The sequence below is a fragment of the Prosthecobacter sp. genome (assembly GCF_044222565.1).
Taxonomy (GTDB): domain Bacteria; phylum Verrucomicrobiota; class Verrucomicrobiia; order Verrucomicrobiales; family Verrucomicrobiaceae; genus Prosthecobacter.
In genome coordinates this window covers 230,687-286,762 of record NZ_JBGANA010000006.1, presented here as the reverse complement: position 1 = coordinate 286,762, position 56,076 = coordinate 230,687, and the positions used below count along the sequence as shown (strand labels likewise).

Below are 56,076 nucleotides of genomic sequence, written 5' to 3'. Positions count from 1 at the left end.
AGGCGAAGTGGGAAATGAAAACAAGTGGCGGACGGTTTCACTTTTTTTCCCGCAGCATCCATCGGTTTTGAATCTGGTCGGTCTCTTCACTGTTGATCAGCCAGTTCAGCAAGCGCGTACGCAGATCGTATTCGACCTCACGCATGTCCGTCTGACCAGCCAGATTCTTCGTTTCCAGCGGATCGTTCTTCAAATCATAGAGCTCGGCATAGCCGGCGGGGTAATAACAGTACTTCCAGCGCTCGGTGCGGACCATCTTCGCATCGGGGTGACGGATGCCGCCCACGCCAACGCCTTTTTCAAAGGGCATGTCCATTTTCCCACCGGTGATGACTTCAGGGATGATGTTCTCGCTGAAAACTTCCGCATGCGGTTCGTAGTCCCGGCCCATGTCTGCGATCAACGGAGCAAAGCTGCGCCCTTCGACTTCGCGTGGCTCCGGGATGCCGGTAAATTCCAGCAATGTCGGAAGCAGATCCACAGTTTCGATGAGGTGGTCATACGTTGCGCTTTTGATGCACCCCGGCAGGCTGACCATGAACGGCACGCGCACGGAAGGATCAAAGAAGCAGTTCTTGTCCGTGATGGCGTGCTCAAACAACTGGTCACCATGATCAGAACTGAAAACGACAAGCGTATTAGCGGCCTTGCCAGAGACTTCGAGTGCGTCCAGCAGCAGGCCGATTTCGTGGTCCACATGGGAGATGGTTGCGTAGTAGCTGCGGTAGGCCCACTTGAGGCGTTCGGGATCCAGCTTGGGGCCGCCGTGGCGCATGGCGAGCTTTTGCACCGGCATTGGCAGATCCTTCACTGCCTCCAGGCTGACCGTGGCAGGAATGGGAATTTCCACCCCGTCATACATCGAGTCATAAGGAGCGGCGACCTCGTAGGGCGAGTGCGGCTTCCAAAATGAAACGTAGAAGAAGAATGGCTGTTCTTGCTTCACCAACTCGGTGAGCACGGCACGGGAACGCTCGCCGGTCCAGGCGGTGTCGGTGTATTTAAGGTCAAGCACTGAGCGAAAGGGATTTTTCCCCGGGGCGACGTCCTTGGCCGTGGCACGATAGTAGGGCTTCAGTTCAGGATTGTTTTGCCGCATCCATTTCACGTAATCCGACCACAGATCAGTGATGGACGAGCCGTCATGCAATTCGGCAGTTTCGAAGCCGGTTCGAAACGCCTCCTCCTTGTTCGGCGGGTAGTAATGCAGTTTTCCGACCGCGGCAGTACGATAGCCGGCTTCTTTGAAACGAGCCTGCATCAACACCTCGTTCCGGTCCAGGGGCGTATAGTTTACACGATTCTTATGCGAATGAGCATAGCGGCCGGTGAAAAAGCTGATGCGTGATGGCACGCATACAGGCGAGGAAACAAAGGCGTGGGTAAAATTGGCGCCGCGTGCCGACAGGCGATCCAGGTTTGGAGTTTTGATGGTTTTGTTGCCGTTCGCCGCGATGCAGTCCCAGCGGTGCTGATCGGTCATGATGAATAAAATGTTGGGGCGTGTCTTCACCCTCGGGACAGGTTCTGCATGCAACAATGAAGCCGTGAAAAAGATCAGTGCTAATGTGGGTCGGTATGAAAACAGGTTCATGGGAAGAATGGGTTGTTCAGGATCGTGCACGCTGAGTTCTCTCCATTGAGCGGGGGCAGAATCGGGCAGTGTTGAAGAAGAAGCTATGGAACGTGAGAGAGGGCCGCCTCCACTTCGGCCAAAGCGGGTGCGGAGGATCTGCCGCCGTGCCTTCGGACAGACAGTGACGCAGCCATGGATGCAAAGCGAAGCGCCTCCCTCAGCGGCATGCTACGCGCCAGGCCAAATGCGAACGCACCGTGGAAAATGTCCCCCGCAGCAGTGGTGTCCACGGCGGTGGCTGGAAATGCAGGATGTTTGTCGAATCCGTCTCCCGCATCGTAGATCAGGCCTCGCTCTCCCAGAGTGACTATCGTGCGGGTGCCGAACTGGCCGCGCAGCCGGCTCAGGCATTCCTTCCGCTCCTCGGCATCCTTTAAACTTTGCAAGCCCGTGGCCTGGAGAGCGAAGCGTTCCGAGGCGGCGAGGAATTGCACCTTCCCGGCGAGCGCTGCCGTCCCCTCGCGCCAAGAACCCGCATCGAGAATGGATACAGCACCTGGAAATTCCCGCATGGCTGTCAATGAGGCTTCCAGTTCATGTCCATCGAACAGCAGCACCCGAGGAGACAGTGCACGCAAAATTTCGGCATCCAGACGCAACGCCGCAGCTCTCTCTTTGCGATTAATGATGGTGCGGCTGCCATTCTGCCGGTTGACGAGAATCACCGACAGTGGCGTGACATGTCCGGAGCGCAGTTCCAGCAGTGATACATCCGCTCCTGCTGCGGTCAGTTCATCTCTCGCACGTCTGCCGTAAACATCATCGCCCACGAGTCCGGCGAAGCCCGCGCGAAGACCCCAGATCGAAAGCAGCCAAGCCGCATTCGCCGCCGGGCCGCCACAGCCTTCGAGGGACTCATGCGTTTCGCATTTGGAATTCTCCAGCGGGTAAGAATCCACGAAGAGACTCAAATCACAGGCTGCATGACCAATGCATAAGACATCAAGGTTCATCGTTGAGGGATGGGGTGAATGGAAGACGCCATAAACGCCCACGTCTGAGAGGTCATGAGGGGCGGCTTCAAGGTTTCTTGGCGGGATGCTCGAACGTCTTTAGCAAGACCTCGTCAGGGCCGAGTCCAAATTCAGCGCGCAGCTTGCGGTCGGTGTTTTCATTGCGCTTCAAATCCTCCGCCACGGTTTTAGGATCCTCGGGCACCGTTCCCTGATCATGTGTTTCGGAAATCCAGGCATCAAGCTGCTGCCGCAGGCGGAGCTGGGTTTGCTCATATGCAGGTTCTCTGGCGATGTTATGAAACTCAAACGGATCGCTCTGCAGATCGTACAGCTCCTCCGTGGGGCGCTGCGAGGCCATAAATTTGCCCTGGTCCTCATTGAGCTTTCCTTCAGCAAAAAGCTGGCGCATGCGGTTGTAGGTGGGGTTTGTCACCTCTGCATAGGCCATGCGTTGCAGGTAGGGACGCTGTGGCTCGAAGTTGTGAACCAGCTTAAAGCGGGCGTCTCTCACAGTGCGCACACGGTCCGGAGTGTCATCAATGCGGTCGCGGGCCCCGAAGACAAATTCGCGTTTCTTTGCGGCAGGGCCGAAAAACGGAGCTCCATCGAGACCCGCAAAGTTCACCCCGGCCAGCGACAGCGATGTCGCGTGCACATCCAGCAGGGAAACCAGATCATCGCTGGTGCTTCCAGGCTTTAGAAGCGCTGGCCAGCGCACCAGGAGCGGAACCTCGAAGCCCTGCTCAGAAGGAAAATATTTTCCGCGGAAGTCCTCTCGACCATGATCTGAGAAGAAGAATACGACGGTGTTTTCCCGCAGTCTTTCGCGGTCCAGAAGAGACAGCAATGCGCCGACTTTCTCGTCCAGCACGGCAACCTCATCGAGATAAGCTGCCCAGTCCGCTCGGATGATGGGATCATCTGCGAGGTAAGGTGGGAGCTTCACTCGGGCGGGGTCGGTGGGGTTTTTCGTCGCGCGGTAGTACGGACGGTGCGTCTCGTGAAGATTGACCTGCGCATAAAAGGGCTGATGGGCTTTCAAGTCGTTCCACTTCGAGCTCTCAAAGGCCTTGCCGTCATCAAAGAAATTCCAGTCCGTCTTCCCTGCGCCATTAAAGCCCAGTTCCGGCGGCAGCGCGCGGACATTGACGGTGAAATAGCCCGCCTCACGCAGCCGCTCTGTGATGAGGCGGACTCCAGCGGGCCGGACGAACTCCCGTGTGCGGTGGCTGCGGTGGTTGTGAGCGCCGATCCGTGTTTGGTAGAGACCCGTCATGAAGGCCGAGCGCGAAGCGGAGCACACCGGTCCGGTGGCAAAGGCATGATGATAAAGGCAGGACTCTGAAGCCAGGTGGTCGATGTTTGGAGTCCGGGCAGCCTGCATCCCGTAACAGCCAAAATCTTTGCAGGCGTCCTCCGCGATGATCCACAGAATGTTTGGCTTCGAAGTGCTTTCAGCGGCGATGAGGGGACCCACTTGTGCAACAAGAGCACCGATGAGGAAAAGCAGGCATTTCATGGCTTGTTCTTGGCTTTGCCGGGTTTGAAATCAGGATTGGGCGCGGGCAGCGCGGCATCCACCGATGAACGCCACGTGTGGAGCTGTTCGCGCAGGGCCTTGGCTTTCTCAGGCATTGCCCTGGCGAGATCCCTTTTTTCACCCGCATCATCAGCGAGATTGTAAAGTTCGAGGCGGTCGTCTTCAAAGAACTCCAGCAGCTTCCATTCACGCGAGCGCACGGCGCTGACAGGCGTGGTGGTGTGATAGTAATGAGGGTAATGAAAAAAGAGGGCGTCGCGCTTCAGCTTCGAGTCCGGTTGCTTCAGCAACGGGCCGAGATCGAGGCCATCGGTTTCATGTGCAGAAAGCCCTGCGGCACTGAGAAGAGTGTTGAATAGATCCATGGTGATCACGGGTTCGTCGCAAATCCCTGCCTTTGTCACGCCGGGCCAGCGAATGATCAGGGGAATGCGAATGCCGCCTTCGTAAAGAGATCCCTTTCCAGAGCGCAGCGGTGCATTGTTTGTGACGGGATTGTCGCGGCCGCTGGCCTTGTCAACGCCAATGTAGCCGCCGTTGTCGCTGGCGAAAATGACAAGGGTGTTTTCATCAAGTCTGCGCTCCTTCAGATGGTCCAGCACGCGGCCCACATTGTCGTCGAGGTTTTTATTCATGGCCGCATAGACGCTGTGCCTGTGGTTCATGCCCTCCCGCAGCTTCGCATCAAAGTGCTCCACATCGGCTTCCTTTGCCTCGATCGGGGTATGAACGGAATGATGTGCCAAATAGATGAAGAAAGGCTGCTTTTCCGAACGGTCCATCACCTTGATGGCTTCATCAGTGAGCCGGTCCGTCAGATATTCGCCGGGCTTCCCAAATTCCAGGTGTGGCACATAGCGGAATTCATCTCCGAAGCGTCCGCTGCCGCTGTAAGGCCACCAGAAAGTCTGCGGCGCGCCCCAGTTGGTGCCGCCGATGTTGATCTCGAAGCCATGGGATTCTGGATAGTGCTGCCAGTCTCCCAGGTGCCATTTGCCCACGAGTGCGGTGAGATAGCCTGCATCACGCAGATGTTTGGCAAGGGTGGTTTCGGTGTGCGGAAGATTCCAGATGGACGGTGCTTCGCGTAGCTTTCGGTATTTGGTCCCTCCTCCCTCAGCGCCTTCGGCCCAGATCGTGAAGTGCAGGCGCGCTGCATGCTTGCCGGTCATCAATGTTGCGCGCGTGGGTGAGCAAACTGACATCGCATAGGCGTTGGTGAAACGCACGGATTCGGCCGCAAACCGATCAATTCGGGGCGTCTCATGCAGGTCAGCTCCATAGCAGCCGAGATCGCTCCACCCCATGTCATCCACGAGGATGAAGAGAATGTTCGGAGGACTTCTCTCCGCCTGCGAGAATTGCGAAAGGAACAAAACACAGAGAGCTAGGAGAAGCAGTCGTTTCATGATGAGTTTATTGGCGAGGTTGCTTCCCAGCCTTTCCGAAGGCGGTCACCGCAGCCTTCATAAAGCCGCCATACATCACCTTTTGCTCCTCGCCCGTCATGTCAAACCGCTCCACGAGGATGACCATGACCAGCTCGTTTATCGGATCGATCCACATGGCCGTTCGGCGTGCGCCGCGGTGGCCGAAGCTGCCGGCACTGGGCCCCTCCTCGTCCGTGAGCTTGATGGAAAACCCCACGCCGTAAGCCGAATCAGGGCTCACCGGAGTTTCACCGGTCTGGATGGATGACAGCTGTTTGACCGCCTTTTCAGAAAGGTAGCGCTTTCCATCCAGCGTGCCGCCATTGAGCAGCATGCGGCAAAAGGTTCCCACATCGGCTGCGGTCGAGTAGAAGCCTCCGGCGGGCTCGCCGAAATGCTTGGCGTAGTTGAAGGCCACTCCGGCCCCCATGTCCGCTGTGACGGCACGCGGCACCTGCACGCCTTCGCTCCATTTGTCGATGATGCGCTGCTCGACGTCCTTGTCCTGCTTGATCTCCTCAAGATCCTTCTTGTCCGCGGTAAAGCGTGCCGTGTGTGCGAGGCGGGATGCCTGCTCTTCATTGGGCCAGAAGGTGGTGTCCTTCATGGCCATCGGGTCAAACAGGCGCTTCTGCATGAATTCCGAATAGGTCAGTCCGCTCAGCACTTCGATGATGCGGCCGCCGGTATCGATGCCGCAATTGTTGTATTCGTATTTGGTGCCTGGCTCCTGCCGCAGTGGGTAGGACGCAAACAGGGCCACGTTCTCCTTCAGGGACTGTGTTTTCTTCAGCCCCTTCTCATTCGCCAGCACGAGACCGCTGGTGTGGCACATGACCTCACGCACCGTGATCGGGTGCTTTGGCGGATGGAGAGCCCCATCCGCGGTCTTCACCTGCTGTCCTTTGAATGCAGGAAGATACTTTTCCACTGCATCGTCCAGGCTCACCTTTCCCTCGTCCACCAGCATCATCAGCGCCGCGCCCGTGAGAGACTTGCTCATGGAGGCGATCCAAAAAACCGCGTCTTTGCGCATGGGCGTCTTGCTGGCGAGGCTGGCGTAGCCGGCGGAGTCGAGGTCGAGCACCTTGTCTTTGCTGGCGACCAGTGTGACAACTCCTGGCACCAGGTGTTTGTCCACGAACGATTGCAGGACGGGCTGCAGAGGGCCTTCAGCATGGGAAAATGAGGCAAAGGCGAGGACGCTGAATATGGCGAATTTTTTCATGGTGAGTTTTAAGGGGAGGTGACGGCGCTGTCTGCCATGCCGCTCTTGTATGCGACCGCCTGCACCCGGATGCCGGGCTGCACGCTGATGGCGCCGCAATACACATAACCTCGGGTGCGCGATGGCGTGGTGCCGTCGAGCGTGTACCGAAACCAGGCTCCCGGGGTCGAAGATTTCAGTGTGATGACTTTGCCGTCGTTGCTGAATTTTGGTTTGCCGCAGGCCTCTTTGCCCTCTTCATACAGGCCGCAGTCCGGGTAGTTCTTCACCACATCCCACGCGAGGCGCTCGATGAGTCGCGCTTGCTCCGGGGTAAACGTGGTCTCAATGGGCCTCACCTTTCCCTCCGGCGCCTCACGATAAAAAGCGGAATACCAGGTGAGATCCACAAGATACGCACCATTCGCTGAATTGTGGATTGGCCCGCTTGCAGGATGCACCTGGTCATTGAAAAGCAGCGGATAAAAGGAACCGGGCTTCACACCGGGCACCTGATTGTGATCGATCATGTTTTTGATCCAGCCCATCCCCAGCGCACTGGGGATGATGTGGGCCGGTTTGCCATCAGTGATCTGCGGGTTCAGGCGATGCTGCAGTTCTTCCACATAGAGCAGCATTGCGCTCATGGATTCCTCCCACGTGAGTGCGGGAAAAGTTTTCTTCATCTGATAGCTCGGCACAGTGCCCTGGTCGCTGGGGCGCGCTCGCTTCATCTCCACCCATTCGCAGTATAGCCATGGCTGAAGATCAGGAGACTTCTCGCGGAATTTGCGGATGAAGCTGATCTCGGCGGCAATTTCCTTGTCCAGGTCAAAATCACGTGGCTGAAGAGTGACGAGATCCACTTTTCCGATCTTGCTCCAGTAGTCGTCCCAGCTCGGTGTGCCACGTTTCAAAGCCTGCGTCTCCTTCGCATTGGCCAGCTTGTCATTTTTGTAGTCGCCAGTGGCGACTGCCCAGTTCTCACGTGTCAGTGCGCCGGGGCGCAAAAACGACTCCTGATGGTGGGCGTATCCAGCCGTGCGCGCATAGCGCCAGAAGCTGCCGCATGTGCCGGTGAGACTGTTGCCCACATGGGCGGTGAAGAGGCCCGGCTTGGTTTGTCCCTTTACCAGATAGGCCACCGGAACCGCGAGGCTCGGTGCCTCGCGGTCAGGATCGATCGTGACGGCTGTGATCGTGGTGTTTTTTTCCACATGAATTGGCTTGGTGTAGGTCTCTCCGTGCTCGGCCGTGGGCGTGCTGCCATCCAGGGTGTAGCGGATGATGGCCTCACGCGGTCCGCTCAGCTTAACATCGATGGGCTGGTCCAGGTCGCCCTCCGCGGGGGTAAACACAGGACGGCCTGGCGTGGCGGTGGCAAACAGGTCGAACCCGATCGCGCCGTCGTTCACGCCGTCCTTGCCTTCGGCGAAGGGGGTGAATAGGGCACCCTTGTTCTCATTTCCCGCGAGCAGCCGCTCACCGGAATAGACCTCCACTTTTCCCATTTTCGCCTTCGCACCTGCAGGCATGGAGAAACGCACCCAGCGGTAGAGCTTGGCATTGTCAAACTTCACCTCAGTCCAGGTTTTGGCTGCGGGCGCATCTTGAATGGTCGCCAAAGTGACATAACCCTCCGTGCGCGAGGTATTGGACCCTTCCAGTTTGGCTCCTGCCAGTTGATGCTCGGTTCCGGCCAGCGGTTCAAATCGCAGACGGTTGCAGGCGGGCAGAGCCTTGTCCGCTCCGAGGCCGGCGGTGCACAGCCACAGTGAGACGAGCAGGAAGATGCCTCCCATAGGGCGGGTTGGGTTTGGTTTCATAAATAAAAAGACTCCGGCGGAATCGCTTACTGCGGCCAGTAGCTGGCGATCTTCTTTTTCAGGAACTCCACGCTGCGTGCAAGCTGCTCCATGCCATCCACGCCGTCTTCAATGCTGATCCAGCCGTTGAAGCCTTTGCTCTTTAGCTCGGTAAAGATGGCGTCATAATCATTGAGACCTTTGCCGATCTCGCCATGTCGCAGACGCTTGGCGTATCCCTGGGCCCCGCCTTCCTCCTTGCGCAGATCCTCGATGGTCCCCTCCGCAAGGTAGCGGTCGCTCGCATGCATGGTCACCACGCGATGCGACACACGCTTCAGCAGCTCGATCGGATCTTCACCAGCCAGGTAGGTGTTTGAAGGATCATAGTTCACGCCGAAGTTCGGGTGGTTCACGGCATCCACCAGTTTGCAGAAGACATCCATCTTCTGCGCGAATTCGGGATACTCCCAGAAGTCATCCTTGTAATGGTTCTCAATAATCAGCGTGATGCCGCGCTCCTGCGCATAGGGCAGGCAGGCATAAATGGATTCGGCGGCGAGCTTCACGCCTTCATCGAGCGTCAGTTCCGGGCGGCGTTGCCCGCTAAGCACTCGGCAGTAGGAACCGCCCAGAGTGTGCGTCATGTCGATCCAGCGCTTTTGTTTGGCGATCTCCTTTTCACGGAATGCCGCATCGGGATGGGTGAAATCCGGCGAGCAGCACATCATCGGGATCACCTTGCCGGTATCTTCGACTTCCTTGCGAAAGCGCGGCCAGTTGCTCTCATCGGCCATTTCAAGGAAGCCAGCATACCATTCCAGGCCCTGCACATCGAGCTTGGAGGCGAGTTGGATCCATTCGGAGACGGTCATGGTTCCTTCTTTGCAGAGGGCCTGCATGAAGGCTTTCGGGAAGGCGGCGAGTTTTGGCATGGGGAGAGCATAACGAGGGCTGCCCGCTTTTTTCCACGACAAAGAATGTGTGAAATGCGGCGTCCTAGAGCCTTTTCTTCCCTCAGCATTTAGCGTCGCGCCGACCTCACTCGGCTCTCACGGCTCAGCAGGAGTCGCCGTGAAATAGCGACTCTATGCAGTTGCCTCAAAGGCGCGGGATTCAACAGGCAGCCTTCCTGGCACCACTCCTCACTAGGGACGTTTCGAACTGCCCTTGCCCTGATGGAGGTTGGCGATGGCCGCGTTGATTTTCTGCTCCATCTTGCTTTTGTTGCCAGCCTTCAGTTGCTCGATGGCCTCGTCGATCTTCGCGATCACGTCCTTCTTGTCGCCCTGCCTGTCTCCCTTGTTGGCCTTGGTGATGCGGGTTTTGGCGGACTCCAGCAGGGGCATCGGATCCTCGGCTTTCTTCGCGGCCTGGAGTTCGTCGAGTGCTTTGCGTTGCTGCGGCAGATCAGCTAAGACAGGCGTGGTGGCGGCGCTGAGAAGGAGCACCGTGCAGGCGATGCGGAGGAAGCTTTGGGTGAAGTGTTTCATGGAGGTGGGTGGATGGGTGGTGGGGCGTGATGCCTCATCCTCCTTCTCATGCCCCGCCTATGAGCGATTCCGGCAAAAAAGCCGATTTTTTTCGTGCCCCACTTGAGGATGCTGGGCGCGCTGGTGACGTGTGAGTCAGGGTCTCGTGATCTCCACGCGATAGAATTTTCTTGTCCCGGTTGCGTTTGTGTCGGTGATGGTGCGCGTGTTGCCGTTGTCGTCGATCGTGAATGTGGTGAGCGGTGTCCATACCGCACCTGCTCCGAGCGCGGGACTGGTGAAGACAGTGTAAACGCGGTCAGGGAAGCGTGGGTTGACGACGAGGCGCATCTGGCCCGGCGCCCCAGGCACCGGCTGCGGATTGAAGAAAAAACTGGAGGCGCTGTTCTTTGGAATCAGACCGGCGGTGAATTTGAAAAGGTTGGTCAGTCCGGTGCCGTCGGTGATCACATTGGGCGCGGCGAGCGGGTTGTTCAGTCCGAAGTATTGAGCCTGCCAGGCATCGTCCAGGCCATCCCCGGAGTAGCCGGGGAGGTCATCGGTGTTCACGTTGCGCACGGTGAGGGCACCAGTGGCGGTGAAAGAGGAATAAATCCCACGTACGGAGACGGCGGTGTTTTGATAGACGGCGGCTGCTGTGGCCAGGCCATCGGCGTCCACTCCAGTCAGTGGGCCGCTTTGGACCGCCCAGGAGACATCACCGGCTGGCAACGAAGTCGTGGTGAGATCATCATTGAGCACACTGGCGCTGACCTGGCGGGTGCTGCCTTCGTTCACGGTTGTGGGTGAGGCGGTGATTTGCAGTGCGGTGACCTCCGTGAACTGGCCGATGTAACCGTGCTTCATTGTTTCGCCGGGCGTGGCTACGGTTGAGATGCCGGTAATGCCTCCGGCGCTGCCGTCATGGGTGTAGTCTGTGCTGGTGGCGCGGTTGCCACCGCCATTGGCACCGTCGGTGAGCACTCTGTAACTCGCGCTCGTGCGCGGGCCGCCATGGGCCGTTATTGCGAGCAGCGCGAGGGAGAGCAGGAAAAGAGGCTTCATGATGGGTTTCCCGGTGTGGGTTGGATCGCGTTTGCTCTCACTTTCTGGTCCTCACCGGAGTGGCGGCTTTGGCGGCAGCAGGCATCTGGGGAGCTTTCAGAGTCTGCTCCGAACCGTTTGCCCAGTCGGTGTAATACTTCACATCAAGTGCCTGGGCCACGCGGGGGTTCTTGGACAGATCAGTTCCCTTCGCGGCCAGTTGTTTCTTCGCTGCATCCAGTATTTTGGCGAACAGCTCCGGGTGGTCCTTGATGGATTGCTTCAACTTCGCCCAATCAGGCTGAGCAGCGGCAGCGGGGCGCGCCCGGACCGCGGGGGCTGGTGTTTCTTGCGCTGGCTTCACATCGCTGGCGGCCACCTTTCCCATTCCAGGGAAAGCGGGATCTTTGGCCTTGAGATAACTGACGATGCTGTCGATCTGCTTCTGCTGCTGAATGAGTTTGCCAGTCAGGTCATTCGTGTTGATGCCGACGGCCACATTGACCAGGCCTTCCACACTGCCGTCGGTAGTCGCAGACCAGGCCACGCCGGCGATCTTGGGATAATCCTGGAGGTCCATGCGCTCCGGACGAATGCCAATGCCATAGCCATCGTTCAAACCGGACGCGACCACATAGTCTCCCACATGGACGGTGCCCCGGACTTTCACCGGAACCTGCCCCATGAACGCGACCTTCCTGAATCGCGATTCGCTCTCCTCGGGCTGCTTGTTGCCTGCGACGATCGGAGCGGTGGAGGCGACCATGCATCGTTCCGCGCGCGTCGTCTCCTTGGAAATTTTGCCGCCCGAGACGCCAACGATTTCGGCGGCTTTGATGTCCTCCGCGGGATTCTTCATCTCCAGCCACTCCGCGTAGTCGGCAGAACCGGACTGGAAGACCACGCCTGCAGTGTTATCCATCGCGGTGGTTTGCTGCGCCCACTGCGCCAGGATTTGCGCGAACTCAACTCCGTGAACACCCGCCTCTCCTAAGTCCGCCTGGACTATCTCAGCCGCTATGATCGCCGCACTAAATCCGATCTGCAAAGAACTCATGCTCTGATACCAGATATAGTCGAACGAGTTATGAAGGTCGCCCGAGTCTTGTCCCTGGATGCTCCCCCAATAGTAGCCCCCACTTGTAAAAAAGAGGTAGTTGTTGGAATGATTTGGCCGCGCATTCTCACCACCTCCCACCACATCAATCGCGATGCCATGAGAACCTCCTTGGACGAAAATCGGATAGGCACCGAAATCGTGTTGGTCGATCCCGTTCGCCTCACCCACCACCTCCAGCTTGTTTCCAGGCTGGCCAGTGCCGATGCCGACCCTGCCGTCACCTTGGATGATAAATGGTGTGCTTCCCGAGCCCATATCATGCGCCCGGAGGAAATAACTCGACTGTGCATTCGCGTCGGTGTTGAACGAGGCAACCTCAATGCTCAGCGCCCTGATTTGCGAATTCGATGCGGGGACTTGGAGATAGGCATTTCCCGTCACATGGAGTTTCTCGGAAGGAGTCATGGTGCCGATGCCGACGTCCCCGTCCGTGGTGATCGTCATTCTAGGGGTTCCGCCGAACACGGATGTCGAAGCAATCTTGAATTTGTTCGCGTCGGCATTGTCCAGGCCGATGTTCCATCCGTTCCATCCGCTCTCGCCCACAACGTTGAAGGAAACGACGGGATTGCCGGCGGAGCTGCCCGCAACCCGGGCAGAGATGATGGCGTTACTGCCGGCGGTGTTGCTGGGATTGAAGACGTCTAGGCCGTTGGTGTCAGGTGCGCTCCCGACTCCCGCAATGATTTGCAGCGGGGCAGAGGGACTCGTTGTGCCGATGCCGACGTTGCCGCTGTTCCGGTCAAGGAACATCGTTGGGATGCCGCCCGGGTCGGAAAAGTGCCTGCGGAATTCCAAGCCGGCTCGACCCACCCCGTCGAGGGACGAGATGGTGAAGCCATAGCCGTTCGAGAAATTTTTCAGGGCGATGCCAGATCTACGGTCGGCAGCTGGACTCGTGTCTCCAACTCCGCTCGTGGAAATCGTCAGGAAGCTGTCAATGCCCACGCTGGAATAGTTGCCCACATGAAGAAGGGATGCCGGCGCGGTGGTGCCGATGCCGACGTAGCCGCTGTTCCGGTTGAGGAACATGACCGAGCTGCCGACCGGGTCGGAGAAATGCCTCCGAATGTCCAGGCCGGCGTTGTTCACTCCGTCGAGTGATGAGATCGTGAATCCGTAATCATTCGAGAAGTTTCTCAATTTGATGCCCGCCATACGGTCAGCAGCCGGGTTCGTCGCATTGGGGCTGCTGCTGGAAATCGTCACGAAATTATCAACGCCGACAGCGGCGTAGTTGCCCACATGCAGCAGGGACTCCGGGGTTGAGGTGCTGATGCCAACGTTCCCTCCGTTGCGGAAGACGTTCACACCGCTGGTCCCCCAAAGCCCGACATCCGAGCCAAGCTTTGCCAGGGTCACCGCACCGTCGGCGATTTTTTGACTGCCAACTGCGCCATTGCTGATTTTGATGGTCGTCACGGAACCATCGTTGAGCTTGACCGTGTTGATCGCACCGTCAGCGATTTTAGGACCGGTCACGGCGCTGGTGGCAATCTGTGCGCTCGTCACAGCATCAGCGGCGATCTGCGCGGTGGTGACGGCGTTGTTGGCGATCTTCACGCTCGTCACGGAACCGTCGTTGAGCTTGATGGTGCTAATCGCACCATCGGCAATTTTAGGACCGGTCACGGCATCAGGAGCAATCTGTCCGCTCGTGATGGCATCGCCGGCGATTTGCGCAGCAGTGACGGCGTTGTTGGCGATCTTCGTGGTGGTGATCGCGCCGGTGGCGAGAGCGGGACTGTCCACACTGCCGTCGGCGAAGTAACCGGCAGGCGCAATGCGCTGGTCGGGGGTGAGAAGCTGGTTGCCGTTGACGCCGTCGTTGAACCAAACACGAAGACGGACCTCTGCATGGTTCCAGGCGGTCGTTGGGATTGCGGCCATGTTGTTGATGGAGGTGTCGCCCAGCAGCACCGAGTAAAGCCCCTTCGTCACGGTGAGATTGACGGCGGCGTCCGGGATGCCGTTGGCAGGCGACACATCGGGTGAGTTGCTCCAGTAGACGTTGCTACCGTTGGCGCTCACGAGGGCGAAACGGAAATTGCCCGTGCCCTCGAAGTTCACCGTGCCCACGGCAACGCGGCCCTGGTAGCTGACGAGACTCGGCGTCTGGCCAAAGGCCGGAATGACAGCAGAGCAAAGCGAGACAGCCAGCACCGCGAAGAATGCGCTGCTCCGCAGGAGCGAGCCCAGCGGAGCAAATACCGAAATCAGACTGACGAATGGAAGAAGGAAGCGTTTCATTGGGTTCGCTTTCCACATGCCCCGTTCGGATTTCGTTCCGGCAAAAAACCGAAAAGTTCTTTCAGCTCCTCACTTCACACTGGCGCCAAGATCTGCGGGCGCGTCCTTCGGATCGCCTCCGATGAAATTGGGGCCGACCTGGGTGAAGTCGCCGTAGATGTCCTTCTCCCCCGTGCTTTTGGCTGCATTTCCTGCCACGATGCAGCGGTCCAGCGTGATCTTGTTTCCACGGGTGCGGAGCGCTCCGCCCACAAGAACGTTAGGTGCGGCCTGGCGCTCATGCTCCGCTGCGGCGTCTCGCTTGGAGGCGGGGTCCCAGAGATTGCCAGTCACGGTGCATCGCGTCAGGCGCGCCTGAGCCCTCGGTGACTGCAGGCCGATGTTGATGGCGCTGCCGCCGTTGCCGTAACAGACATTGCCCGTGAAGAGGCAGTCCTCGATTTCCACCTGCTGGGCACCGGTACATTTGATGCTGAGCGCGCCGCCCATCATGTTGCTGAAATTGCCCTGGAACACGCAGTGCCGCAGCGTGAGCACTCCTTCGCTGACGATGGCCCCGCCAAGGCCGCCGCCGCCGTGTTTCAAGAAGCGGCAGTCCGTGGCGGTCAGTTCGCCGCTGTTCTCGATCGCTCCCACACTTCCGCGCAGGTGGGCGTCCGCAGCCTCGCCGCTGAGCGTCAGGCCTTGCAGCGTGACGTGGCTCCCAACTTCGATGAACAGAGCGCGGTCGATCTCAGGACCATTGTGAATCTCCACACTGGCACCGTTGATCTCCATGCTGCGCGCGATGTGGATGCCGCCGAGCGCTGGAGACAGCATGATCTTGCCCTGCTGGGAGAAAACGATGTGTCCGCCATCTGCCACATCGCGCACCGCTTCTCGCAAGGACAGGCCGCTGCCGGTGGTGCCGGGGGGATCCAGCTCATCCTCCATCGTGGTGACCACAATGCGGTCTGTCCCAGGCCAAAATGTCTTGATGCCAAACACGAGCGCCACAAAGGCGGTGACTGCCGCAGTGATCAGGGCCGCTCGTATCAGCGTTCGTTTCGCCAGGCTGCTGCGCCGGGTGGAGACGGGCCGCGCCTGCAGCCAGCACTCCAGGTCATCGGCCAGATCCGCTGCAGTGGCGTAGCGGGCGGCGGGCGACTTTTCCAGACACTTCATCATAATCGCCGCGAGATCGCGATGCGGCGTGCGCGGTGCAGGCGGCGATTTTTCCGCCACCTGTTGCAGCAGTTCGATCAAGTCTTCCGACTGAAAAATCCGCCGGCCCTCCACCAGCTCATAGAGGATCGCGCCGAGGCTGTAGATGTCTGTGGCGGGTGTCAGATCCCGGCTGCCACCACGCGCCTGTTCCGGACTCATGTAGTTCGGCGTGCCCATCACCACCCCGGTCATCGTCAAACCCGACTCCAGGCCGATTTTGCGCGCAAGCCCGAAGTCGGTGATGTGCGGCTCGCCGGCGGCGTCGATCAAGATGTTGCCCGGCTTCAAGTCGCGGTGCAGGATGCTCTTGGCGTGCGCGTGATGCACGGCGCGCGCGACCTTGATCATGAGAGCCGCAGCTTTTCTGGGGTCCGCCTGGTACTCCGCTGCGCGAAATTGCAGCGTGCCTCCCTCGATGAGCTTCATGCTGAAATACGGCTGCCCCTCATGGGCGCCCACCTCGTAGATCGGCACGATGTTCGGATGGTCCAGGGAGGCTGCGGCCGTGGCCTCCGCACGCAGGCGCTGAGTGTCCGCCTCCGTGCTCAGCAGCGGGCGGTCCCTCAGCATCTTCAGCGCCACCACCCGGTCCAGGGATACCTGCCTTGCCCGAAACACCACGCCCGAAGAACCATGAGCGATCTCATCCAGCAGCACATAGTCGCCGAAGTAACCAATCTTCTCTCCCACACCTGGAGAGGCGATGGATTTCACCAAAGTTTCGTCCGGCTCCAAAAAACCGTCCGCCTTCACCTCCAGCATCGCCTCGATGCGCATCCGCAGTTCGGCGTCGTCACCGCATGCATCTGCAACGAATCGGGAACGCTCCCCGGCGTCCACGATCTCACGAGCCGCTAGAAAGATCTCCTTTTGGCGTGAGATGGATGAATTAGTGGAGGACATGAGTCGCAGGATGGGAATAGATGAAACACACGCCGGCGCGGAAACGCAGCTTTAAAAATAGCATGGTCAGATATACATGCCCCGTCGCTCATCCAATCCGGCAAAAAAATTCAGGTCAGTTCGGTCCGCAGCCACGCACGCGCAAAGGTCCACTGCCTGTTCAGCTCCCGCTCAGAGACCCCGGTCATCTCCGCGATCTCCGGCCACTTCAGCCCAGTGAAGTAGTACAGCCCCACGATCTCCGCGAGGAACGGATCCTCCATCGCAAGCCGGTCCAGTGCCTCGTCCAGTGCCAGCAGCTCTTCTTCGGGCGCTGGCGCGGCGATTTCCACGTCATCCAAGACCACATGCTCATGATTGCCGCCACGCTTCAGCCGGTGTTTGTCACGCGCGCGGTTCAGCAGGATGCGCCGCATGGCCTGCGCCGCTGCACCGAAGAAATGCCGCCGGTTTTCCCAACGCGGTTCTCTATCCTTGGCCACACGCATCCAGGCTTCATGCACCAGCGCGGTCGCTGTTAGCGTTTGCTGGGCATTTGCCGCCACCATCCTGCGTGCCAGATGTCGCAGATCCTCATAGACCTGCGGCAGGAGTTCCGAGGCACTGGCATCAAACTGGGCAGGCGGGAGGTTTTCTTCCACGCCGACACGTTGTTCGCGTCCCGCCCAGCTGTCAATTCATGGAACGCGTCCTAGGGCTTCGCCGGAATGGTGGAGGCGTCCTTGGGCGGATTGCGGCCGATGAATGGATGCTGCTCCAGATCAAAGATCTGGCCGCTGATGGGACCGCATTCATCCGCCAGCAGCCACGCGGCACACGCGGCGATCTCATCCGGCCACAGAATGCGCCCAGCAGGAGCATAGACCTTCGGTAGGTCCGCATACCAGTCTTCGCGCAGGCCATGTTCGCGTTTGCGCTTGGCCTCGTTTTCCGTCAGCACCCAGCCGGGATTGATCTGGTTCACCCGCACTCCGTCTTCGCGCATCAGCGTGTCGCCAAGATTGCGCGTCAGCGTCATGAGCGCGCCCTTGCTCACGCTGTAGGGCATCAGGTTGGGTTCTCCGCTGTACGCATTCACACTTCCGATGTTGATGACGCTGCCGCGCGTTTCGCGCAGGTGTGGGAGCGCAGCCCGGGTGATGAGATAAGGGACGACGCAGTTGATCTCGAGCATGCGGCGAAACCATGCGCCATCCGTGGTCTGAATATTTCCAGTGCCCACCTGCGCGGCGTTATTCACCACCGCGTCGATCTTGCCGAAGGCTTTCAATGCAGCATCCACCAGCAGTTGCGGCGCGGCTTCATCCGCAAGATCTTTAATGACGAGCGTGGCATTCTCCGCCCCGAGCTCCGCCACAGTTTGCTCTCCCAGATCCTGTTCCAGACCATGGATGATGACTTTTGCTCCCTCCGCGACACAACGCTTGGCGATGGCTTTGCCGATGCCGGTGACACTGCCAGTGACGATGATGACTTTGTTTTGAAGACGGGACATAGTTTAGGATTCAGTAAAAGGTCCGGCGTTTTGCCGGGTGAGCGCTTCGCGTACTCGCTGACCATTTAGCGAGGCGACGGCGGATTTCGCGGTCAAACTCATGGCGGCCGCACATCCCGCCGCCTCTCCCAGGGCCATGGCGGTCACAGTCACGCGGGTTGAAGCATGCGCACCGCGCGTGGCGCTATGGCAACGTCCAGCGACCAGCAGATTTTCAATCTGCTGCGGAACCAGCGAACGGTAGGGGATGTCATAAGGGCCGGGCTGCACCTTCTCAGGATTAAAGTCATTCGCGCTGCCTACCACAGTCTTGTTGGGGTGCAGATCGAGATACCAGCACCCTGTGGCGATCGCATCGTCAAACCGGCGCCCTCCCATGACCTCCTTCTCGTTCAACACATGCTGGCCGATGAGCCGTCTCGACTCCCGCACGCCGATCCACGGATACGCTTCGAGAAAATACGAATTCGCAAAAGCCGGGATATCGCGCTTCCACGCACGGTGCATGGCCAGCGCATCCGCCCGGCCCTGCATCTCCGCGCGGCTCAGATCCGCAGCATCGGTGGGATTCGCAGGCACGCGCACGCCGTGGACATAAACCTCATCGTTGGAATACATGAACATCACACCCGGACCGTAAAAGTGTGGCAACTCACCCAGTTCCTGCGCTTTCACCAGCGCGGCGCGGCACAGCTTGCCGATGTCTGGCACCTTCTGAACTTTGCCAATGCGAAAGTGCAGCGTCAGCGGCTGCACCTCCGCGCTTTGTTCGGTAGGCGCTCCCGCACGGGCGGCCACATCGGCATCGCCGGTGCAGTCGATCACCACCTTGGGCTTGATGCGCACCAGCCCGTCTTTGTTGGCGATTACCACCGAAGTAATGCGCCCATTCGAAGACTCCGCATCGCATACAAAAGAATTGAACAGCACCGTCAGCTTGTCACCACACGCCTGCAGCTCACGGTCCAGCAGCACCTTGAACTCAAACGTGTTCGGGATCGTCGGGTTGTGCGGCTTGATCTCCTTCGCGTCCGCTTTGCACACGCCCGTCTTCGCCAGCAACTCCAGCGCGATGCCCCGCACCACCACGCGATGCGTCCTGATGTCCGCAATGCCATCGAAATACGGCAGCCCCACACTGGTGATGATGCCGCCGGCAAACGGCGCCTTTTCCACCAGCAGCGTCTTCGCGCCATTCCTTGCCGCGCTCAGCGCCGCTGCCGTGCCCGCACAGCCACCGCCGCATACCAGCACATCCGTCTCGATCTCGCGCATCGGTGCTTTCGCGATCACTTGATCAGCAGCCATGGTTGCCGCCACAGGTGTCATCGCCACCGCGGCGGACGTCTTCACAAAGGAACGCCGTGTGCGCTGATCACTGCTGGTTGGGCTGGGATTCATGAGTGTGAGCATAACGGAGGCACGCCCTGCACTTCCACGACAAAGTCTGTGTGAAATGCGTCAGCCATTTTGTGCTTGGGGAAATGCAGGCCTTCAGGATATTATTCCACCATGAAAATCAGCCGTCTCAGCCGCGGGTTTACGTTGATCGAGCTGCTTGTCGTCATCAGCATCATTGCCCTCCTGGCGGCTCTGGTGATCGGCAGCGGAAATATCGGATCTTCCAAACGACAGGTCACTCAAAGCACCAGGAAAGCGATCGAGGGCGCTTTGGAGCGCTACCAGGCACAATTTGCCGAATACCCCGAACCCGTAGATGCCGAGGAAACGGCCGAGATCATGCCCGGGAAAGTTTATCGGATCGGTGCCGCCAGATGCCTGTATCAGGCGCTGACAGGAGACGGCAGTGACGCAATCAAAGGAATTGGGAACCATTCATCGGACGGAAGGGTCAGCTCGGAGGAACTCAGGAATGTCATTATGCAGGACTGGCCGGAGGGCATGCGGCGCAAGGTGGGAACCAGCTACTTGCTTGTCGATGCCTTTGGTCATCCGTTTCAATACATCAAAGCCGACGGCGAAAAGAATAACACCATCAATTCCAGTTACGACCTGTGGTCATATGCACAGGACGAAAAGAACATCATGGCCAAATCCAAAGACACCGAGGCCAATGCCAGCCTCGGTGCCATGTGGATCAAAAACTGGTGACCTGTCTCACTTCGCCACGCCCTTGATGCTGAAGTCGTCATACTCCACATCCACCGGGTTTGTGGTCAGGCTGATCAGAGACTTCGTGTCGTGATTGATGCCCGCGGATTTGAAGGATCCCGCCGCCTTGCCGTCGATGCTCACACTGATCTCGTCTCCGCTGGTCTGCACCGTGAGCGTGTGCCATTCTTCCAGGCTTAGCTTTACTGGAAACTTCGTCGTCTTAGTGGCCAGCATTTTCTTCTCTTCGTCAGTCAGCTGGTTCGCCTTCTTGCGGTCATAGAGACCGTTAGCAAGGTCAAATCCTCCCGTTTTGGCATCCGCCACATTCACGCTTGTCGGGCTGATGGTGGCCTGGCAGATGTGGCCGGCGTGGGAGCCTTTGTAGTTCTTGTCATCAAACCACACATTGAAGCTTTTCGCCTTGTCGCTGACGAAGCGGAACTTCACATTCACCTGCACGTCGCGTTCGCCTTCGATCTTGATGTTGTCCACCGCGCTGTGGTCTGAAGTCGGCGCTGTGGTACCCACCAGCACGCCTCCCTTCACCACGCTGGAGCTTTTGTAGTGGCCCCAGGCCTTGCCGAAGCCCTCGGCGGAAAAGTCATCTGAAAAGATCACTCGTGGATATTCAAGGGCAAACGCGGAGGTGGTAAGCAGGGCTGCGGAGAGGAGGAGTTGGAATCTCATGGGACAAAGGTAACGGCGCAGGGAGCGCATGTTTTCGTCAAAGATCAGGCCGCTTGCTCCAGTCCGGTCAGGGTGCCGGTGCTCGTGCCAAATTGGTCCGTCTCTATTCCCAGGCGCTGCAGCATGGAGACATACAGGTTGGAAAGTGGCGGCGCCTCGTCTCCGCCGAATGCCAGGTGCTGCCCATGCTTGAATCCTCCGCCGCACAGCAGCACCGGCATGTTCTTGGTCGAGTGATTCGAGGCGTTGCCGAGATTGCTGCTGAAAAAGACCTGGGTGCCGTCGAGCACGCTGCCGCCCTGCTCCTGCGTGGATTTCAGCCGCGTCAAAAATTCCGCCACCACCTTCATGAGCTCAGTCTCCACCGTGCGCAGTTGCGCGATCTTCGTCGGATCCTGCCCGTGGTGCGAGAGGTCATGGTGCCCCATTGAGACTCCTTGAATCGGCGGCACGGAGCTCGTGCCCAGCAGCATCATGGTGATGAGCCGTGTGGAGTCCGTTTGCAGCGCAAGATGGCTGAGCTCAAACATCAGCCGCGTCTTTCCGATCAAATCGGCGCTGTTCATGTTGTTCTGCAGAGGCTTCACCCCGACCTGCGGCTTGGGTTTCTTCGACCATTCCTCCGCAGTGGTCATGCGCTGTTCCAGCTCACGCACGCTGGTGAAGTACTCGTCCATCTTTTCGCGATCACGGGCGCCGAGTTTTGGCTGCAGGCGCTTTGCCTGCTCGCGCACGGTGTCCAGAATGCTCAGTCCGTCACTCAGGCGGCGTGCCTGCGCCTGCACCTCGTCGGGACGGCCTTCGAGGAACATCCGCGCAAACACCGTCGCAGGCCAGGTTTCCGCCGGCACCATCGCGCCGCTGCGCGTCCATGAAAGACTGAAGCCCTCGCTGGTCAGCGCCAGGCTGGGGAACCGTGTCAGCCCGCCGATCTTTTCCGCCGCGAACTGATCCAGCGAAATGCTGTTGCGGAATCCTGCCCGGTTCTCCGGATGCCGCGCCGCGGTGAGAAAGCTGAAGATCGAGTCGTGAGTCGATCCCACTCCCGGATGCGAAAGTCCGGAGATCACCGTGAAGTCATCGCGTAGATCCTTCACTGTCTCCAGGTAAGGCGAGAGCGCATAGCCGCGGCCCCTTTGTTCAGGAAAGAAAAACTCCGAGTGCATGCCCAGCGGCGCACAGATGCTCACCATGCGTCGTATCGGCTTCACCTCACCAGCGAGGGATTCGAGCACTGGCAGCGAGAGTGTGACGCCTGCGGAGCGGAGAAAGTGTCGGCGGTTCATGAGGTTACTTGGTTTGGAAGAGAACACTTTGCACCAGTTCGTGGATCAGCCTGCGGAAGCCCGAGCCTTTTGCCTGCGTGCGCTCCACGATCGCGTTGATCTCACGCAAATCGGTGGCTTCAAGCAGTCCGCCCGTTGCATAGATCGCCAGCTTGGTGGCAAGTCCGCGGGCAAACTTGTCCTTCTCCTCGATCAGCAGCGCCTTGTATTCGTCGATGTTTTTGAAACGTTTCCCGTCGGGCGTTACATCACCCGCATCCACAGCCTTGCCTTCCAGGTAAGGCATGCGTCTGCCTTCCATCATCACTGGTTTGCCGTTCCCTGTGGTGCGGTAGAACTCTCTCCAGCCGCCGATCACATCAAAATTCTCCAGGGCGAATCCGGGGGGATCTATGCTCACATGACAGCTTGCGCAGGACTCCACACTGCGATGTTTGGCGAGCTGCTCCCGGATCGTCGTCGCGCCGCGTATGTCGGGTTCAATCGTTCCTGCGGAGGGCGGTGGTGGTTTGGGTGGGGTCCCGAAAATGCGGTCAAGCACCCAGGCGCCGCGTGTCACCGGTGAGGTATTGGTGCCGTTTGCCGTCACCTTCAGCACCCCGGCCATGGTCAGCAGTCCTCCGCGGTGGCTGTCAGGTGGGAGCTTCACCCGCTGAAATTCCCAACCGTCCACATCCGGGATGCCATAGTGTTTTGCGAGCCGGCCGTTGAGCATCGTAAAGTCCGAAGAAAGAAAGTTCACGATGCTGAGGTCATTCTTCAGCAGCTCATCAAAAAACAGCTGCACCTCGCGCAGCATCGAGGCGCGCAGCATGTCATCAAACTCAGGATACAGCCTCGCGCTTGGTTCGGTAAAATCGAGATCACGCATCGCCAGCCACTGACCCGTAAAGTTCTCGGTGAACGCCGCCGCCTTCTTGTCCTTCAGCATGCGTTCCACCTGCGTATGCAGCGTCATCGCTTCGCCGAGCTTCTTTTTCTCCGCGAGATCAAGCAGTTCGTCATCGGGCATCGAACTCCACAGAAAATACGAAAGCCGGCTGGCCAGCGCAAATTCATCAAGCCTGCCCGGTTCCTCGCGCAGAAACAAAAACTCCGGCGAAGTCATGATGCCCGCGAATCCCGCACGCATCGCCTGCTCAAAGGTTGTGCCTCTGCCCAGTCGCTTCAGTACCAGCGCGACAAACGGCTCCACCTCCTCCGCGTCCAACTTGCGGCGAAACGCCCGCCGCGCGAAGGCGCCAAGCAGCCGGCGTGCGTCCGCCTCCGGCTTTTCAGAGACCACCTCCACACGGTCCCTCATGTTGTAACCAGGGAAAGGGCCTTGCTGCAGATCTCCAAAGAGGCGCATGTGGCTGGGCGGCGGCCACGACTCATTCAGCGGCCCTTCCATCTCCACCCAGTCCACCTGCAGCCCGGGTCCCTTCCACGCTTCCTGTCCCGTCTTGCTCACCGTTTGCGCATTTGGCAGCGCGTACGGAAGGATGAAGATGGAGGTGCGCGGTTCCAGGCGATCCTCAAATTCAATGACGCGTTCTTTGTCTGCAGGCGCATCGAAATAGCCCGCCAGCCGCGACTTGGGCCCCCCCATGCCACCTCCGCCGCTCTGCACCTCGAAAGTCACCGGCTTCCCGGCGCTCTGCACGCCGCGCACCTGCATGCGGAAACGATAGCGCCCGCGCTGCTCCATGTAGAACAGCGTCGCTCCCACCCACTTGGACGAAGAAAACATCACCACGCTCCCATCATCCTGCTTGCGGAAGACACTTTCTTTGGAGGAGCGCACTTGGTAGGCATCATTCAGCGTCACACGCTTCGTGGCAGATTTCTGCTCCGGTCGGTTCACGATCGCTTGGTTCAGCGCTTCTTCCGCCGCTTCGAGATACTTGGCCAGCAGAAAAGAGGACGTGTGCAGGGCATCGCCCACATTGTCAAAACCCGCCGCCGCTGCATCCTGCGGCAGCAGTTCACGCAGTTTCACCTCCACTCCCAGCAGATCGCGCACGGTGTTTTCATATTCGTTGCGGTTTAGTCGGCGCAGCACCACTCGCCCCTCCGTTTCCCGCAACTTCGCACTTGCCACCTTCACTTGCTCCGCGATCCAGTCCGCCGCCTTCCGCAGGTCCTGGGCAGGAGGCCGCGGTTTTGACTTCGGCGGCATCTCTCCCGTCTCCATTTTCTCCAGCACGTGCTGCCAGGCCGTCAGCATTTCGCGCTTGTCGAACTGCGGCTTCAGATTGTCGAGCCGTAGATCCCCCTTCGCCTTTTCCTCGTTGTGACACTGGATGCAGTGCTCCTTCAAAAAGCCCTCCACGGAAGCCGCACCTTCTGATGAAGTCGGCGCTAGCAGCCCTCCGATGTAGAGACAGCCGAAAATCCCGAAGATCGCACGAGGATGCATGGTGGTGCCTTATTACGCTCGCTACCGCCCGCACTTTGCCATCGGTGGCCAAGGCGGCGTTATTTGGCAAACTTCTTCACAAAATCCAGCACCGAGCGTGTGAAGGTCCATTCGCCGGTTTCAGGCAGGCACTTGGAAGGCGCGCTCACCCAGCTTTCGATCACCATCTGGTCCGGCCTGCCGTCCACAGCGGCATAGTCATACCCTTGCTGCATGATGGAGGTGTACCACGTGCTGTCGTCTGCCAGTCCGCGCTTCAACATGCTGGGATAGCCCGAGGCCCAGTAGATCAGCGAGAAAGGCAGCTTCTTCTGTCGGCAGTAGAGCTCCAACTGCCGCACTTCTTTCCACGAGCCCTTCTGCTGCACGTTAAAGCGCAGCCAGTCCACATCCAGCCGGTAAAAGTCCAGCCCGCGCACCTTCTTTTCCACAAGCTGCTGCTGCAGACCCTCGATCCACTTTTTGTGTTCCTCAATTGTGGCAGACGGATACGCTTCTATATCGCCAATGAGCACTTCCGGGAAATGCTGACGCACCAGCGCGATGTAGTTGGCCGTTTCCTTCAGCGCATACTCGTCGCTTTCATGAATCTGCTCCCGGGCGCAGACCAGCGGCTCGTCCATGGCGATGGCATACAGGTTCGCACCCAGGCTCTGCAACCGCTCCCAGTTTTTACGCTCGGCATTGAAGCAAGCTTCACCCGTCTTTCCCCAAGGCTTTACCGCACCGACCTCCATTGCCAGCCGCAATTTCCACTCCTTCATCATGCCGAACCACTTGCGCAGCTCGTCATCGCTGAAGTGGCGCTGCAAATTCAGGTCTGTGATGAACAGTACATCGATATGCGCTCTCGTTTCTTTCCATGCGTCCGGCTGCTCAAACAGTTGCCGAAAAGCCAGACACTTGTCCTGCCCCGGCGGACTGATCCAGACCGAGGACTTGGGTGTCTCTCCGCTGGCTTGGCTTATGAATGTGGAAAAAAGCCAAATGACAAGCGAACGGATTAACATGCTGGTCGTCATTGACTGTCTCAACGATGAGATGATGTTCATGAATGAAAAGAACGATTTCATACGATATTGATCAAATTCTTGAGCTTGCTGCTGCAGAATACCCATACAAAGGATTGGAGATACTTTGGAACACTCTGGAACCCCATACAGATGCAGGTCGTCCAACAAGTAAGATCTTGGATGAAGAATGGACCGTTTTTACGCTGCTTAACTTTGGAGTGTACATGGGAAATGGTTTTGGGGATAGGATGGGCTTTAACTACACCAACGGAATTGAGGAATTTTTTAGTGCCATGCAGGCTGCTGAAAAATTAGGCTTGGTGCAGACGTCAGCCCTTTTTTCGGAGGTGAATGACGTTCTTGTTAAAATGGGAATTACCCGTTCGCTATGTGAAGAGGTGGGTGTGTTTTGTTTGAGTGATTTTGATGATATCGTGGACGCTTCGGACTTATTGGAGGATGAAGGTGAGGGCTCAGAACAGGATCTTTATACCGTCTTCGAAAGACTCTCGGCGCCATTTAACTTTGATTCGAGGTGGTGGAATTTGGAACATTCTGAGGTGCAGCCCGCACTCATTGAGCACCTTGACAGGAACAAAGATAAGCTTCGCTTTAGAAAAAATGGATAACGCCTGTTTGAGGCTCACATTTTCGTATCATTTAAAAAGTTATGCCCACGATCACATTCCCCGAGGATAAAGCCCGACGCAAAATAAATGAGGTGATTGAAAATAAAGGTTTGGAGCTCGATTTGTCAGGAATGAAACTGCGCAAAGTTCCGGCGGAGCTGGCCGACGCGCAGTCTGTTATTGAGCTCGATCTTTCTGGCAATTTTTTGGAAAATGTTCCCGAGGAAGTGCTGGCGATTCCCGGATTAAAGCACCTCGATCTCGGAAGCAATCGCTTGGCCAGCCTGCCTGGATTTATTGGGCAAATGAAAACATTGAGCGACCTGATTCTGTCACAAAACAAGATCAAAAGATTACCTCAAGAGTTATCGAACCTTGTGGCCATGGAGACCTTTTTGATTGATTACAATCAGCTGACGACCTTGCCTGATTGGATGGAAAATTGGGAATTCCTTTCAGCCATATCTGCAAGTGATAACCAGTTGGTACAGCTGCCCGGCTGGGTTTTTAGGCTTCCGCAACTGACCACAGCAGAATTCAGCACAAACACGATCAAATCATTCGAAGAACTGGATGACACAAACTTTACATCATGTTTGGAAAGACTCTGTGTGTGCCAGAATCAGCTTCAGAATTTGCCGTCACGCATGGTGGAGCTTTCCTCATTGGGGGAATTCTGCGCTTATAAGAATCAACTGTGCGATCTTCCTGAATGGTTTGTTGGCTTGGAGTCGTTGGAGGAGGTGGACCTTTCACAGAACAATTTTTCCTCAATACCTGAAAGCCTGCGGGCTTGCACAAACCTCATAAAGGCTGACTTCACGGCAAATGCGATTCGGTCCGTTCCTCAATGGATGTCCGAATGGGATAACTTGGAATCCCTATGGTTGCATGAAAATCCTGAATTAGGTTTGTCCAACGAAGTTCTTGGACAGACTCGAACGAAATCGGGGGGACGACCAAACAATGTCCAAAAGATTCTTGCAAGTGCACTAAGTGCCAAGGGCAGCCATGACGGGTCTCCGTGATGCGGGGGATTTCCTCCCCCGCATGCAACTCGGCAGAATATTCAGTTATTACACCGGGCGCAGCACGCTCTTCACCACTTCGCCCTTGTGCATCTTCTCAAAGGCTTCATGCCATTCGGTCACGGGCCAGACGCCACCAATGATTGGCTTCACGTCAAACTGGCCGCTGCTCAGCAGGGCGATGACGCGTTCCCAGATGGGCCAGTTGTGGCTGAAGCTGCCTTGCAGGGTGATGTTCTTCTGCACCAGCGGATCGAGGTTGAAGCCGAGCGGCTGCGGGCCCCAGCCCACCTTGCTGATCCATCCGGCAGGACGCACGATGTCGAGCGCGATCTTCAGTGTGATGCTCGCACCTGCAGCGTCAATCACTCCATCGCAACCCAGGCCGTCGCGGGCGGTGGCCCAGGGCTTCGCATCACCAATGATGACCTCGCAGCCATACTGCTTGGCGATTTCAAGACGATGGGCATCCTGCGGCAGGCCGACGATGGCCACCTGCGCACCGCAGAGGCGTGCCATGGCAGCGCAGAGAATGCCGATAGTACCTGGGCCGAGAACGACCACGCGGTCGCCGGGCTCAATGCGGGCGTTTTTCACCACGGCGCTATAGGCCACGCAGCAGGGTTCGGTAAGGCAGGCCTGTTCAAAGGGAAGCTGGTCCGGCACATGGTGCAGAATGCGGCTGGGCACGCGCACATACTTCGTCATGGCTCCGTTCACCCCGTAACCAAATCCCTTGCGGGTCGGGTCCAGGTTGTAGAGACCACGCTTCGTCATCGGATTGTTCGGGCTGATGATGGCGGCGGTCTCGGAGACAACGCGGTCGCCCACTTTCCAGCCTTCCACTTCCTTGCCCACTTCCACGATGCGCCCACCGAACTCATGGCCGAGCACGACGGGGTAGTTCACCGGCCAGGAATGGTCGGCGGTCCATTGATGGAGGTCAGAGCCACAAACGCCCACATTGGCCACTTCGAGGAGCACGTCCTCACTGCCAATGGTGGGCGTTTCGATTTCACGGACTTCGACGGAGCCTTTTTCAGGCGCATAATTGACGACGGCGGCGGATTTCATGGTGTGGAAAGGAGTGGAATTAAAAAGCAGGAACGTCCTGAGCGTGCACGGCCTCGCAAATCATGCGCAGCGAAGCTTCGAGATTGCCGTCCGCAGTTTTGAAAGCATCAGCATCAATCGTCAGCGGAGCGCCCAGCACCACCAGCGGAGCGCCATATTTCGGGCACTGAATGGCCTGTTCCAGGCTGAGTCCGCCCACGGCTTGCACGGGCACTTTGACGGCGTTCACGACCTCACGCAGCTGATCCAGCGGGCTTGGCATGCGCTTGCCAGCGGCGGCGATGCCGCGGCGCTCGTCGTAGCCGATGTGGTGGATCACGTAATCGCAGCCCAGATCCTCCAGCCACTTGGCGCCATCGACCATGTTCTCGGAGATCATGTTGTCTCCCATGACCTTGCAGCCGAAGTCCTTGCCTGCGTTGACCACGCATTTCACGGTTTCGGCATGAGCTCGGGCCATGACCACCACGTGGGTGGCTCCGGCCTTGGCCATCATCTCGGCCTCCAGGTAGCCGCCGTCCATGGTTTTGAGATCGGCCACGATGGGGGTGTTCGGGAAGGCCTTGCGCAGGGCGCGGACACCGTGCAGACCTTCGGCCAGGATCAACGGCGTTCCGGCCTCCAGCCAGTCCACGCCGGCACGCATGGCCAGGGCGGCGGTTTCGAGCGCTTCGTCGATGTTCGTGAGGTCGAGGGAAATTTGGACGATGGGTTTCATGGGCGGTTGGTGAGTTGCAGATTAACGCAGAACCATGCATCGTCGTCACGACAAAGATGATGCGAAATGCGACACCCCTGAAACCCCGCGAGCGCCCAAGGCGCCCTGCGGCGGAAATTGCGCGCTGGAGGAAGCAGCGCGCGGCTTGGATGGCTGCACTGGAGCCGACGCTGCTGTTTCAGCGTCTGTTTGACCACATCCCCGGGGTTTACTTTTTTGCCAAGAACAAGGCGGGGCATCTTATGTTTGCCAGCGAAGGGCTGATGCAGCGCTACCAGATGCCGGATGATTCGGAAATCATTGGGCGCACGGACTTCGACCTCAACCCGGACACCATGGCGCAGGCCTATGTGGATGACGACAAACGCATCCTCGCCGGCAAGGCAAACTTGATTGAGCGCGTGGAGTTGTGGTGGGACTCCCAGGGCATTCCGGACTGGTTCCTGGTGACGAAGCTGCCGCTGTTTGACACCAAACGACGCGTACAGGGCGTGATGGGCACCTTGAGGCGTCCTGACGAAGCAGAGCGCAGGCTGCCGGTGTTTCAAACCGTGGCGCAGGCGGTGGAAATCATCCGGCATGACTACTCGAAACCCCTCTTGATAGAAGATGTGGCCAAATCCTGCGGCCAGTCGTTACGCCAGCTGCAGCGGCGGTTTCAGAGCGCCTTCGGCATCACGCCACAGGAGTTTCTAATCAAGACACGCGTACTGGCCGCAGTGCGCCTGCTGGAGCGAACGACTCTCACGGCGAGCGAAGTGGCGCAGCAGTGCGGGTTTGTGGACGCCAGCAGCTTCACCCAGCACTTCCGCAAACGCATGGGCGAGTCGCCCGCAGCGTATCGAAGGGCAAGACGATGAATCTCAGCGCAGCTCGTCGCAAAGGGCCAGCGCCTTCATGGCCTGGGCCGTGGCGATGTAGGTGATGTAGCTGTAGTTCCCACGATAGAGAGACTGCATCCACCAGCGGCCGGAGACGCGCTGTTCCTGCTTGAGCCACTTGAGGGCGCGTTGAATGCGTTCATCACTGGCTGGGATGTTGTTTTGGCGCATGAGCACGATGGCGAAGGCTGTCATGTAGGCGTCGCTTTCGGGCTTGGCGGCATCTGGCAGGCTGGTGACGAGCTTCACCACGGTGTCGCTAATTTTGAAGTGCCAGTCATTCAGGGCTGACATATCACGCAAGGACCAGCCGCCGTCGGCGTGTTGCTTGGAGGATAGAAGTGCCAGTGCCTCATCGCGCAGGGGCTGTGGAACGACATCGGGCAGGTAGAACGCGAGTTGCAGGCGCAGAATGCGGTCGAAGTCATTTTTGGGTTCGGCTGTGCGGAGCCAGGACTTCATTTTCTCGACCTTGGCAAGAAGTTCTGGGTCTTTGAGACCGGCCAGCCAGCCGGGTGCGGCGGTCATGGCGCGAGCGGCCTGCAGGGTAAGCTCAAAGTCGGTGGTGATGTGGGGAATTTCGACCTCTCCAAAGCTGACGAAAGAGCCGTTGGCAGACTGGCGGGCGAACATCTCCTGCAATGAGCGTTCCGTGTGCGGGGAGAGGCTGCCGGTAATGTGCTTGTCCCATTCGGCGAGGCCCATGGAGCGCCAGATGCTCGTCCAGGAGCCGCCGAAGTACTTGATGCCATCCTTTTCAGTTTCCTTCTGGGGCTTGACCTCTGCTGGCACAGTTTTCACGAAGTCTGCCAGCACTTCCTCCAGCGGCATGCCGAGCTGTTTGGCCAAAGCCGGGCGCTCGCTCAGGTAGGGACCGGTGGTGTGGCAGTTGACGCAGGTCTTTTCGCGCACCCAGCAGATGGCGCCGTCATCGAGGTATTTGGCGGCGGCTTTAATGGTCTCAGGACCAAAGGCTTTCACTTTGGGCTCGTCTGCCGTGGCCCGGCTGATCTGGATGCCTTCGGTCTGGTATTGGAACTCGGCCTTGGGCTTGGGGGCATCGGCAGCAAATGCCGAGGAGGTGACCAGCAGGAGGAGATAGGCGGGCTTCATGCGCCTGACTGTACGCTGCGACTTTCCGCAATTAATCGCCCGAGGGGAATTGAGCCGTCTTCATACAACCAATGGCGGAAAGAGGAGGCAATCTGCGGCCATTCGTTGTCGAGCATGGCAAACCAGGCGGTGTCGCGGTTCTCTCCCTTGATGATCATGTGCTGGCGAAAGATGCCTTCAAAGGTGAAGCCGAGGCGGAGGGCGGCGGCGCGGCTGGGGGCATTGCGTGCATCGCATTTCCACTCCATGCGCCGATAGTGCAGGGTTTCGAAGCAATGGCGCAGCAGGAGGTAGCAGGCTTCGGTATTCGCCTTGGTGCGCTGGGCGGCGGGGGCGTACCAGATCCAGCCCAGCTCGGCCACACGATGGTCGGCACGGATGCTCATGAGGGAAATGGTACCGAGGATTCGTGCCGAGGCGGCATCACGTACGATGAAGACGACGACGTTTGGGGTGGCCTGCCACTCGTGGAGGAAAGCGGCATACTCTTCAGCATTGGCGAAAGGGCCGCGCGGCATGTAGCGCCACAGGTTGCAGGTCTTTTCATCTCCATGCGAGATGGCGAAGAGCTCAGCGACATCTGCTGCGACGTCGAGTGTTGTCAGGGTGATGAACTGGCCTTCGAAGCGTTGGGGATTCATGATGGAACGATCACTTCTGTCTTAATGGAGTTTGCGATGAAGCATTGTTCGTGCGCAAGATGATGCAAGTGAGACACTTCGGAGGCATCTGGCTGTTTGGTGCCGCTCCAGGTGATGCAGGGGCGCAGGGTGATCTGGCTGATCCAGAGCACGCCGCGTTCGTTTTTCGTCATAATGCCCTCTGCTTCATCTTCGTAGCACTCGGCGCAGAATCCTGCATCGCACGCGACGTGGAGGAACCAGAGCATGTGGCAGCTGGAAACGGAGGCGACGAAGAGTTCCTCGGGGTCGACGCCTGCCGGGTTGGACCACGGGGAGGGGACGATTTGCGGGGTAGGGGAGCCGGGCAGAGTGGCGCCGCCGTCGAAGTGAAGGGTGTGCTCTCGGGAGTAGCGGCGGGCGAGGAAGTCGGGGCCCTGGTTTTTCCAGCGGATGGTGGCGGTGTGGTGGGACATCAGAGTGTTTCCTGCATCATTCGGGCAGTGTCACGATCGGTCTGATTGGTGCTGTTTTGTAGCATGGAGATGACTGAAGCTGCATCTTGTGGACGATTTTGGCTGAGCTTGAACTTGCCTTCGAGGCGGGTGATCTCGATTTCGATGCCGACGATGCCTTTCATGAGGGCGTCGCGGAATTCAGGGGGAAGTTCGCCGTGCCAGGGGGTGGGGCGGCCGGATTCGTGGAGCTCGACGAGGTCGTGGAGCATCTGGGCGAAGCGGTCATGCTGCGTGATGATGCGTGGGGTGCCGTAGGCGTGCACGGCGGTGTAGTTCCAGGTGGGGACGGCGGGCTGGGTGGTGTACCAGGTGGGGGAGATGTAGGCGTGGGGGCCGGTGAAGATGACGAGGACTTCTTTGTCCAAATGCTGCCACTGGGGGTTGGCGCGGGCCATGTGGGTGAGCAGACTTCCGTGCGAGTTTTGTGTCGGATTCAGCAAAAAAGGCAGGTGCGTGGCATGCGGAATCTGGCCGTCATGAGTGACGAGGGTGGCGAAGCTGTGGCGCTCCATGAAAGCATGCAGGGTGTCGCGGTCGTCGATTTTGAAATGGGAGGGGGTGTACATTGACTGCTACTTCTTCTTTTCCTTTTCTGGAAGTGCGGGGATGGGGGTGACGTCGATGGGGGTGTCCTGGCCGAGGAGGGTATTGCCAACGAAGATTTTGGCGCGGGCGATGACTTCGGGATGGCTGACGGAACTATGGCCACCGTCGGTGATGGGGACGAGGAGGGATGGGACGCCGGCTTGTTTGAGGGCGGCGTGGATGGCTTCGGCGTGGAGGTAGGAGACGCGTTTGTCCTCGGTGCCGTGGAAGGTGATGAAGGGGGGATCGTCACTGGTGACGTAGGTCACGGGGGAGGCGGCGAGGGCCTCCATGTGCTTTTCTTCATAGGTGCCGCCAAGGAGACCGGATACAGCGTCGTCTTTGGCGATGGGCTTGTCGTCTTTGTCGAACATGAGGGCCTGGGTGAAGTCCTGGGGGCCGCAGAGGTTGACGACGCATTGAACGCGGCTGCTAAAGGTGGTGCTGGGGCCGAGGTCGCCTTCGAGTTCTTTGACATCGCCACTGGTGCCGATGAGGGAGGAGAGGTGGCCGCCGGCGGAACTGCCCATGACGGCGATCTTGTCGGGGTCGAGATTGTATTCTTTGGCGTGTGCGCGGATCCAGCGGATGGCGGCTTTGCAGTCGTAGATCTGGGAGGGCCAGTGGGCTTCTTTGGTGAGGCGGTAGCCGACGGCGACGGAAGCGTAGTCGCCGGTGCGGGCGAACTGGATGGCGGCGGCGGCGTAGCCAAGGCGGTCGCCATTGACCCAGCCACCGCCATGGATGAGGGCGACGACGGGGAGGGGCTTGTCGGTATTGCGTTTCTTGGGGAGGTAGAGATCGACCTTCTGCTTGGGGTTGTCGTTGCCGGCGTAGGGCTGGTCGAGGTGGAGTTCGACCTGGTTTTTTTCGGCGGTGTTGAGGACGTTCTGTCTTTGGGCGGAGAGGTCTTGTGCGAGGACCGGGATGGCCGCGAGAAGGTGAAGAAGGAGGAGGTGTTTCATGGTGGGACGGAAACGTGGTAAGCGTGGTGTCAGACTAGCCGCCATTTTAGCGGCTGCTTTCATTTTAGAAACCTGGAGTGCCTCACAGGTCATCGAGCGGACTGGTGATTTCTCCGCGCATCGCTTTGGCCAGTTGGGTGTAGATTTCAGTCGTGCGCACATCCACGTGGCCGAGGAGAGTTTGAATGGAGCGGATGTCCACGCCGCGCAGGATCAGATGGGTGGCAAAGGAGTGGCGCAGGCTGTGAGCGGTGACACGCTTCATGATGGCTGCCATCTTGGAAGCCCGTGCGAGCTCGCGGGAAATGTTGATGTCATGCAGATGGTGCCGCCGATGGATGCCGCTGCGTGGATCGAGCGACGGACTGGGGGCTGGAAACATCCAGAACCATTCCCAGGATTCCGCCGCTGCAGGATGTTTCACCTCGAAGGCATGCGGCAGCGCCACGCCTTGCAACCCCTCCGCACGGTCCTGCCGGTGGATTTGCTCGATACGCGCCCGGTGCTCGCTGAGCGGCTGCTGCAGGGTCTTGGGCAGCGTGACCACGCGGTCTTTATCTCCCTTGCCAGAGCGCACGGTGAGCATGCCACCCCGGAGGTCCACGTCTTTGACGCGCAGTGCCAGCGCCTCCGCCACGCGCAATCCGCAGCCGTAAAGCAGCTTGCACACCAGTCCCGCGTCACCCCTTACTCCCTTGAGCAGTTCTCCTGCTTCCTCCTGGGTCAGCACCACGGGCATGCGTTTCGTGTGCTTGGCCCGCCTGGCATTGATGCCTTCCAGCTCGATGCCAAGCACCTGCTTGTAGAGAAACACCAGGGCATTGAGCGCCTGGTTTTGGGACACGGCTGCCAGGCCGCGATTGACCGCAAGATGGGTGAGGAAGGCCTCCACCTCAGCCGCTCCCATCTCTGCCGGGTGGCGTTTCCCATGCCAGAGCACAAAGCGCCGGTACCAGCCCACATAGCTCTCCTCCGTGCGGAGTGAGAAGTGTTTCAGGCGGAGGGTGTTCTTGAGCTGCTCTTCGAGTTTCATGTTCGTACTTTCATCTAGAATATGACGCGCATGCGCGTCATATTTAACAAAGGTGTTGCCTATGACGCTCTTTTGCGCCAAAAGCAACTCCCATGAACTCGCCTCACCGTTGGTACACGACAAATCTGTGCCCCATAACGTTGTTGACGTACTCGACAGAATTGTTTCTCATCAAGTAGTTCTCCCCAACCACACTGTCCGCAATCACCGATGAACCCTGAAGACCTTCCTCACATACCGATTCCTCGTCTGAAGGCCACGCTGTCGGCGGACAACCAACCTGATGCCATCGGGCATGTAGTGATGCAACCTGACTGGCCAGAGGTTCTGTGGTACCCTGAAAAGCTTGAAGGGATAGAGAGCAGTTCATATCCGACAGCAAATCTGAGAATCGAGGGAAGGTCTGATCCCATCCCGCTGTTTGCAGGGCGTTGGCATAACGGCGCAAAGCATCTCCATTTTCAGCTGCGTCCGCCAGAAGCAGAAACTCCATGAAGTTCAAAACCTTGGGCGTGCCGCCCGCAATAGACGATGAACCCTGAAGACCTTCCGACTGAACTGGACTTTGAAGCTTTGGATCTGCTTCTATCTGATTCAAAAATCGAAAAAGCCCTACAAGAGGCTCAACGTCCTCTGGAATTTCGGGATAAGGAAAACCTGCCGCTTGCCACCGGTCACGTAGATGATCCAAAGCTCGAAGCTGACCAGGGAGTTTTTCGGCCACAATCTCCCGAAACTTTGGTTGAAGGAGTGCCATACGAAGGAGTGATTCATTCACAACTTCATAAGGTTCACGTAACGATGACTTTTTATCAGAGACCGTGACGGAAGGGTCACTGGGTGTACCGTGTTGTGCAGAGGATTCCGCAGTAGCCGCGTCACATGGAGTCGGGGGAGAACAAGCCGCTGCACCGAACACGGCTTCGTGAACCTCCTCGGTTGCCTGTTGCAGCTTTGCAGCCCTCTCCTCTGGAGTGGTGTCTGCGCCGCCGTGTCGGTGAGCTGAGTCGTTAGACCTCATGTCACACGCTAAGAAAATCGTGCTGCATTGTCCGCGAGGTTATCAGCCCCGTGTTGATACTCTCGTCACGGAGTTCATGCGCGATGGAGTGGCGTTTGTTGGTGTCGTTGGCCATGACTGCGCGAGGATTGAGGACATCATTGACGAGCTTGTTGTGGGCGATGGCACACGCGAGCCGTATTCGCTGCTGACATCCAGTCATCCAGACGAGACCGTCGCCGATGCGGTCGAGTTTGCAGAGGCCCTCACCGGCCAGTATGCAGGAGAGATTCATGTTGTTGAGGTCTAACCATGCGCTGCAGCGAACCCGGCGGGGGCGTCGCGGTTGCAATCGTTGCGTCCCGTGGGCCGGGTCGCTGAGCTTGGGTCGTTCGCCTAATCCATGAAGAAGCTACTCCGAGTCCTCGCCTGGGTGATAGGAATGGGCCTCTTCATCGCTGTCTGCTTCTTTGGTTGGCTGATGTATGAATTTAACGAGAGTACGAAGACCGATTTTTGGAACACGGACTTGCCGCCAGACAGCGCAATGAAGGCTGTTCTGGCGCGAGACGGCATCCCCGAAGCAGTCACCCGGGTAGTTCGGGTTGGTGCATCTTCGCGCTTCAATGGTGACGGGGAAGATTTGACTATTTATTGCTTTGATCCGTCCATGCTGACCGAGATGAAGCGAGCTTTGGGCGGCGCGACAGGTTGGGAGGCTGGACTGCCCACAGACAGCGGTTGGAGATGGCAGATTCGAGATCATGCTCCAGCTGACCTGAAGATCGGGGACTCTCCAGACGCAAGTTCCTTCATCCATCTTCCGACCCCTGCGGGTAGCCTCAACTGGACTATTATAGACGTCCGTAGAGCAGCGAGTTACCAGATCAGAATACGCACATGACCAGGTGCTACTCACCACCAAAGCCGAACAAAACAGATGCAGGAAACGGCTCGTATGGCATCTGTCGGGTCATCGAGGCTTTCTGCTCGCTGTCGCCTGATCCGAGACGCTTTAGATAAAGAAAATGCCACGATACCTTTCATTCTTAACGGACCGCACTCTAGGCAACAACGGCTTCACAGGTCGCGTGTGTGGCGATGACATCCGTTTGGGGGATCGATTCACAGCGGAGTATCAAGTCGAATCGCGCATCAACGAGGACGAGGCGTGGTCAGAACTTTTCTACACCAATCCAATCGATCTGAAGGTGGTGAGGGTCGAAGCATACAATCGCGAGTTGCCAGAAATCGCTTCGGGTTACACCTGCCTGCTCGAATTCGAGGGAGATACGTCAAGCATTGCGCCTGGTGCATTGATCGGTGATGAGAATACCCGTGAGTGTCACAATGAAGGGCTGGAGCGATCACGACGCAAAAACCCAAAAAGCGATCAAGGTGGTGGTGGACAACCGGCTACCCGCTCAGAATCGAATTGACCCTCATGACTACAACCCTCAACCCTGTTGCAGAGTGACGCTCCCGGTAGCCGGTGCCACACCTCGACGTTAGGCCACTCGCCAAGATGAACCGCCCGGTTAAGCTCATCGGTCTGAGTATTGTTGTTGCGACGAGCGCTTGGGTCTGCCGAAGCGTTTGGATTCACCGGAACCCCTATTCCAGGGACGGCCTCCAAATGGAATGGAGCTACGGCGCCACTTCAACAGTTCCCAATCTGAAGATGTGGGCTGACTACCGCGGGCAGCGAATCGAGTGCCCGGTTTTTTTCGGCCAGATGACGGATCCCGAGCTGCAGTTTCGCGACTACGATGGCGACGGGCGACGCGACATCGTTTTCGAGAACGACCAATACAAACAGGTTGTCTCATTCATTCCCGCCCACGGAGATACCCCGCCGCAATTCAAAGTAATTCGGAACGACATCACATGGCCATGACAACGACAAAGGAACTCCAACCGTGGCCTAACCATGCGCTGCAGCGAACGGCTCCGCGTGTCACGGTAGCTGCTGACTCTGGCTTGGGCGTCTTCTTTCCGAGCCACCTTTATCCTACGTCCGTTGCCGTCGCTTTCGCTCCACCAGCGCAGCTACCGCGCCACGCTCCGCCGTCGCTGAGCTTGGGGTCGTTCGGCCAAGAAACGGAGTCCTGCGCCATGAATCACAGTTGCGATCTTCTCCCCGAGAAGTCACCCAACGCACTTATCGTTGGAGATTGGCGCAGAACGACCGCAGATATTCATGTCACACTGGTTTGGGGCTACGACACCACAGCTATTCTTGATGACTATTACGACTCTGAAGAGGCTACATTGCCAGCGGGTCACTTGATAGCCTTCTCCCAGATCACTGACGAGTCGCCAGATCATGTGCTCTGCGACATTGACGACCACAAGCGAGCCGAGCGCGAGTGTCTTGCTCCCGGTCGCGTTATGCGGCATCGACCGTGGTGCTTTTCCACACCGCTTCAGGCAGTGCTACTAGCGAGTGATTTCCACAGTTTTACAGTTTCAGCACGCCGCCCATCATGGGTTCGTCGTGCTTTGCGAGTCGTCCAATGAACCCGATCCACCATACACCCACCAAGGCCGAACAAAACGGATGCAGGCAACGGCTCGAAGGCTATCTGTCGTGTCAGCAACGTCTTACGCTCGCCGTCGCCTGATCCGAAACGTTCTCCGATAAAAGAGATGATCAACGACAACAATACAATCGAAGACATCCAAGGAGCTATCTACTGCCTCCAATCGGACATCCATGAGGACGATCCCGAGTTTCCCGTTATCGCGCAGTTTGCTACACTCATCGAACGGATCGAAGACAAATTGGCTCGGAACAGAAGCCCGATTCGGAAGAACTGGTTCACTGAAGCCCTCAACCATGCCCGGACGGCGCAACAACATTTCTCCGATTTGGACCGCGATGCAGCAGGCGAGTCGCTGAGGAATTGCTTAGACGGAATAACCGACGGCAATAAGGCTCATAGACGGAAGACTACCTTCATTGTAGCCCCAGACGGCACGACCACAGAGGCGCAATAGCAACCAACGGAGAACAAGTCGCTACATCCAACGGCGGGTAACGCTCCAGTTTGAATTCGGGCTTCCATCCCCGCCGTGGATGAGCTATACGTTCGCCCAAGAATCGAGTCCATCGCCATCCATGAAGCAGCTCGCTACTCTGATTGCCTTCACCTTTGCGATCATTGCCGGAGTGGCCAGAGCTGAGACTTGGCCTACTCTCCCTCAGTATGTTGATGATTGTGTCTTGATCGTGTTGTGCCGGACAGAACGATTCAAGGATGGCTTTCGCTACAAGATCGAAGAGACTTGGAAGGGAGTTTACAGTCCTGCCCTGTTTTATCACACCCCTGACGAGGGATACCTGTTTACAGGCTCGTGGCACGGGAACGAGAGCCAGAAGGAAGGAGTTCAGACCGTATTCTTCTTCACCGCCGGGAATCATCCTTCCTGGACGAAGGGGAAGTTACTCGACCACTCTACTTCTTTTCAGGTAGCAGACGGCAAAGTCATTTATGCTTCGACCGGGTTTCCGAAGGATTATACCCTCTCGGACTTTCGAAAGGCCATTTCAGAGCGTGTCCGGCAGAGCTTTGCAGATGAGTTAGAGAAGCGCGTCCAATCCAACAAATAGCCCATGAAGACACACCACGAACAAACAAGGGCGAACAAAACGGATGCAGGCAACGGCTCGAAGGCTATCTGTCGTGTCAGCAACGTCTTGCGCTCGCCGTCGCCTGATCCGAAGCGTTCGCCCAAATATACACGTCTCTCGTGAAGCGCCGTTCGTCAATTGAGCTACTGTGTTTGGCCCTTACGTTCGCAGTGGTGTTGACGCTAGGTGCCTACGGAGTGGACGCTTATCACCTGCGAATCTATGGCCGTGTTGTGGTGTCACGGACAACCGAAATTGGCACCATCTCTCTTCGCGAGCGTTGCTGCAGCGATCTCCTCCATTTCATTATTCTCGACCGCATCCTCCGTGACCGACTCTCCGAATACGAATATTGGATAGAGCTTCACCGAGACGGCCAGCTTATCTCGGTCAGCGATCACTTGAGCTGGGATAGCGCGAGCTACGACAATCCACGCATCGACGATGCTGACACATCGGGCGCAACCGTATCTTTGGACCCTCGTTCGCCTTATCCATCCGTTCACCATTTCGATTGGCTCCCAGCACATATGGCAGACCGTCCCCAGACTCGCAGACCATGACTCTTGACCGTCATTACCCAAGAACAAGGGCGAACAAAACGGATGCGGGCAAGGGCTCGGATGGCATCTGTCGTGTCAGAAACGTCTTGCGCTCGCCGTCGCGTGATCCGAGACGTTAGGCCATCCCAATGCGCCTTGCAGTTGCATACACAATTCTTTCGTGCGCTCTGTTATGTGCTCGGTCAGGATACGATATTGCAAGCACCTGGGCTGTCGCGTTGGGTGGTGCAGCAAGCAGTCTTGCGCTTGCTGCTTCATGCTACGGCAGCCTCCACTATTACGACCTCGAAGGAACACCACATTTCTGTTCTGAGACAGTGGGCATCGGTCTTACGGCTCTATTCATCTGGGCATCTACTGGACTAGCGATTATTGCCCGTCGCAAAAAGCCTCAACTATGCTTCTTCATCATCATTGCATTATGGATCGTCGGAGCAGTTTTCAACACATGGTGCTTTGCGATCCGCTCGCTTTGAACAGTCATCTTCCCGACCACTACTTCAGCCGCATGACCAAGACTTGCCGAGCAGCACTCACCACCAGAGCCGAAAAAAGCAGATGCCGGCGGCGGCTCGAAGGCTATCTGTCGTGTCATCGACGCTTCCCACTTGGCGTCGCCTGATCCGAGTCGCCCAAGAAACGAAACCCATCGCCATGAATGCAAGATCGTTGATTCGAATGTTCCTCGCGTTGGCCCTATCGCTACACGGTGCAGTTGTGTTCGGGGGCGATGGACCAGCAAATGATAAGGAGGCAGTAGCATCCTTTCAACGCCTTTGGAGGGAGTCGCTCGCCAAGAAGATGGAATCGAGCCCATACTTCAAACTCCTGAGTCACCTTCATAATGAGCCGGGTCGCGTTTTTGCGAGATTGCAGACATCGGCTTATAGCTTGCAGCGAGTGTCTGGTTCGCTGTCAGCGGGTGAGATGAAGCAGTTGATCGTGTTTGGCACTCTCGATGACCTAAAGCCAGAGAGGCAGCTATGGGCAGTTATCAATCCAGGCGGAGGACCGGGTTTTGAAGCTTACCTAGATGCCAAGGATGGTCACTTGATCTTTATGTGGGTTGTTCCCGAAGGGTGAACTTGAACTCAAGACACCAGACTCCGAATCCACCAAAAAATGAGGGCGAACAAAACGGATGCAGGCAACGGCTCGAAGGCTATTTGTCGCGTCAGCAACTTCTTGCGCTCGCCGTCGCCTGACCCGAAACGCCTTACCCCAACACCCAATGCCACTCGACCAGCCATTAGTGGATGCAGCGATTCGACAGGCATTGGACCGTTTTCCGACAGGCTATGCAGGTGCAGCGGCCGTGAGGACTGATGCTGGGCGGATTATCACCAGCGTGGCTTTTGATCCACCGAACTCATGCGCGAGCCTGTGCCACGAGGCGGGTGCCTACTGCGAGGCGAATCGGATTGGAGCCCGAGTGGTTGCGTCTGTTTGCGTGTCCCGAGAGACACCGGGTGGGACCTTCATCATCCTGGCACCGTGCGGCATCTGCCAAGAGCGTTTGGCTCTATGGGGGCCGGATGTCGAGGTTGCGGTAGCCGTGCTGGGCCGGCCAGGTGAGTGGGAGTGCCGGACTTTGGCAGAGCTACGCCCCCATGATTGGTTACGGGCTGTGTCCGATGCGGAACAGTCGCCCATTCTGCGATGACCCCACCATCACCAACAACCCAGGCGAACAAAACGGATGCAGGCAGGGGGCTCGTATGGCATCTGTCGTGTCATCGATTCTTCCCCCTCGCCGTCGCCTGATCCGAGGCGTTAGCTTTTAGCTTTTAGTCTTTTGTGAAAACAACAAAATCACTCCTGAGTCTACTTGCATCCTGCGCGATGCTTTCCGCCGAAGACTCTGTCAGTTTTAGCGGAAAATCATACAAGAGCGACGCTCCGGACGGACGCTTTTCGGTCCAAGCACACCAGGAGAAGGGATGGCGCAAATTTGATGTGGAGATCATTGAACTCGGTCCGAACAAGACGGTTCTGACCTTTGACCCGGAAGCCCGATATATCGGAGCGGTTTGGAGTGCCGACAGCAAGCTCGTCGCCATTGAACAGAACAGGACCACGCATGACAGCGCAGTTTCGGTGTTTTCGATAGGCAAGGAGGCGGCCAAGCGGGTCCTTTTACCCAAAGACTGCAACTATGAAGATGAAAGCGCTGCCGTATTTGAATCTTCCACCCGGCAGCACGCCAAGGTCGCTGATTCTCAAAGTTTCCACATGACCATTGCAGCATTTCAGATCGAGAAGTGGATCGATTCCGATACGCTGGTCCTTTGCGCTTCCGGAAGGGGATGGTGGGGAGGAGATGTGGCGGGAGACAAGGACCGGCGTTTCATGGCGGACTACAAGCTGACCCTGCACTTCGCTGCGGACGGCACGTCGTCCCTGCAAAAAATTGCGCTGAACAAATACGACGAACTTTAGCCAAGCCAGAGCCGCGTTTATTCGCAGGTCTGCGGGGAGGATCGTGATCAATAAACTAAAACCGATAACGGCTAACCAAGCGCTGCAGCGAACGGCTCTGGCTGTCACGCTGGTTGCTCTGCCGCCTTCGCCCGCGCAGCCATCGCGCCAGCCTCCGCCGTCGCTGAGCCTGGGGGCGGCAGGCTTTGCTACGCGTTCTCTGTGAAACTGGAAACTACAGACTGCATCAGCTTGGAACCGCTCACTGCCGCACATGCATCGGAGCTTTTTCCCGTGCTCTCCCACGCGGCAATCTACACTTACATCGCAGACCAGCCGCCAGTTTCCGTTTCGGCCCTTGCAGAACGTTACCGCCGCCTCGAATCTCGTTCTTCGCCGGACGGTTCCCAGCGATGGCTCAACTGGGTCGTACGACGCAACGTGAGCCAGGAGTGCGTTGGCTACGTTCAGGCTACGGTTCACGCAGCGGGCACAGCCGACTTTGCTTTCGTGCTGGCTCCTCCATTTTGGGGTCTTGGTTTAGCTCACGAGGCTTCTATCGTCGCGCTGTCGTCTCTCTTTACCGAATTTGGCGTGTCGTCAGTCTTCGCCACCGTGGACAGACGCAACCTCCGCTCATCCGCATTACTTCTTCGCCTGGGTTTTCAGCAGGTTCCCTCCGCTTCTTACCCACACGGAACGACAGAAGACTCAGACGATGTTTTCCGACTCACCCACAACGCCTAACAAAGCGGATGCAGGCAGGAGGCTCGAAGGTTATCTGTTGTGTCAGCAACGTCTTGCGCTCGCCGTCGCCTGATCGGAAGCGTTAGGCGGCAGCGCGCACCACACAAAAAGCCAACAAGCCATGACAACATCACAAAAGAGCAAGCTGGTGAAGACCAACACCATGCTTTGGATGGCAGCGATAGGGCTGCCAGCAGTTCTGCACTTCGCATGCGCCTCCTCCAAGTTTCCGTGGCCGGTGATTCTGCCTTTGTTGCTCGTTGGACCGATGCTGGCCTCCAACCGTATGCTGACCAAAGCCATTGGGGACACCACAGATGATGCCTCCTAATCATGCACTGCAGCAAGCTGCTCTGCGCGTCAGGCGGCGTTCACGTTTCTCATGCTCGAGCACCTAAAAAACCTGTCGGTAGCAGAGCGCCCCAAAATGGTGGCGTAGTTTCCGTGGGGTGCGCCCTACTTCAGGGCAAGGCGTTCGCTTCGGCGGTTTCCTGGCTTGCTGCTCCCATTCTCCGGGTGTGCCGTGTCGCTCTGGTATCGCCAGCACGGCGCAGGCAGGACTGGAATTATGAACCACTCATCGGACACTCATAGAACACTGGTGTCAGAGGCCGGAAAGGATCAGGGATGCTGAAAAGGGCCTGGTCTTTGAGGGGAATTGATTCGGGAGATCTGGAGAGCGCCGAACTCCAGAAAGGAGATGTGAAGAGAAGTCTTCGGCGTTGGTGGGATGGGAGTGGAGGAGATTTTGTGCCTTCATTTTTGAAGGTCCGGAGAGGCAGAGAGAAGCTTGTTGGAAGCGGGTCAGGTCGTTGAGGGATTTGCGGTGGTGATGAACCACTCGACGGTGGCGGAAAGGGTGTGAGCACCGGATTCGTCATGGAGTTCCACGGTGATGCTGACGATGGCGCGGCTTTTGGCGGCAAGGTCGGCACGGAGCTGGTCGAGGACTTCGGGCGGGGTGGTGACGGTGGAGATGAGGGGGCCGTTGGCGGGTTTGCGGAATTTGGATTCGAGGCGGCGGACGACGGGGATGACGCCGGAGTCGGGGCCGAAGGCGCGGAGGAGGAATTCGCCGGACGAGGCTTCGGCGAGAGCGAGCTGGGCGCTGGCGTGGACGGTGCCGAGGTGGTTCAGGTATTGAGGGCCGGCGGGGAGGCGGAGGAGGTGTGCAGGATCAGAGGATGGGGCGGGTTCGAGGCCGAGGAAGGTGTTGAAGGGGAGGGAGGTGACGCTGTGGGTCATGGGGGAAGGGGAGGGCGATGGTTTGCGGTTGTTTGCCGCTTTTTTTCAGGGACTGAAAGGGGCGGGTGGCCGGAAGAGGGAAAAGAGGAAGAGAAAGACGGGGGATTTTGATTGGCCGCAAAGAGACGCAGAAAACGCAAAAAATGGGAGATGGGTGCGGAGGATTGCGGGTGGCTCGATTTTGCTGCAGAGCACCTGAATTCAAGTGCGGCTCGATTGTGGAATGGGGAGTGCTTCCTTCGTTGCCAGATAGACCGGAATTTTTAACCACTTATCGGACACTTATAAAACACTAATATCTGAAGCCAGAATCGATCGGAGATTTTGAATTTACTGAAGCTCCTAAGTGAAGTTAATCCGGACGGGCTTCAGACCAACTCTCAAAAATCTTTTCACATTGTCCGGACGGTGGAGAGGCCCCGGGGGCTGCGTTGGCCGCCTGCCTGTGGTCCAGTCCGAGGTTTCGTGGACCAATGGCTGTGCATGATGCACCGCACTTCGTTGTCCACCTCCAGAGTATTTGCCGCCTCCACGATTGCGCAGCGGCATCAGGGCCGAATCACAGCTACTCCAGCAAGCCCCGCGCAATGATCGCATCCACCGGATTGTGATCATCCGTGAAAACCACCTCCGACCTCGGCACCGTTCCCGCGCGGATATGTGTGCGCAGGAGCCGCTCCTGCCATGACCCGGGCGTCACATACCGGTCCACGATCAGGGGGCGCAGATTGTCGCGCGAGCAGAAGAGGATGATGTTCTGCGTCGCCTGCGGCCGGTAGTCCACGCCAAAAGCCTCCACGGACGTAAACACCTTCCGCAGCGTGCTCAGCATGCCGCCTGCGAGTTCGGACCGCGGTCCGTTCACCGCGGCGATGATGTTCATGACGTAAACTCCATGCGGCTCCAGGTGATCGGCCACCAGCTGAAAAAACTCCTGCGTGGCCAGGTGTGAGGGGATGGCATGCCTGCCGTTGTATGCGTCTCCAAAAATGAGGTCCCATTTGCGGTCTCCCGCCATGCGCAGAAACCGCCGCGCATCATCCGCATGGGCATTCACCCGTGGGTGCTCGTCCAGCCTGAAGTACTTCCGCCCCACTTCGATCACCTGCGGATCGATCTCCACCACATCCACCTTCGCCTTGGGAAAATCGCGCGATACATTCTCGGGCATGCCAAAGGCCCCCGCACCGATGAACAGCGCGCTCTTCACCTCCGCTGGCTCCCGCAGCAGCGCCAGCTTCCAGTATTCCTGGTACGGCATGATCAGCTCTCCCGTGTCCGGGTTCATGCCGCCTTCCTGCGTGGAGTCCAGCGCCAGCAGCCGTTGTTTGTGCGGCGAGGTCCCTTCCTCATAAACACTGATGTGATGATACACCGACTCCCGCTCATGGATGACCCCGGTGAGCGCCGGTTTCTCAGATGTTCCGCCGATGACTCCCGCGATCAGCCCGGCGATCAGCACCTGCACATGCGGCTTGGAAGGATTGCGCGCCAGGATGAAGGACGCCACCGCCAGCAGCAGCAGCACCGCTCCCGTCCCCACAAAAATGCCCCGCACACCGAAAGTGGAGAGCAGGAAAAAGCCGGACACAAATGTCCCGAGGAAGCTGCCCAGAGAGCCCAGCATGCTGATCGTCCCCGCCGCCACGCCCACATGCGTGTCCTTTTGCGTCAGGCTGTAAAAGCGCACCGAGGCCGGCGAGACCGCCCCCAGCAGCACCCCGGGCAGCGCAAACAGCACCAGGGAAATCATGAGCGGCCCGCTGATCACCCCGTACTCGCTCAGTTTCACGCTGCTGATCATGTGCACCGCGGGAATGAAAAGCGTCAGCACCGCCGCACCGGCCAGCAGCCAGCCGATCAGGTCAAGCGCCGGCCGCCGGTCCGCCAGCCTTCCCCCCAGATAGCCGCCCACGCTGAAGGCGATCAGGATCACCCCGATCAGCGCGGTGGAGGTGTAGATCGTGTTGCCAAAATTCGGCGCCAGCAGCCTGAAGGCGCTGATTTCCACCACCATCATGGCCGCCCCGGCAAAGAAGCATACCAGTCCCAGAAACAGGCGTGTTTTTCGTGCGGAGCCGTCTTCTTCCACAGCGGGTGTGGCGGGTGTCTTGAGTGCAGGTTTGGACATGGGTCGGGCGCGGTTGGCGTTCAGTCGTTGTAAAACACGAGGCTCATGATCTTCCACCCCGCGGGTGTTTTGATGAGCGTGAAACAATCGGTGCCCAGGGTCACATCGGCCCCCTTCGTGAGCTTCCACCGCACGCTGGCCTGCGCCGTGCGTTCATCGCGGAGGATCTTCATGTCCGTCGGCACCTCCTTCATCGGCACCGTCGTGGTGGCATGGCTCAGCTTCTGCCCGTGGAGGAAATCCGTCAGCCCCTGGCTCAGCGGCGTACCCTGGTGCACAAACACGACCCGCGCCTGCTCATGAAAGCACGCCCCATAGCCGTCCATGTCCTTCGCCGACCACGTGGAAAAGTAACGCGTCAGAAACTCCCGCACATCTGCATCGCCTGCATTCGCAGCGCCTTCCTGCGGACCACAGCCCGCCAGCAGCAGCAGAAGTGAAAAGGCCAGTGCCAGCTGTTGAAGGACGAATCTCATCGGTTTCAAACGCATGCCTGCTTCGTCATTCGTCATTCAGATTTCGTCAATGGCGCATGGCCGCCCTATTCCTGCACAAACGTCTCTTCCGGCACTCCGATCACGCTCAGCACCCGGTTCAAATCTTCCACGCCGTAGTAGTCGATCTCGATCCGGCCCTTCTTCTCGCCGTGATTGATGCTCACGTTCGTCGTCAGGTGCTGGATCAGCTTCTGCTCCACCGCCTTGATGGCGCGCATCAGGTCCGTCTCGGTCGGCTTTGGCGGCGGAGGTGGCGGCGGGTGCAGGATGGCATCGACCGCTTTTTCCGTCGCACGCACCGTCAGGCTTTTCGCCACGATCTGCAGCGCCAGCCGCTCCTGCTCCTCATGCTTCTTGAGCATCAGCAGCACCTTCGCATGCCCGGTGGAGATCTTGCTCGCCACCAGCATGTCGCGGATGCCGCCTGGCAGTTCCAGCAGGCGCATCGTGTTGGCCACCGTCGCACGGTTCTTGCCCACACGCTGCGCGATGTCCTCCTGCCGCATTTGGAAATCTTTGGCCAGGCGCGAGTACGCCTGCGCCTCTTCAATGGGGTTCAGCCCTTCGCGCTGCAGGTTTTCGATCAGCGCCATCTCCAGGACGTCCTTGTCGCTGGCTTCCCGCACGATGACCGGGACCTCCTTCAGGCCCAGTTCACGCGAGGCACGGAAACGCCGCTCACCCGCGATCAGCTCCAGCTTCCCGTTCACCCGGCGGACGATCAGGGGCTGGATGATCCCATGCTCGCGGATGGACTCCATGAGCTCGGTGAGCATTTCCGGCTGGAATTCTTTGCGCGGCTGCAGCGGGCTGGGCACGATCTGGTCCAGCGTCACCCGGTTCACCACATCTCCGGGAGCCGGCTGCGCCAGTGCAGGCAGACGCGCCACCCCCGACACCGCAGGAGATGCCGAGATGAGTGCGCCGAGTCCTTTGCCGAGAGCCGCTTTTGCCATAGGGAGGGCGAGACTAGGGAGCACTCGGGACCTTGCAATCCAGAATCGCGGCGAAAGTGAGTCCGCCGCATCGAATGCTTTACCAAAGTCAAATATCGTTCCATCTGGTGGTCATGAAAAGCATGACAGGATTCGGCCGTGGAGAAGCCCAGCGCTCAGGGGTGACCTGGAGCGTCGAGTGCAGCTCCGTGAACCGCAAGCAGCTCGAAGTGGCCTTGAACCTCCCGCGCGAACTTTCCGAGCTGGAAAATGCCGTCCGCGCCGATGTCTCCGCCGCCGTCTCCCGAGGCCGCGTCAACGTCGCCGTCCGTAAAGAATCCGCCGCGGCGGCTTCCGACACCATCCGTGTCGACCAGCTCCTCGCAGAGCAGTATTTTCACGCCATGCACGCTCTGGCGCTGAAGCTGGACATTCCTGCAGACATCGCCCTCACCGACATCACCCGCCTCCCCGGCGTCCTCTCCCAGGCCCAGGCCGAGATCGCCACGGAAGACGCCTGGCCCCCCATCCAGGAGGCCCTCGCCGCCGCGCTCAAGCAGCTCAACACGATGCGCTCAGCCGAAGGCGCGAGCTTGCGCAAAGACATCGAAACCCGCCTCGCCCTCATCGTATCTCTGCTGGACTCCATCCGCGCCAAAGCTGCCACCGTCCCCGAGCACCAGCGCAAAGTCCTGCGCCAGCGTCTGGAGGAAGCCGGTCTGCCTCTGCCGATGGACGATGAGCGCCTCGTCAAAGAGATCGCCCTCTTCGCCGACCGCACAGACATCTCAGAAGAGCTCACCCGCGCCGCCAGTCACGTGCAGCAGTTCCGCGCCTACCTCGACGCCGGCGCCCCCGCCGGCCGCAGCCTCGACTTCCTCCTCCAGGAATTCTTCCGCGAGTTCAACACCATGGGCTCCAAGTGCAACAACGCCGAAATCGCCCACCACGTCGTCACCGCCAAAACCGAACTCGAAAAAATCCGCGAACAAGTGCAGAATGCAGAATAGGCCCCGGCCGCTCCATCCATGCGCATTCTGAGCCTGATCATTTCCCTCACGTCTATCATCGGCCTTGTATCCGCCGAAGAAACCGCTGACATCCGCATTTCCTCGGGACAAAATTATTCACAGCAAGGCACCGTGACCATCAAACGCGGTGGCAAACCGGCTCAAGGGGTTCGCATTCAATTAGATATACACTCGTCACGACGGCATGATGAATTTCTCACCCGTGCCGATGGAAGTGCCTTGGTCTCGCTCAAGGGTGCTCACTTCGAGCACGCCGTCGTCAGATTGGACTCCAAAAATGCTATTCACTACAACGTCCGTGGAATTGGTCTGCCATTTCCCCTGTTGATCGAGCTCCCCGAATTTGAAGATCGTAAGGAGGCGTCGCTCCCCAGCGAAGTCACGCTGATTGATAATCGAAAGCTTCTAATCATGCCTCCTTTGGTCACTCCCCAATTAGGGGCATACGCTCCCCTAGGTTGGAAATTTGGGGCACCGTTGGTGGGTACCGTAAAGCTACCAGCCCACGAAGGCATCCAAGGCATCGGCATTACTCTGCCAAACTGGTCTGTATCAATAGGCAACATCTCACCATTCAAAAATCTCAGAGTGGAACTCACCAACAAACTGGCTGATCAGCCATCAAAGTGACCGAGCATGCCAGGTGTTGCGATGCCTGAGCTAGTGAAATAGTTCAGAAAACACGCACCGCTCTCTCCCCCCACCAAAATCAGCCTCTGATCCCACTTCCGGGTATCCCGCGTATTCCGTAGGCAATCAATCCGGCCCTCCGCCATTCAAGCTCCATCTCACCCTCCGCCTCAGCATCCAGCATCCAGCATCCAGCATCCAGCATCTAGCTCGCCCCCGGCTTCGGCAGCCCCTTCTCCACCGATTTCGGCACCTCCTCCTCCACCTTCGGCTTGTCCTTCCCATCCTCCGGCAGCCACGCCTCCGGCGCACCCGCCTTCTCCATCACCTCCCGCAGCGTCACGCGCGCGCCATCACGCAGCTTGCTCTCCTCGGCAGCCGCCATGAAGGCGTAAATCTCCAGCGTCTGCTTCGGCGAGACCGGCGGCTGCTTCGTCTGAAAAAACTTCACGATCTCCCGCAGCATCGGCGTGTAGTCCCCGTCCGTTTTCTGCTCCGTGATCTGCTTGTCGCCAAATCGGATCACCTTGTACCCCATCGCTCCTTCATGGATGGCCTCCAGCGTGCCCATGCGCCCTCCCGCCCAAAGTCCCGTCACCACCGAGGCGGAGGCCGTCGTCGTGCGAGCCACAGACACACACCCCGTCCCCATCACGGTAAAAAGCGCCTCGGTCGGATGGATGCCGTAGAAAAACAAATCCGGATGGTGTGGCAGCACGTGCGCCGGGCCATAGGAGATGGCACTGCGCGCCGGAGTCTGCTCCGCATTGGCCACTTCCAGCACCCCGGGGTACCAGCGCACCGCGGAGGCGCTGAAGACCGGCACCTGCGCCGCACCCGCCAGCTTGTAAATCTCCACGACGTCCTTCAGGGACGCCGCCACCGGCTTGTCCATGAACACTGGTTTCCCCGCGGCGATGATCTCCTTCATCTGCCCCAAGCGCGGGCGCCCTTCCAGGCTCAGCAGCAGCACCGCGTCCACATCCTTGCACGCCTCCGCCACAGTTCCCACGATCCTCACGCCAAACTTGTCCCGCACCGTCGCGGTAAAGCCCTCGATCCTCGTCTTGCTCTCCTCGATGTCCGGACTGCCGCCGGGAAAGGCCGCCACCACGCGTGCCCCGGGGATGTGGTTCGGGTTCGCCGGGTCATTCAGCCGCAGCGTGAACTGCTCTGAATGCGACGTGTCCAGGCCGATGATGCCAATGCGAAGGTCGTCTGCCATGAGGGGGGGGCTGAGCAGCGCCGCCACACATCCCGTGCACAGGATGAATAGATCACGGAGACGGCGGGTCGGTCGCATGGGGTAAAATGCAGGCTCGGCTGTGAAAGCGCAACTGCTGAGTCGCTTGACCGCCCCGTTAGCCCCGCTACGCTCACCCCCATGGAAACCGTCAGAATTGGCATCGTTGGGCTTGGAAACATGGGCAAGGCACACCTTGCAAACATTCGTGCAGGCAAGATCCCCGGCCTGCGCGTCACCGCTCTGTGTGAGAGCGTCGGCACCCTGCCGAACCTCATCGAAGGCGAAAAAGCGTTCACCGACGTCAACGCCATGATCCGCAGCGGTCACATCGACGCCATCCTGATCTGCACCCCGCACTTCAGCCACACCACCATCGGCATCGCCGCCCTCCAGGCCGGCCTCCACGTCCTCGTGGAAAAGCCCATCTCCGTCCACAAGGCCGACTGCGAGCGCCTCATCGCCGCCCACACCGACAAGAGCAAGATCTTTGCCGCCATGTTCAACATGCGCACCAACGCCTGCTTCAAGAAGGTCAAGGACCTCATCGACAGCGGCGAGATCGGCGCCGTGCGCCGCGTCCACTGGGAAGTTACCAACTGGTTCCGGACCAATTACTACTACGCCACCGGCGGCTGGCGCGGCACCTGGAAAGGTGAGGGCGGCGGAGTGCTCATGAACCAGTGCCCGCACAATCTGGACCTCTTCCAGTGGCTCTTCGGCATGCCGCAGAAAGTGCGCGGATTCTGCCAGTTCGGCCGCTTCCACGAGATCGAAGTCGAGGACGACGTCACCGCCATCCTCCAGTATGACAACGGCACCAGCGCCACCTTTGTCACCAGCACCGGCGAAGCCCCTGGCATCAACAAGCTCGAAATCTCCGCCGAGCAGGGCCGTCTCACCGTCACCGACGGCACCCGCATCCACTTCCAGCGCAACCGCCAGCCGATGAGCAAGTTCTGCATGGAGGCCGAAGCCGCCTTCGCCATGCCCGAAAGCTGGCACATGGACATCCACGTCGATCAAGCCGGCGGCCAGCACATCGAGATCCTGCAAAACTTCACCAACGCCATCCTCAAAGGGGAAAAACTTCTCTCCCCGGCCGAAGAGGGCATCCGCAGCGTCGAGCTCGCCAACGCCATCCTCCTTTCCACCTGGCAGGACAAGACCATTGAGCTCCCCATGTCCTCCGCCGACTACGAGCGCATCCTCATCGAGAAAGGCGAGAAATCCACCTTCCAGAAAACCAAGGTCGTGGCCAAGGCCACCGCCGACGATTTCGCGAAGAGCTTCCGCTAAATCGGTCGCTCACAGAAACTCAGAAAAACGCCGCCCGGGAAACCGCGCGGCGTTTTTTCATGGTCAGCCATTCGTTCTCGCCCTTGTCCGACTGTTCTTCATCCCCGTTTTTTGCGGCCACCTCTCTCTGCCACGAACGCATCTCCCGCCCACCTCACCGCAATCGCGGCACACTCATTGCTTTGAAACCTTTGAATAGATGCTATCGTACAAGCATCTGACACATCACATGCTCACCCGCCTCACAGCCCTGATCCTCACCCTTTGCATCGGCCTGCCGATGTGCTGGTGCTGCGTCACGGCGCCGCAGCAGGCGGAGGTGGCGGGATGCTGTGCCATGAAGAAGCATGCGTCCTCGGGTCACTCGAAGGATCATTCCCAGGAGCCGAACTGCCCCTGTGCCAGGCACGAAAGTTCTCGTGATGTCGCGTCCACTTTTGTCAGTGCTCCTCCTCCCAGCCTGAAGCTGCTGGTGGATCTCGCCTGGACCTTTGCCGCACCGGTCGTCCAGTCTCCGACCCTTTCTGAAATTCACGCTTCCCGTCACGATCACGGGCCGCCCCTGCACGCACCGCCGCTCTACGCGCGGCATTGCGCCCTGCTTATTTGAAGCCACGCCCACGCGTCTGGAAGCCAGACGCTCCGGGCAGCGATTCCTTTTCTCCAGCGGCCCCTGCTGCGCCGCTACCCAGACAGCCTGCCCGGCCGTCTGGCCTCACCGCCAGTTCACACGCCACATCGATGGCACACCCGGCACGCCCATGCCTGCGCTGCGTGTCGGAATCCCAAGCGGGCAAAGCAATAGCAAAAACAATACAACACATCCAAACACTATGAAATCCATCCTCACCCTCATCGCCGCAGCCTCCGTCGCCGCCTTCGCCGTCAACGCCTCCGCCGCAGAAAAGTGCGCCAACTGCGCAGCCTGCTGCAAGGCCGAGACCAAGACCTGCACCAAGGACTGCTGCAAAGGCAAGTAAGCCTCCCTTTGCAGGCAACGCCGCCACCCGGTTCCGGGTGGCGGCTTTTTTTTGGCCCATTCCACCGGCACAGCCTTTCACCAGCAAGCGCTGATGCAGCGCGGTATTCCGCTAACGCTGCGGCACCGCTTCGGAATTGGAATGCCGAGCTGCATCACCGCAGGTCGCAGGCTGTGAGTCTTTTTCTGGAAGCGAGTGCCATGGGGGGGCTTTTTTCCACAATCACTCTCCCTCACTCATCCGCCTGCAGCTTGTTAAACACAAAGGCTGCCGCGCCTCCACCCGCGATGCAGAACACCCAGTACGCCCACAGCTGTCCACCGTTGAGCAGGTTCATCCCCACCGCCGCCGTGGCCACCACCGGATTGAAAGCCGCCCCGGAAAGACTTCCCACGGCGCATGCTCCGGCCATCACCGTCCCGCCGATCGCCGCTCCGTAGAAACTGTTGTTCGCATTCGCCTTCGTCGTGGCCACGTTCAGCACCACCCAGGCCAGCACAAAAGTGCCCAGGATCTCGGCCATGATGAGCTTGCCGAGATCCAGCTCCGCCGGTGCCAGGGCCTTCCCCCGCATCCAGCACACCACCACCGCCGCCAGCACCGCTCCCACCAGCTGGCAGAGAATGTAGGGCACCACATCTTTGGCATCGCATTTGCCCCGCAGCCACACCGCCACCGTCACCGCTGGATTGAAGTGCCCGCCCGAGAGATGCCCGCAGGCATAAACCAAGGCCGCAAGGACCAGGCCAATGCCTAGCGGCGCCAGAGGATGACCGCCGATCACGGCATGACCCATGGTGTAAACGAGGAAAAAAGTCCCGATCAGTTCAGCAATGTATTTCTTCATGGCCCTGCCATCTGATGAAATACGCGGACTTTTGGCAAGAAAATCCCTCGTAATCATCTCAGCCTCATGGCCAAACCCACTATTGGGAAGCCGCTTCCTTCAGCGCCTTGATCGACGGCGCCCCCTTCAGCTTCGCGAGCTCCGAGGCCAGAATTTCAGCCCTTCGCGCCGCCTCCACCCGGTCCCTGGCCTTGGCCTGCACCACGGCCAGTTGAGCCGTCCGGAGCTTTTGGGCCACATCAGAGCCTGGATTTCGATCGGCTCCAGCCGCCTTCCAGTCCTCGGCAAAGGAGTTCACCATCCGTGCCAGTTCGCTGTCATTCTGCGCCAGCTTCTCCATCACTTCCAGGATCTCATCCGCGGTCGCCTCCACTTTCACGCCCGCACTGCCGCCACTGCGGGACGAGGGCCAGAAAAGCAGCGCCATAAATCCCACGACCACCACCGCCACGACCCCGATCATCAGCATGAGCTGCTGCTGCTGCGTCATCGGCGCCGCAGGCTTTTTGGCAGGTGCCGCGGGCTTCGCTTTCTGAGCTGCTACCGCCGGCTTGTTCGGGCCTGCAGCCGCGGCTTTCTTGCCGCCCAGTCCGATGCCCAGATCAATCGCCATGGGATTGCCTCCGCTCTCTCCACCCTCCGCGGCCTGCTTCATCGCCACATTGATGTGCGCACGAAACTCGCCCGCGTCCTGATACCGCTTGTCCGGATCTGGGTCGATCGCTCTCGCGATGATGCTGTCCCAGCGCGTTGAAACCTTGGTAAACTCCGTCACCGACTTCCGCGGTTCCTGCGGTACCGTTCCTGTCAGCATCTCATACAGCACCACCCCGGCGGCGTAGATGTCCACGCGGTGGTCCACCACGCTGCCGCCACGGATTTCCGGTGCGGCGTAGTCCGGCGTGCCAAAGGGGTTTTCCTCCTCCGCTTCGCCCGTGTTCGGCCTTGCCAGTCCAAAGTCCGCCACCTTCACATGGTCCGCATCATTCACCATGATGTTCCCGGGCTTGATGTCCCGGTGAATGATCTGGTGCTCATGCGCAAAGGTCAGCGCCTCGCACAGCTGCATCGCCAGGTTCGTCGCCTTCCGCAGAGAAAGGCTTCCTTTGTGAATGAGATCATGCAGCGACTTCCCCTCGATCCATTCCATCACCAGATACAAATGTCCGCCTGCCGTGATGCCAAAGTCATACACGCCCACAATGTTCGTATGGTTCAGCTTCGCCATCGCCCGAGCCTCCACTTTGAAGCGGTCGGCAAATTCCTTTTCGGTTCCAAACTCCGGCGGCAGGATCTTCACCGCCACGCGCCGGTCCAGGCTCTCCTGATACGCTTTGTACACCGCACCCATTCCGCCGCATGCCGCCAGTTTCTCGAAGGTAAACTGCGGCAGGTAGGCGTTCATCGCCTCAATGCTCGGGACGTCAAAGGACGGTTGTTCGCTGGAAAGGGGTGCTTCGGCCATGCCCCCTAATACCGTCCCTTTCCTTGTGCCGCGAGAAAAAACCTTAGCGAAGCATCTTGAAATCAGACGCTTACCGCACCGGTGGCGCCGCCATGTCCGGCACAGCTCCGGCGTTCCCCGCAGGAGCGGCGGCGGTCTCTTTCAATGCCTTGAGCGAAGGGGCAGCCTTGAGTTTTGCCAGCACGGCCGCCACCGCCTCTGCGCGCTTCGCGGCTTCCTCCTTGCCCGCGGCCCTGAGTCCGCTCGCCTTCTGCAGGACCAGGTCACACTGCGCCGCGCGCATCTTATGTGCGGCATCCTTCGCCTGTGCTTCGATCGCATCCACCTGCACCTGATATGTCTTGCGCAGGTTTTTCAGCACCGGCGGCCATGCTGCGTCCAGTGCGTCCACTGGTTCATGATTCGCCACGTGGGAGATCTCGCTGAGAATGAAATCACGCTGTTCCGGCGTCGTGCCGCCAAGCCCCCGCTGCAGCGCTGGAATGTACTTCCCTTCCAGCTCCTTCAGCTCCGGCTCCGTATCGATCTCGTCATTGGCCGCCCATTCACTGCCGAAGTCATTCACCAGCTTTGCCAGCTCAGGATCCCTCTCCTCCAGACGCAATATCGCTTCTGCGGGTGTTTCTGGCGGTGGCGGAGTGGCAGGCACTGGCATCACCACCACCTCGGGCGCTGGTGTGG

The 56,076-nt window shown here is 58.6% G+C and carries 55 protein-coding genes (1 of these 55 running past the window's edge); 20 read left to right on the top strand and 35 right to left on the bottom strand.

The window, feature by feature from the left end:
• Positions 1-37 precede the first annotated feature (37 nt).
• From ACILSR_RS11305 to ACILSR_RS11240, 14 genes are all read right to left on the bottom strand, one after another.
• Positions 38-1,483 (bottom strand): sulfatase, encoded by a 1,446-nt coding sequence (locus ACILSR_RS11305; protein WP_407073041.1) that lies wholly within the window; start codon positions 1,481-1,483, stop codon positions 38-40.
• A 194-nt stretch (positions 1,484-1,677) separates the two neighbouring features.
• Positions 1,678-2,589, bottom strand: coding sequence for a carbohydrate kinase family protein (locus ACILSR_RS11300; protein ID WP_395749874.1), 912 nt, complete (start codon positions 2,587-2,589; stop codon positions 1,678-1,680).
• A gap of 67 nt (positions 2,590-2,656) precedes the next feature.
• Complete coding sequence (locus tag ACILSR_RS11295; protein ID WP_395749873.1) at positions 2,657-4,111, bottom strand: sulfatase; 1,455 nt, start codon at positions 4,109-4,111, stop codon at positions 2,657-2,659.
• Positions 4,108-5,541, bottom strand: coding sequence for a sulfatase (locus ACILSR_RS11290; protein ID WP_395749872.1), 1,434 nt, complete (start codon positions 5,539-5,541; stop codon positions 4,108-4,110). Before ACILSR_RS11290 ends, ACILSR_RS11295 begins: the two co-directional genes overlap by 4 nt.
• Positions 5,542-5,548: 7 nt before the next feature.
• The gene (locus ACILSR_RS11285) at positions 5,549-6,790 is read right to left on the bottom strand and encodes a serine hydrolase domain-containing protein (protein WP_395749871.1); all 1,242 of its coding nucleotides are present in this window, start codon (positions 6,788-6,790) and stop codon (positions 5,549-5,551) included.
• Between the two features lie 8 nt (positions 6,791-6,798).
• Positions 6,799-8,595 carry a chitobiase/beta-hexosaminidase C-terminal domain-containing protein gene (locus tag ACILSR_RS11280; protein WP_395749870.1) on the bottom strand — a complete coding sequence of 599 codons (1,797 nt, stop codon included), beginning with the start codon at positions 8,593-8,595 and terminating at the stop codon, positions 6,799-6,801.
• A 26-nt stretch (positions 8,596-8,621) separates the two neighbouring features.
• Positions 8,622-9,509, bottom strand: coding sequence for a sugar phosphate isomerase/epimerase family protein (locus ACILSR_RS11275; RefSeq protein WP_395749869.1), 888 nt, complete (start codon positions 9,507-9,509; stop codon positions 8,622-8,624).
• Between the two features lie 213 nt (positions 9,510-9,722).
• Positions 9,723-10,067, bottom strand: a complete 345-nt coding sequence (locus ACILSR_RS11270; RefSeq protein ID WP_395749868.1) for a hypothetical protein — start codon at positions 10,065-10,067, stop codon at positions 9,723-9,725.
• Positions 10,068-10,202: 135 nt separating this feature from the next.
• The gene (locus tag ACILSR_RS11265; RefSeq protein ID WP_395749867.1) at positions 10,203-11,111 is read right to left on the bottom strand and encodes a hypothetical protein; all 909 of its coding nucleotides are present in this window, start codon (positions 11,109-11,111) and stop codon (positions 10,203-10,205) included.
• A 37-nt stretch (positions 11,112-11,148) separates the two neighbouring features.
• Complete coding sequence (locus tag ACILSR_RS11260) at positions 11,149-14,460, bottom strand: hypothetical protein (protein ID WP_395749866.1); 3,312 nt, start codon at positions 14,458-14,460, stop codon at positions 11,149-11,151.
• 69 nt (positions 14,461-14,529) lie between these two features.
• Complete coding sequence (locus tag ACILSR_RS11255; protein WP_395749865.1) at positions 14,530-16,569, bottom strand: serine/threonine-protein kinase; 2,040 nt, start codon at positions 16,567-16,569, stop codon at positions 14,530-14,532.
• A gap of 110 nt (positions 16,570-16,679) precedes the next feature.
• Entirely contained in the window at positions 16,680-17,210 is a 531-nt protein-coding gene (locus ACILSR_RS11250) for an ECF-type sigma factor (protein WP_395749864.1), read from the bottom strand.
• A gap of 50 nt (positions 17,211-17,260) precedes the next feature.
• Entirely contained in the window at positions 17,261-18,064 is an 804-nt protein-coding gene (locus ACILSR_RS11245) for an SDR family NAD(P)-dependent oxidoreductase (protein ID WP_395749863.1), read from the bottom strand.
• 3 nt (positions 18,065-18,067) lie between these two features.
• A complete protein-coding gene (locus ACILSR_RS11240; RefSeq protein WP_395749862.1) occupies positions 18,068-19,465 on the bottom strand; it encodes an FAD-dependent oxidoreductase in 1,398 nt (465 codons plus the stop codon).
• 111 nt (positions 19,466-19,576) lie between these two features.
• Here ACILSR_RS11240 and ACILSR_RS11235 point away from each other — a divergent pair, with 111 nt between their 5' ends.
• On the top strand, positions 19,577-20,176 hold the full coding sequence (locus ACILSR_RS11235) for a type II secretion system protein (protein WP_395749861.1): 600 nt from the start codon (positions 19,577-19,579) through the stop codon (positions 20,174-20,176).
• Between the two features lie 6 nt (positions 20,177-20,182).
• Here ACILSR_RS11235 and ACILSR_RS11230 read toward each other — a convergent pair whose 3' ends face one another.
• The 4 genes from ACILSR_RS11230 to ACILSR_RS11215 are packed head-to-tail and all read right to left on the bottom strand — an operon-like array spanning position 20,183 to position 25,671.
• Complete coding sequence (locus ACILSR_RS11230; RefSeq protein WP_395749860.1) at positions 20,183-20,866, bottom strand: hypothetical protein; 684 nt, start codon at positions 20,864-20,866, stop codon at positions 20,183-20,185.
• A gap of 44 nt (positions 20,867-20,910) precedes the next feature.
• A complete protein-coding gene (locus ACILSR_RS11225; protein WP_395749859.1) occupies positions 20,911-22,152 on the bottom strand; it encodes a DUF1552 domain-containing protein in 1,242 nt (413 codons plus the stop codon).
• A 4-nt stretch (positions 22,153-22,156) separates the two neighbouring features.
• Complete coding sequence (locus tag ACILSR_RS11220) at positions 22,157-24,553, bottom strand: DUF1592 domain-containing protein (protein WP_395749858.1); 2,397 nt, start codon at positions 24,551-24,553, stop codon at positions 22,157-22,159.
• Positions 24,554-24,612: 59 nt separating this feature from the next.
• Entirely contained in the window at positions 24,613-25,671 is a 1,059-nt protein-coding gene (locus tag ACILSR_RS11215; RefSeq protein WP_395749857.1) for a hypothetical protein, read from the bottom strand.
• Here ACILSR_RS11215 and ACILSR_RS11210 point away from each other — a divergent pair.
• Both ACILSR_RS11210 and ACILSR_RS11205 read left to right on the top strand, forming a co-directional pair.
• A complete protein-coding gene (locus ACILSR_RS11210; protein WP_395749856.1) occupies positions 25,608-26,195 on the top strand; it encodes a hypothetical protein in 588 nt (195 codons plus the stop codon). The genes ACILSR_RS11215 and ACILSR_RS11210 overlap by 64 nt on opposite strands.
• A gap of 41 nt (positions 26,196-26,236) precedes the next feature.
• A complete protein-coding gene (locus ACILSR_RS11205) occupies positions 26,237-27,223 on the top strand; it encodes a leucine-rich repeat domain-containing protein (protein ID WP_395749855.1) in 987 nt (328 codons plus the stop codon).
• 48 nt (positions 27,224-27,271) lie between these two features.
• Here the strand turns inward: ACILSR_RS11205 and ACILSR_RS11200 are convergent, their stop codons facing one another.
• Positions 27,272-28,297: a zinc-binding dehydrogenase gene (locus ACILSR_RS11200; RefSeq protein WP_184339341.1), complete on the bottom strand. Its 1,026-nt coding sequence runs from the start codon at positions 28,295-28,297 to the stop codon at positions 27,272-27,274.
• A gap of 19 nt (positions 28,298-28,316) precedes the next feature.
• The gene (locus ACILSR_RS11195; RefSeq protein ID WP_395749854.1) at positions 28,317-29,015 is read right to left on the bottom strand and encodes an orotidine 5'-phosphate decarboxylase / HUMPS family protein; all 699 of its coding nucleotides are present in this window, start codon (positions 29,013-29,015) and stop codon (positions 28,317-28,319) included.
• A 149-nt stretch (positions 29,016-29,164) separates the two neighbouring features.
• Between ACILSR_RS11195 and ACILSR_RS11190 the strand changes: the two genes are divergently transcribed.
• Positions 29,165-29,875, top strand: a complete 711-nt coding sequence (locus ACILSR_RS11190; protein ID WP_395749853.1) for a helix-turn-helix domain-containing protein — start codon at positions 29,165-29,167, stop codon at positions 29,873-29,875.
• Between the two features lie 3 nt (positions 29,876-29,878).
• On the opposite strand, the gene ACILSR_RS11185 is transcribed toward ACILSR_RS11190, so the two are convergent.
• The 7 genes from ACILSR_RS11185 to ACILSR_RS11155 form a co-directional block, all read right to left on the bottom strand.
• Positions 29,879-31,009 carry a prenyltransferase/squalene oxidase repeat-containing protein gene (locus ACILSR_RS11185; RefSeq protein ID WP_395749852.1) on the bottom strand — a complete coding sequence of 377 codons (1,131 nt, stop codon included), beginning with the start codon at positions 31,007-31,009 and terminating at the stop codon, positions 29,879-29,881.
• Entirely contained in the window at positions 31,006-31,650 is a 645-nt protein-coding gene (locus ACILSR_RS11180) for a GNAT family N-acetyltransferase (RefSeq protein ID WP_395749851.1), read from the bottom strand. Before ACILSR_RS11180 ends, ACILSR_RS11185 begins: the two co-directional genes overlap by 4 nt.
• Positions 31,647-32,105 carry an OsmC family protein gene (locus ACILSR_RS11175; RefSeq protein ID WP_395749850.1) on the bottom strand — a complete coding sequence of 153 codons (459 nt, stop codon included), beginning with the start codon at positions 32,103-32,105 and terminating at the stop codon, positions 31,647-31,649. Before ACILSR_RS11175 ends, ACILSR_RS11180 begins: the two co-directional genes overlap by 4 nt.
• Positions 32,105-32,713, bottom strand: coding sequence for an FMN-binding negative transcriptional regulator (locus ACILSR_RS11170; protein ID WP_395749849.1), 609 nt, complete (start codon positions 32,711-32,713; stop codon positions 32,105-32,107). Before ACILSR_RS11170 ends, ACILSR_RS11175 begins: the two co-directional genes overlap by 1 nt.
• 6 nt (positions 32,714-32,719) lie before the next feature.
• A complete protein-coding gene (locus ACILSR_RS11165; RefSeq protein ID WP_395749848.1) occupies positions 32,720-33,697 on the bottom strand; it encodes an alpha/beta hydrolase fold domain-containing protein in 978 nt (325 codons plus the stop codon).
• An 82-nt stretch (positions 33,698-33,779) separates the two neighbouring features.
• Positions 33,780-34,730, bottom strand: coding sequence for an integron integrase (locus ACILSR_RS11160; RefSeq protein ID WP_395749847.1), 951 nt, complete (start codon positions 34,728-34,730; stop codon positions 33,780-33,782).
• Between the two features lie 103 nt (positions 34,731-34,833).
• Positions 34,834-35,487 (bottom strand): hypothetical protein, encoded by a 654-nt coding sequence (locus ACILSR_RS11155; protein WP_395749846.1) that lies wholly within the window; start codon positions 35,485-35,487, stop codon positions 34,834-34,836.
• A 262-nt stretch (positions 35,488-35,749) separates the two neighbouring features.
• On the opposite strand from ACILSR_RS11155, the gene ACILSR_RS11150 reads away from it, so the two are divergent.
• From ACILSR_RS11150 to ACILSR_RS11100, 11 genes are all read left to right on the top strand, one after another.
• A complete protein-coding gene (locus ACILSR_RS11150; protein WP_395749845.1) occupies positions 35,750-36,040 on the top strand; it encodes a hypothetical protein in 291 nt (96 codons plus the stop codon).
• A 93-nt stretch (positions 36,041-36,133) separates the two neighbouring features.
• A complete protein-coding gene (locus ACILSR_RS11145; protein ID WP_395749844.1) occupies positions 36,134-36,634 on the top strand; it encodes a hypothetical protein in 501 nt (166 codons plus the stop codon).
• Between the two features lie 124 nt (positions 36,635-36,758).
• Positions 36,759-37,169 (top strand): hypothetical protein, encoded by a 411-nt coding sequence (locus ACILSR_RS11140; protein ID WP_395749843.1) that lies wholly within the window; start codon positions 36,759-36,761, stop codon positions 37,167-37,169.
• An 86-nt stretch (positions 37,170-37,255) separates the two neighbouring features.
• Entirely contained in the window at positions 37,256-37,627 is a 372-nt protein-coding gene (locus ACILSR_RS11135; RefSeq protein ID WP_395749842.1) for a hypothetical protein, read from the top strand.
• A gap of 752 nt (positions 37,628-38,379) precedes the next feature.
• Positions 38,380-38,730, top strand: coding sequence for a hypothetical protein (locus ACILSR_RS11130; RefSeq protein WP_395749841.1), 351 nt, complete (start codon positions 38,380-38,382; stop codon positions 38,728-38,730).
• 121 nt (positions 38,731-38,851) lie between these two features.
• Positions 38,852-39,343, top strand: coding sequence for a hypothetical protein (locus ACILSR_RS11125; protein WP_395749840.1), 492 nt, complete (start codon positions 38,852-38,854; stop codon positions 39,341-39,343).
• A 1,238-nt stretch (positions 39,344-40,581) separates the two neighbouring features.
• Positions 40,582-41,010: a hypothetical protein gene (locus ACILSR_RS11120; protein WP_395749839.1), complete on the top strand. Its 429-nt coding sequence runs from the start codon at positions 40,582-40,584 to the stop codon at positions 41,008-41,010.
• Positions 41,011-41,068: 58 nt separating this feature from the next.
• Positions 41,069-41,590: a cytidine deaminase gene (locus ACILSR_RS11115; protein ID WP_395749838.1), complete on the top strand. Its 522-nt coding sequence runs from the start codon at positions 41,069-41,071 to the stop codon at positions 41,588-41,590.
• A gap of 179 nt (positions 41,591-41,769) precedes the next feature.
• Positions 41,770-42,366 (top strand): hypothetical protein, encoded by a 597-nt coding sequence (locus ACILSR_RS11110; protein ID WP_395749837.1) that lies wholly within the window; start codon positions 41,770-41,772, stop codon positions 42,364-42,366.
• A 201-nt stretch (positions 42,367-42,567) separates the two neighbouring features.
• Complete coding sequence (locus tag ACILSR_RS11105; protein ID WP_395749836.1) at positions 42,568-43,092, top strand: GNAT family N-acetyltransferase; 525 nt, start codon at positions 42,568-42,570, stop codon at positions 43,090-43,092.
• Positions 43,093-43,213: 121 nt separating this feature from the next.
• Positions 43,214-43,423, top strand: coding sequence for a hypothetical protein (locus tag ACILSR_RS11100; RefSeq protein ID WP_395749835.1), 210 nt, complete (start codon positions 43,214-43,216; stop codon positions 43,421-43,423).
• A 473-nt stretch (positions 43,424-43,896) separates the two neighbouring features.
• Here the strand turns inward: ACILSR_RS11100 and ACILSR_RS11095 are convergent, their stop codons facing one another.
• The 4 genes from ACILSR_RS11095 to ACILSR_RS11080 form a co-directional block, all read right to left on the bottom strand.
• Positions 43,897-44,337 (bottom strand): PaaI family thioesterase, encoded by a 441-nt coding sequence (locus ACILSR_RS11095; RefSeq protein ID WP_395749834.1) that lies wholly within the window; start codon positions 44,335-44,337, stop codon positions 43,897-43,899.
• Between the two features lie 565 nt (positions 44,338-44,902).
• Entirely contained in the window at positions 44,903-46,468 is a 1,566-nt protein-coding gene (locus ACILSR_RS11090; RefSeq protein ID WP_395749833.1) for a fused MFS/spermidine synthase, read from the bottom strand.
• Positions 46,469-46,488: 20 nt separating this feature from the next.
• Positions 46,489-46,944 (bottom strand): nuclear transport factor 2 family protein, encoded by a 456-nt coding sequence (locus ACILSR_RS11085; RefSeq protein ID WP_395749832.1) that lies wholly within the window; start codon positions 46,942-46,944, stop codon positions 46,489-46,491.
• Positions 46,945-47,009: 65 nt separating this feature from the next.
• On the bottom strand, positions 47,010-47,921 hold the full coding sequence (locus ACILSR_RS11080; protein WP_395749831.1) for a ParB/RepB/Spo0J family partition protein: 912 nt from the start codon (positions 47,919-47,921) through the stop codon (positions 47,010-47,012).
• A 113-nt stretch (positions 47,922-48,034) separates the two neighbouring features.
• On the opposite strand from ACILSR_RS11080, the gene ACILSR_RS11075 reads away from it, so the two are divergent.
• Positions 48,035-48,910, top strand: a complete 876-nt coding sequence (locus ACILSR_RS11075) for a YicC/YloC family endoribonuclease (RefSeq protein WP_395749830.1) — start codon at positions 48,035-48,037, stop codon at positions 48,908-48,910.
• 18 nt (positions 48,911-48,928) lie between these two features.
• Positions 48,929-49,561 carry a hypothetical protein gene (locus ACILSR_RS11070; RefSeq protein WP_395749829.1) on the top strand — a complete coding sequence of 211 codons (633 nt, stop codon included), beginning with the start codon at positions 48,929-48,931 and terminating at the stop codon, positions 49,559-49,561.
• A gap of 205 nt (positions 49,562-49,766) precedes the next feature.
• Here the strand turns inward: ACILSR_RS11070 and ACILSR_RS11065 are convergent, their stop codons facing one another.
• Entirely contained in the window at positions 49,767-50,786 is a 1,020-nt protein-coding gene (locus ACILSR_RS11065) for a Gfo/Idh/MocA family protein (protein ID WP_395749828.1), read from the bottom strand.
• A 159-nt stretch (positions 50,787-50,945) separates the two neighbouring features.
• Between ACILSR_RS11065 and ACILSR_RS11060 the strand changes: the two genes are divergently transcribed.
• From ACILSR_RS11060 to ACILSR_RS11050, 3 genes are all read left to right on the top strand, one after another.
• On the top strand, positions 50,946-52,103 hold the full coding sequence (locus tag ACILSR_RS11060) for a Gfo/Idh/MocA family protein (protein ID WP_395749827.1): 1,158 nt from the start codon (positions 50,946-50,948) through the stop codon (positions 52,101-52,103).
• A gap of 229 nt (positions 52,104-52,332) precedes the next feature.
• Complete coding sequence (locus tag ACILSR_RS11055) at positions 52,333-52,713, top strand: hypothetical protein (protein WP_395749826.1); 381 nt, start codon at positions 52,333-52,335, stop codon at positions 52,711-52,713.
• Positions 52,714-52,936: 223 nt separating this feature from the next.
• A complete protein-coding gene (locus ACILSR_RS11050; RefSeq protein ID WP_395749825.1) occupies positions 52,937-53,083 on the top strand; it encodes a hypothetical protein in 147 nt (48 codons plus the stop codon).
• A 232-nt stretch (positions 53,084-53,315) separates the two neighbouring features.
• Here the strand turns inward: ACILSR_RS11050 and ACILSR_RS11045 are convergent, their stop codons facing one another.
• The 3 genes from ACILSR_RS11045 to ACILSR_RS11035 form a co-directional block, all read right to left on the bottom strand.
• Positions 53,316-53,930 (bottom strand): MIP/aquaporin family protein, encoded by a 615-nt coding sequence (locus ACILSR_RS11045; protein WP_395749824.1) that lies wholly within the window; start codon positions 53,928-53,930, stop codon positions 53,316-53,318.
• A gap of 79 nt (positions 53,931-54,009) precedes the next feature.
• Positions 54,010-55,395: a serine/threonine-protein kinase gene (locus ACILSR_RS11040; protein ID WP_395749823.1), complete on the bottom strand. Its 1,386-nt coding sequence runs from the start codon at positions 55,393-55,395 to the stop codon at positions 54,010-54,012.
• Positions 55,396-55,465: 70 nt separating this feature from the next.
• On the bottom strand, positions 55,466-56,076 hold the final stretch of the coding sequence (locus ACILSR_RS11035) for a serine/threonine-protein kinase (RefSeq protein WP_395749822.1). Its footprint extends 1,276 nt past the window's final position; 611 of the gene's 1,887 nt are visible here — the last part of the coding sequence; the start codon falls outside the window, past its right edge; the stop codon is at positions 55,466-55,468.

Excerpts from the sequence above, each read along its gene's own strand:
- ACILSR_RS11060 (WP_395749827.1), top strand. The coding sequence starts at position 50,946 with ATGGAAACCGTCAGAATTGGCATCGTTGGGCTTGGAAACATGGGCAAG.
- ACILSR_RS11120 (WP_395749839.1), top strand. The coding sequence starts at position 40,582 with ATGAATGCAAGATCGTTGATTCGAATGTTCCTCGCGTTGGCCCTATCG.
- ACILSR_RS11115 (WP_395749838.1), top strand. The coding sequence starts at position 41,069 with ATGCAGGCAACGGCTCGAAGGCTATTTGTCGCGTCAGCAACTTCTTGC.
- ACILSR_RS11235 (WP_395749861.1), top strand. The coding sequence starts at position 19,577 with ATGAAAATCAGCCGTCTCAGCCGCGGGTTTACGTTGATCGAGCTGCTT.
- ACILSR_RS11265 (WP_395749867.1), bottom strand. The coding sequence starts at position 11,111 with ATGAAGCCTCTTTTCCTGCTCTCCCTCGCGCTGCTCGCAATAACGGCC.
- ACILSR_RS11085 (WP_395749832.1), bottom strand. The coding sequence starts at position 46,944 with ATGAGATTCGTCCTTCAACAGCTGGCACTGGCCTTTTCACTTCTGCTG.
- ACILSR_RS11070 (WP_395749829.1), top strand. The coding sequence starts at position 48,929 with ATGCGCATTCTGAGCCTGATCATTTCCCTCACGTCTATCATCGGCCTT.
- ACILSR_RS11255 (WP_395749865.1), bottom strand. The coding sequence starts at position 16,569 with ATGTCCTCCACTAATTCATCCATCTCACGCCAAAAGGAGATCTTTCTA.
- ACILSR_RS11110 (WP_395749837.1), top strand. The coding sequence starts at position 41,770 with ATGCTTTCCGCCGAAGACTCTGTCAGTTTTAGCGGAAAATCATACAAG.
- ACILSR_RS11045 (WP_395749824.1), bottom strand. The coding sequence starts at position 53,930 with ATGAAGAAATACATTGCTGAACTGATCGGGACTTTTTTCCTCGTTTAC.
- ACILSR_RS11205 (WP_395749855.1), top strand. The coding sequence starts at position 26,237 with ATGCCCACGATCACATTCCCCGAGGATAAAGCCCGACGCAAAATAAAT.
- ACILSR_RS11295 (WP_395749873.1), bottom strand. The coding sequence starts at position 4,111 with ATGAAATGCCTGCTTTTCCTCATCGGTGCTCTTGTTGCACAAGTGGGT.
- ACILSR_RS11305 (WP_407073041.1), bottom strand. The coding sequence starts at position 1,483 with ATGACCGATCAGCACCGCTGGGACTGCATCGCGGCGAACGGCAACAAA.
- ACILSR_RS11100 (WP_395749835.1), top strand. The coding sequence starts at position 43,214 with ATGACAACATCACAAAAGAGCAAGCTGGTGAAGACCAACACCATGCTT.
- ACILSR_RS11195 (WP_395749854.1), bottom strand. The coding sequence starts at position 29,015 with ATGAAACCCATCGTCCAAATTTCCCTCGACCTCACGAACATCGACGAA.
- ACILSR_RS11245 (WP_395749863.1), bottom strand. The coding sequence starts at position 18,064 with ATGTCCCGTCTTCAAAACAAAGTCATCATCGTCACTGGCAGTGTCACC.
- ACILSR_RS11150 (WP_395749845.1), top strand. The coding sequence starts at position 35,750 with ATGTCACACGCTAAGAAAATCGTGCTGCATTGTCCGCGAGGTTATCAG.
- ACILSR_RS11155 (WP_395749846.1), bottom strand. The coding sequence starts at position 35,487 with ATGGCACTCCTTCAACCAAAGTTTCGGGAGATTGTGGCCGAAAAACTC.
- ACILSR_RS11260 (WP_395749866.1), bottom strand. The coding sequence starts at position 14,460 with ATGAAACGCTTCCTTCTTCCATTCGTCAGTCTGATTTCGGTATTTGCT.
- ACILSR_RS11080 (WP_395749831.1), bottom strand. The coding sequence starts at position 47,921 with ATGGCAAAAGCGGCTCTCGGCAAAGGACTCGGCGCACTCATCTCGGCA.
- ACILSR_RS11230 (WP_395749860.1), bottom strand. The coding sequence starts at position 20,866 with ATGAGATTCCAACTCCTCCTCTCCGCAGCCCTGCTTACCACCTCCGCG.
- ACILSR_RS11275 (WP_395749869.1), bottom strand. The coding sequence starts at position 9,509 with ATGCCAAAACTCGCCGCCTTCCCGAAAGCCTTCATGCAGGCCCTCTGC.
- ACILSR_RS11280 (WP_395749870.1), bottom strand. The coding sequence starts at position 8,595 with ATGAAACCAAACCCAACCCGCCCTATGGGAGGCATCTTCCTGCTCGTC.
- ACILSR_RS11065 (WP_395749828.1), bottom strand. The coding sequence starts at position 50,786 with ATGGCAGACGACCTTCGCATTGGCATCATCGGCCTGGACACGTCGCAT.
- ACILSR_RS11160 (WP_395749847.1), bottom strand. The coding sequence starts at position 34,730 with ATGAAACTCGAAGAGCAGCTCAAGAACACCCTCCGCCTGAAACACTTC.
- ACILSR_RS11135 (WP_395749842.1), top strand. The coding sequence starts at position 37,256 with ATGAACCGCCCGGTTAAGCTCATCGGTCTGAGTATTGTTGTTGCGACG.
- ACILSR_RS11200 (WP_184339341.1), bottom strand. The coding sequence starts at position 28,297 with ATGAAATCCGCCGCCGTCGTCAATTATGCGCCTGAAAAAGGCTCCGTC.
- ACILSR_RS11185 (WP_395749852.1), bottom strand. The coding sequence starts at position 31,009 with ATGAAGCCCGCCTATCTCCTCCTGCTGGTCACCTCCTCGGCATTTGCT.
- ACILSR_RS11040 (WP_395749823.1), bottom strand. The coding sequence starts at position 55,395 with ATGGCCGAAGCACCCCTTTCCAGCGAACAACCGTCCTTTGACGTCCCG.
- ACILSR_RS11130 (WP_395749841.1), top strand. The coding sequence starts at position 38,380 with ATGATCAACGACAACAATACAATCGAAGACATCCAAGGAGCTATCTAC.
- ACILSR_RS11180 (WP_395749851.1), bottom strand. The coding sequence starts at position 31,650 with ATGAATCCCCAACGCTTCGAAGGCCAGTTCATCACCCTGACAACACTC.
- ACILSR_RS11095 (WP_395749834.1), bottom strand. The coding sequence starts at position 44,337 with ATGACCCACAGCGTCACCTCCCTCCCCTTCAACACCTTCCTCGGCCTC.
- ACILSR_RS11290 (WP_395749872.1), bottom strand. The coding sequence starts at position 5,541 with ATGAAACGACTGCTTCTCCTAGCTCTCTGTGTTTTGTTCCTTTCGCAA.
- ACILSR_RS11145 (WP_395749844.1), top strand. The coding sequence starts at position 36,134 with ATGAAGAAGCTACTCCGAGTCCTCGCCTGGGTGATAGGAATGGGCCTC.
- ACILSR_RS11090 (WP_395749833.1), bottom strand. The coding sequence starts at position 46,468 with ATGTCCAAACCTGCACTCAAGACACCCGCCACACCCGCTGTGGAAGAA.
- ACILSR_RS11125 (WP_395749840.1), top strand. The coding sequence starts at position 38,852 with ATGAAGCAGCTCGCTACTCTGATTGCCTTCACCTTTGCGATCATTGCC.
- ACILSR_RS11300 (WP_395749874.1), bottom strand. The coding sequence starts at position 2,589 with ATGAACCTTGATGTCTTATGCATTGGTCATGCAGCCTGTGATTTGAGT.
- ACILSR_RS11140 (WP_395749843.1), top strand. The coding sequence starts at position 36,759 with ATGCCACGATACCTTTCATTCTTAACGGACCGCACTCTAGGCAACAAC.
- ACILSR_RS11170 (WP_395749849.1), bottom strand. The coding sequence starts at position 32,713 with ATGTACACCCCCTCCCATTTCAAAATCGACGACCGCGACACCCTGCAT.
- ACILSR_RS11220 (WP_395749858.1), bottom strand. The coding sequence starts at position 24,553 with ATGCATCCTCGTGCGATCTTCGGGATTTTCGGCTGTCTCTACATCGGA.
- ACILSR_RS11165 (WP_395749848.1), bottom strand. The coding sequence starts at position 33,697 with ATGAAACACCTCCTCCTTCTTCACCTTCTCGCGGCCATCCCGGTCCTC.
- ACILSR_RS11285 (WP_395749871.1), bottom strand. The coding sequence starts at position 6,790 with ATGAAAAAATTCGCCATATTCAGCGTCCTCGCCTTTGCCTCATTTTCC.
- ACILSR_RS11190 (WP_395749853.1), top strand. The coding sequence starts at position 29,165 with ATGGCTGCACTGGAGCCGACGCTGCTGTTTCAGCGTCTGTTTGACCAC.
- ACILSR_RS11225 (WP_395749859.1), bottom strand. The coding sequence starts at position 22,152 with ATGAACCGCCGACACTTTCTCCGCTCCGCAGGCGTCACACTCTCGCTG.
- ACILSR_RS11215 (WP_395749857.1), bottom strand. The coding sequence starts at position 25,671 with ATGGGTATTCTGCAGCAGCAAGCTCAAGAATTTGATCAATATCGTATG.
- ACILSR_RS11175 (WP_395749850.1), bottom strand. The coding sequence starts at position 32,105 with ATGTCCCACCACACCGCCACCATCCGCTGGAAAAACCAGGGCCCCGAC.
- ACILSR_RS11210 (WP_395749856.1), top strand. The coding sequence starts at position 25,608 with ATGAAAAGAACGATTTCATACGATATTGATCAAATTCTTGAGCTTGCT.
- ACILSR_RS11270 (WP_395749868.1), bottom strand. The coding sequence starts at position 10,067 with ATGAAACACTTCACCCAAAGCTTCCTCCGCATCGCCTGCACGGTGCTC.
- ACILSR_RS11240 (WP_395749862.1), bottom strand. The coding sequence starts at position 19,465 with ATGAATCCCAGCCCAACCAGCAGTGATCAGCGCACACGGCGTTCCTTT.
- ACILSR_RS11055 (WP_395749826.1), top strand. The coding sequence starts at position 52,333 with ATGCTCACCCGCCTCACAGCCCTGATCCTCACCCTTTGCATCGGCCTG.
- ACILSR_RS11075 (WP_395749830.1), top strand. The coding sequence starts at position 48,035 with ATGAAAAGCATGACAGGATTCGGCCGTGGAGAAGCCCAGCGCTCAGGG.
- ACILSR_RS11050 (WP_395749825.1), top strand. The coding sequence starts at position 52,937 with ATGAAATCCATCCTCACCCTCATCGCCGCAGCCTCCGTCGCCGCCTTC.